40 protein-coding genes and 1 pseudogene are annotated in these 43,830 nt (G+C 69.8%); 22 read left to right on the top strand and 19 right to left on the bottom strand.

The features are described from left to right. Together J0695_RS25230 and J0695_RS25225 are read right to left on the bottom strand one after the other, a co-directional pair. Nucleotides 1-461, bottom strand: a 461-nt coding sequence (locus J0695_RS25230; protein WP_206965563.1) for an ABC transporter ATP-binding protein, incomplete at its 3' end; no start/stop codon positions are given. After that, the gene (locus tag J0695_RS25225; protein ID WP_206965561.1) at nucleotides 458-1,507 is read right to left on the bottom strand and encodes an ABC transporter permease; all 1,050 of its coding nucleotides are present in this window, start codon (nucleotides 1,505-1,507) and stop codon (nucleotides 458-460) included. The genes J0695_RS25225 and J0695_RS25230, both read right to left, overlap by 4 nt. 135 nt (nucleotides 1,508-1,642) lie before the next feature. Here J0695_RS25225 and J0695_RS25220 point away from each other — a divergent pair, with 135 nt between their 5' ends. Beyond that, the gene (locus J0695_RS25220; protein WP_206965559.1) at nucleotides 1,643-2,836 is read left to right on the top strand and encodes a sensor histidine kinase; all 1,194 of its coding nucleotides are present in this window, start codon (nucleotides 1,643-1,645) and stop codon (nucleotides 2,834-2,836) included. Continuing rightward, a complete protein-coding gene (locus tag J0695_RS25215) occupies nucleotides 2,833-3,459 on the top strand; it encodes a response regulator (protein WP_206965557.1) in 627 nt (208 codons plus the stop codon). Before J0695_RS25220 ends, J0695_RS25215 begins: the two co-directional genes overlap by 4 nt. Nucleotides 3,460-3,472: 13 nt before the next feature. Here J0695_RS25215 and J0695_RS25210 read toward each other — a convergent pair whose 3' ends face one another. Next, nucleotides 3,473-3,790 (bottom strand): DUF5955 family protein, encoded by a 318-nt coding sequence (locus tag J0695_RS25210; protein WP_206965555.1) that lies wholly within the window; start codon nucleotides 3,788-3,790, stop codon nucleotides 3,473-3,475. A 182-nt stretch (nucleotides 3,791-3,972) separates the two neighbouring features. Here J0695_RS25210 and J0695_RS25205 point away from each other — a divergent pair, with 182 nt between their 5' ends. The 6 genes from J0695_RS25205 (at nucleotide 3,973) to J0695_RS25180 (ending at nucleotide 9,434) form a co-directional block, all read left to right on the top strand. Then, entirely contained in the window at nucleotides 3,973-4,587 is a 615-nt protein-coding gene (locus tag J0695_RS25205; protein WP_206965552.1) for a nucleotidyltransferase family protein, read from the top strand. 217 nt (nucleotides 4,588-4,804) lie between these two features. Further along, nucleotides 4,805-6,475, top strand: coding sequence for a malate synthase A (gene aceB / locus J0695_RS25200; protein ID WP_206965550.1), 1,671 nt, complete (start codon nucleotides 4,805-4,807; stop codon nucleotides 6,473-6,475). 323 nt (nucleotides 6,476-6,798) lie between these two features. Continuing rightward, nucleotides 6,799-7,386: a transglycosylase SLT domain-containing protein gene (locus J0695_RS44135; protein WP_307798750.1), complete on the top strand. Its 588-nt coding sequence runs from the start codon at nucleotides 6,799-6,801 to the stop codon at nucleotides 7,384-7,386. A gap of 59 nt (nucleotides 7,387-7,445) precedes the next feature. After that, entirely contained in the window at nucleotides 7,446-7,943 is a 498-nt protein-coding gene (locus J0695_RS25190; RefSeq protein WP_206965548.1) for a GNAT family N-acetyltransferase, read from the top strand. Nucleotides 7,944-7,987: 44 nt separating this feature from the next. Next, complete coding sequence (locus tag J0695_RS25185; RefSeq protein WP_206965546.1) at nucleotides 7,988-8,560, top strand: TIGR03086 family metal-binding protein; 573 nt, start codon at nucleotides 7,988-7,990, stop codon at nucleotides 8,558-8,560. A gap of 100 nt (nucleotides 8,561-8,660) precedes the next feature. Further along, complete coding sequence (locus J0695_RS25180; protein ID WP_206965543.1) at nucleotides 8,661-9,434, top strand: hypothetical protein; 774 nt, start codon at nucleotides 8,661-8,663, stop codon at nucleotides 9,432-9,434. 34 nt (nucleotides 9,435-9,468) lie between these two features. Here the strand turns inward: J0695_RS25180 and J0695_RS25175 are convergent, their stop codons facing one another. From J0695_RS25175 to J0695_RS25160, 4 genes are all read right to left on the bottom strand, one after another. Beyond that, complete coding sequence (locus tag J0695_RS25175) at nucleotides 9,469-10,683, bottom strand: cytochrome P450 (protein WP_206965541.1); 1,215 nt, start codon at nucleotides 10,681-10,683, stop codon at nucleotides 9,469-9,471. After that, nucleotides 10,680-11,309: a TetR/AcrR family transcriptional regulator gene (locus J0695_RS25170; protein ID WP_206965539.1), complete on the bottom strand. Its 630-nt coding sequence runs from the start codon at nucleotides 11,307-11,309 to the stop codon at nucleotides 10,680-10,682. The genes J0695_RS25175 and J0695_RS25170 overlap by 4 nt, the downstream gene beginning before the upstream one ends. 104 nt (nucleotides 11,310-11,413) lie before the next feature. After that, nucleotides 11,414-12,097 (bottom strand): alpha/beta fold hydrolase, encoded by a 684-nt coding sequence (locus tag J0695_RS25165; RefSeq protein WP_206965537.1) that lies wholly within the window; start codon nucleotides 12,095-12,097, stop codon nucleotides 11,414-11,416. After that, nucleotides 11,998-12,771, bottom strand: coding sequence for a TMEM175 family protein (locus J0695_RS25160; protein ID WP_307798749.1), 774 nt, complete (start codon nucleotides 12,769-12,771; stop codon nucleotides 11,998-12,000). The genes J0695_RS25165 and J0695_RS25160 overlap by 100 nt, the downstream gene beginning before the upstream one ends. A gap of 122 nt (nucleotides 12,772-12,893) precedes the next feature. Here J0695_RS25160 and J0695_RS25155 point away from each other — a divergent pair, with 122 nt between their 5' ends. Then, nucleotides 12,894-15,341, top strand: a complete 2,448-nt coding sequence (locus J0695_RS25155; protein ID WP_206965535.1) for a polysaccharide lyase 8 family protein — start codon at nucleotides 12,894-12,896, stop codon at nucleotides 15,339-15,341. 70 nt (nucleotides 15,342-15,411) lie between these two features. On the opposite strand, the gene J0695_RS25150 is transcribed toward J0695_RS25155, so the two are convergent. Together J0695_RS25150 and J0695_RS25145 are read right to left on the bottom strand one after the other, a co-directional pair. Next, complete coding sequence (locus J0695_RS25150) at nucleotides 15,412-16,896, bottom strand: HAD-IA family hydrolase (RefSeq protein WP_206965533.1); 1,485 nt, start codon at nucleotides 16,894-16,896, stop codon at nucleotides 15,412-15,414. 91 nt (nucleotides 16,897-16,987) lie between these two features. Beyond that, entirely contained in the window at nucleotides 16,988-18,124 is a 1,137-nt protein-coding gene (locus J0695_RS25145) for a LacI family DNA-binding transcriptional regulator (RefSeq protein WP_206965531.1), read from the bottom strand. 98 nt (nucleotides 18,125-18,222) lie between these two features. On the opposite strand from J0695_RS25145, the gene J0695_RS25140 reads away from it, so the two are divergent. After that, nucleotides 18,223-19,827 carry a glycoside hydrolase family 13 protein gene (locus J0695_RS25140; RefSeq protein ID WP_206965529.1) on the top strand — a complete coding sequence of 535 codons (1,605 nt, stop codon included), beginning with the start codon at nucleotides 18,223-18,225 and terminating at the stop codon, nucleotides 19,825-19,827. Between the two features lie 117 nt (nucleotides 19,828-19,944). Next, nucleotides 19,945-20,802, top strand: coding sequence for a chitosanase (locus J0695_RS25135; protein ID WP_307798748.1), 858 nt, complete (start codon nucleotides 19,945-19,947; stop codon nucleotides 20,800-20,802). Nucleotides 20,803-20,896: 94 nt separating this feature from the next. Here the strand turns inward: J0695_RS25135 and J0695_RS25130 are convergent, their stop codons facing one another. The 8 genes from J0695_RS25130 to J0695_RS25095 form a co-directional block, all read right to left on the bottom strand. Further along, nucleotides 20,897-22,306, bottom strand: coding sequence for a nucleobase:cation symporter-2 family protein (locus J0695_RS25130; protein WP_307798747.1), 1,410 nt, complete (start codon nucleotides 22,304-22,306; stop codon nucleotides 20,897-20,899). A gap of 234 nt (nucleotides 22,307-22,540) precedes the next feature. Continuing rightward, nucleotides 22,541-23,926, bottom strand: a complete 1,386-nt coding sequence (locus tag J0695_RS25125; RefSeq protein ID WP_206965527.1) for an 8-oxoguanine deaminase — start codon at nucleotides 23,924-23,926, stop codon at nucleotides 22,541-22,543. A 48-nt stretch (nucleotides 23,927-23,974) separates the two neighbouring features. Then, nucleotides 23,975-25,363, bottom strand: coding sequence for a nucleobase:cation symporter-2 family protein (locus tag J0695_RS25120; RefSeq protein ID WP_206965525.1), 1,389 nt, complete (start codon nucleotides 25,361-25,363; stop codon nucleotides 23,975-23,977). A 67-nt stretch (nucleotides 25,364-25,430) separates the two neighbouring features. Then, a complete protein-coding gene (gene pucL / locus J0695_RS25115; protein ID WP_206965524.1) occupies nucleotides 25,431-26,354 on the bottom strand; it encodes a factor-independent urate hydroxylase in 924 nt (307 codons plus the stop codon). Between the two features lie 5 nt (nucleotides 26,355-26,359). Beyond that, nucleotides 26,360-26,770, bottom strand: coding sequence for a hydroxyisourate hydrolase (uraH, locus tag J0695_RS25110; protein WP_206965521.1), 411 nt, complete (start codon nucleotides 26,768-26,770; stop codon nucleotides 26,360-26,362). After that, nucleotides 26,767-27,288: a 2-oxo-4-hydroxy-4-carboxy-5-ureidoimidazoline decarboxylase gene (gene uraD / locus J0695_RS25105; RefSeq protein ID WP_206965519.1), complete on the bottom strand. Its 522-nt coding sequence runs from the start codon at nucleotides 27,286-27,288 to the stop codon at nucleotides 26,767-26,769. Before uraD ends, uraH begins: the two co-directional genes overlap by 4 nt. 120 nt (nucleotides 27,289-27,408) lie before the next feature. Beyond that, the gene (locus tag J0695_RS25100) at nucleotides 27,409-27,771 is read right to left on the bottom strand and encodes a helix-turn-helix domain-containing protein (protein ID WP_206965517.1); all 363 of its coding nucleotides are present in this window, start codon (nucleotides 27,769-27,771) and stop codon (nucleotides 27,409-27,411) included. Then, nucleotides 27,768-28,031, bottom strand: coding sequence for a hypothetical protein (locus tag J0695_RS25095; RefSeq protein WP_206965515.1), 264 nt, complete (start codon nucleotides 28,029-28,031; stop codon nucleotides 27,768-27,770). Before J0695_RS25095 ends, J0695_RS25100 begins: the two co-directional genes overlap by 4 nt. A 120-nt stretch (nucleotides 28,032-28,151) precedes the next feature. On the opposite strand from J0695_RS25095, the gene J0695_RS25090 reads away from it, so the two are divergent. The 3 genes from J0695_RS25090 (at nucleotide 28,152) to J0695_RS25080 (ending at nucleotide 31,597) form a co-directional block, all read left to right on the top strand. Further along, entirely contained in the window at nucleotides 28,152-28,976 is an 825-nt protein-coding gene (locus J0695_RS25090; RefSeq protein WP_206965513.1) for a TIM barrel protein, read from the top strand. A 65-nt stretch (nucleotides 28,977-29,041) separates the two neighbouring features. Beyond that, nucleotides 29,042-29,932, top strand: coding sequence for a 2-hydroxy-3-oxopropionate reductase (locus J0695_RS25085; protein WP_206965512.1), 891 nt, complete (start codon nucleotides 29,042-29,044; stop codon nucleotides 29,930-29,932). Nucleotides 29,933-30,133: 201 nt separating this feature from the next. Beyond that, a complete protein-coding gene (locus J0695_RS25080) occupies nucleotides 30,134-31,597 on the top strand; it encodes a catalase (RefSeq protein ID WP_206965510.1) in 1,464 nt (487 codons plus the stop codon). Between the two features lie 504 nt (nucleotides 31,598-32,101). Here J0695_RS25080 and J0695_RS25075 read toward each other — a convergent pair. Beyond that, nucleotides 32,102-32,578, bottom strand: coding sequence for a GNAT family N-acetyltransferase (locus J0695_RS25075; protein ID WP_206965508.1), 477 nt, complete (start codon nucleotides 32,576-32,578; stop codon nucleotides 32,102-32,104). Nucleotides 32,579-32,766: 188 nt separating this feature from the next. Between J0695_RS25075 and J0695_RS25070 the strand changes: the two genes are divergently transcribed. From J0695_RS25070 to J0695_RS25040, 7 genes are all read left to right on the top strand, one after another. Continuing rightward, the gene (locus tag J0695_RS25070; protein ID WP_277990023.1) at nucleotides 32,767-33,357 is read left to right on the top strand and encodes a TIGR04222 domain-containing membrane protein; all 591 of its coding nucleotides are present in this window, start codon (nucleotides 32,767-32,769) and stop codon (nucleotides 33,355-33,357) included. 184 nt (nucleotides 33,358-33,541) lie between these two features. After that, on the top strand, nucleotides 33,542-34,669 hold the full coding sequence (locus J0695_RS25065) for a LacI family DNA-binding transcriptional regulator (protein WP_206965505.1): 1,128 nt from the start codon (nucleotides 33,542-33,544) through the stop codon (nucleotides 34,667-34,669). After that, nucleotides 34,666-36,276 carry an FAD-dependent oxidoreductase gene (locus J0695_RS25060; RefSeq protein WP_206965503.1) on the top strand — a complete coding sequence of 537 codons (1,611 nt, stop codon included), beginning with the start codon at nucleotides 34,666-34,668 and terminating at the stop codon, nucleotides 36,274-36,276. The genes J0695_RS25065 and J0695_RS25060 overlap by 4 nt, the downstream gene beginning before the upstream one ends. Nucleotides 36,277-36,387: 111 nt before the next feature. Beyond that, nucleotides 36,388-38,517, top strand: a complete 2,130-nt coding sequence (locus tag J0695_RS25055; protein ID WP_206965501.1) for a hydantoinase/oxoprolinase family protein — start codon at nucleotides 36,388-36,390, stop codon at nucleotides 38,515-38,517. Beyond that, complete coding sequence (locus J0695_RS25050) at nucleotides 38,514-39,116, top strand: hypothetical protein (protein WP_206965500.1); 603 nt, start codon at nucleotides 38,514-38,516, stop codon at nucleotides 39,114-39,116. Before J0695_RS25055 ends, J0695_RS25050 begins: the two co-directional genes overlap by 4 nt. 4 nt (nucleotides 39,117-39,120) lie before the next feature. Beyond that, nucleotides 39,121-40,398: a TRAP transporter large permease subunit gene (locus J0695_RS25045; RefSeq protein WP_206965498.1), complete on the top strand. Its 1,278-nt coding sequence runs from the start codon at nucleotides 39,121-39,123 to the stop codon at nucleotides 40,396-40,398. 28 nt (nucleotides 40,399-40,426) lie between these two features. Then, nucleotides 40,427-41,428 (top strand): glycoside hydrolase family protein, encoded by a 1,002-nt coding sequence (locus J0695_RS25040; protein ID WP_206965488.1) that lies wholly within the window; start codon nucleotides 40,427-40,429, stop codon nucleotides 41,426-41,428. Nucleotides 41,429-41,494: 66 nt separating this feature from the next. On the opposite strand, the gene gcl is transcribed toward J0695_RS25040, so the two are convergent. Next, nucleotides 41,495-43,285, bottom strand: coding sequence for a glyoxylate carboligase (gcl, locus tag J0695_RS25035; RefSeq protein ID WP_206965486.1), 1,791 nt, complete (start codon nucleotides 43,283-43,285; stop codon nucleotides 41,495-41,497). Between the two features lie 196 nt (nucleotides 43,286-43,481). Here gcl and J0695_RS25030 point away from each other — a divergent pair. Next, nucleotides 43,482-43,830 (top strand): annotated as a pseudogene (locus tag J0695_RS25030) (hypothetical protein); the annotation flags it as partial.

Raw genomic sequence — 43,830 nt, 5'->3', positions numbered from 1 at the left:
TGGCCGCCGGAGAGCTGGTGCGGGCGCCGGTCCGCCTTGTCCTTCAGGCCAACAGCTGCCAACAACTCCCTTGCACGGTCACGGACTTGGCGTACCGGACGGCCGGAGAGATGTGCCATCAACTGCAGTTGTTCGACCGCCGTCAGCGAGGGCAGCAGATTCGGCTGCTGGAAGACGATCCCGATCCGCGAACGCCGCAGCTCCGCCTTGTCCGCACGGCTCAGCGGCCCCGTGTCCGTACCGCCGACGACCACCCTCCCCCGGTCCGGTGCGACCAGCGTCGCCGCCACCGCGAGGAGGCTCGACTTGCCCGAGCCCGAGGGTCCGACCACCGCCGTGAGCGATCCGGCCGGCACGTCCAGGGACACCGCGTCCAGCGCGGTGAGGCGTCCCTCGCCGTCGCGATAGGTCAGGGTGACGTCGTCGAGGAGCAGATTCGCGGAGTTCATCGCGGAGTTCATCGCGCACTTCCCAGGGCAGTCAGCGGATCGACGGCGGTGATCCGCCGTACGGAGAGACCCGCGCCGACCGCACCGAGGCCGACCAGCACGGCGGCAGGGGCGAGAGCGGTGAGCGGATCGAGTACGAAAGGAACGTCCGCGGGGACCAGCGCGCCGACCCCCGCCGCGAGCCCGGTGCCCAGCAGCGTCCCGGCCGTCAGCATCAGCACCGCCTGGCCGAGTGCGTCGCGCAGCAGATACGGGGTCGACGCGCCCAGCGCCTTGAGCACCGCGATGTCGCCACTGCGCTGGATCGTCCAGACCGTGAAGAACGCCCCTATGACCAGGGCCGAGATCGCGAAGAGGAATCCGCGCATCAGCTGGAGGGAGCCGTTCTCCGCCTGGTACGAGGGGAGCGCCGCGAGGGATCCGTCCAGCGAGAGCGTCCGGGTGCCGGCCGCCCGGTCGCCCGCCGCGAGATCCGCGCCGTCGTCCGTGGCCAGCGCCACGACCGTCGCGCTGCGGCCGTCGGCGAGCGCGGTCCAGACGACGGGGGTGTGGCTGTACGAGTCCTCGCCCACCACCGCGGTCACCTCCAGCCGCCGCCCCGACAGCTCGACCGTGTCCCCGGCCGCCGCGCCCAGGTCCTTCGCGGCCCCGGTGGAGAGCACCACACCCTCCGGGCCCGGGGGCTCCGGCGCGGGTCCGGATCCGTCCCGTACGGCGAACTCAGTGACCGCGGCCGTACGATCGCCCGAGGCCGCGTTGAGCGTCGAGATCGCGATCGGCTCCGCGCTCCTCACCCCCGGCCGCCCCGCCCACTCGTGCCAGGCACGGGGTGCCAGCTGCGAGCCGGCGAAGGACGCCGACTGTCCGGACGGGGGCGCGGCGAAGGCCAGGTGGTCCGCCGATGCGGACAGTCCGGTGACGGCCGAGGTGTTGTCCTTGGCCAGCCCCGCCGTCAGTCCGGACAGCAGCCCGACCAGCAGTGTGATGAGCACAATCACCGCGCCCATCAGGGCAAACCTGCCCCGGGCGAATCTCAGATCTCTCCATGCGACGAACATGGTCCCCACCCTGCTGGGCGAGGGGTCCGCGGGGCATCGCGCCTCGGATGGCCGTGTCCGGATCAAAAGGCGGAGTCCGCAATCAACCTTTCGGTTGACCGTTCGCCGTGCCGGTCCGCCTACGCTGGACGGGTCATGGATCCACGTTCCCTCACCCCGGCCCTGGGCGCCCTGCGCATCTGTCTGCACCTGCTGATGGCGGGGCTGCTCGCGCTGGCCGCAGCCCGTGCGCTCACCGACCACGCCCCGGACGCCCCCGCCGTGGTGGTGGCCGCCGCCGCGGTCGGCGGGATCTACGCGCTGGGCGCCGCCCTGCCTTCCGTACGGACCTCGCGCACCGCGGCGGCCGTCTGGCTCGGGGCGCTGGGCGCCGCCTGGCTGGTGCTGCTGGTCCTCTCCCCCGACGGTCTGTGGACCGCCTTCCCCCTCTACTTCCTGCAGCTGCACCTGCTGCCGCCGCGCTGGGCGCTGCCCTCGGTGGCTGCCACGGCGGGGGCCGCGATCGCCGGTTACGTACTGCACGGCGGGCCGCTGAACCCGGGCGCGTTCATAGGGCCGCTGCTCGGTGCGGCGGTCGCCGTGGCAACCGTGCTCGGCTATCAGGCGCTCTACCGGGAGAGCGAGCGACGGCGCAGGCTCATCGACGAGCTGATCGCCACCCGGGCCGAGCTCGCCGCCGCCGAACGGACGGCGGGCACGCTCGCCGAGCGCGAGCGCCTGGCCCGCGAGATCCACGACACCCTCGCCCAGGGCCTCTCCTCCATCCAGCTGCTGCTGCGCGCCGCGGGGCGGACCCTGCCCGACGGCGCCCCGGCCGCCGCCCACATCGAGCAGGCCCGACAGGCGGCGCAGGACAATCTGGCCGAGGCGCGGCGGTTCGTACGGGAGCTCTCGCCGCCCGACCTGGAGCACGGATCGCTCTCCGGGGCGCTGGCGCGGCTGTCGTCGCGTACGCCTGGCGCCCGCTTCTCCGCGAGCGGTACGCCGGTGGCTCTGCCCACCCCGTACGACGTGGCGCTGTTGCGGATCGCCCAGTCGGCGCTGTCCAACACCGTCCGCCATGCGGGGGCCGGCCGCGCCGAGATCACCCTGAGCTTCATGGACACGGCGGTGGCCCTCGACGTGGTCGACGACGGCCGGGGCTTCGACCCTTCGTACGTCCCGGCGGGCGACGGCGGTTTCGGGCTCCCCGCGATGCGCTCGCGCGCCGAGTCGCTGGGCGGCACCTTCACGGTCGAGTCCGCGCCGGGCCAGGGCACGGCTGTCGCGGTCACGCTGCCGCTGCCCCTCCAGGCCGCCGGGAAGGCCGCGGAGAAGGCCGCCCGATGACGATCCGCCTGCTGCTCGCCGACGATCACCCGGTGGTACGGGCCGGGCTGCGCGCCGTCCTGGAGACCGAGCCGGGTTTCGAGATCGTCGCGGAGGCGGCGACGGCCGAGCGGGCGGTGGAGCTGGCCGCGACCGGGATCGCCGATGTGGTGCTGATGGACCTGCAGTTCGGGGCGGGGATGCACGGCGCGGAGGCCACGGCCGCGATCACCGCCGTCGCGGGGGCGCCGCGGGTGCTCATTCTGACGACGTACGACACCGATGCCGACATCCTCGCCGCGGTCGAGGCGGGGGCCGGCGGGTATCTGCTGAAGGACGCCCCGCCGGAGGAGCTGGCGGCTGCTGTCCGTACGGCCGCCGCGGGCCAGTCGGCGCTCGCGCCCGCGGTCGCGCACCGGCTGATGGACAGGATGCGCACCCCCGCCGAGTCGTTGACCCGGCGCGAGCTTGAGGTGCTGCAGCTGGTCGGGGAAGGTCTTTCCAACCAGCGGATCAGCAAGGAGCTCTTCCTCAGCCAGGCGACGGTGAAGTCCCATCTGGTGCACATCTACGCCAAGCTGGGCGTCGACTCACGGACCTCGGCGGTGGCCGCGGCCACGGCACGGCGGCTCATCAGGCGCTGAGGGTGTCCGGGGGTCAGCGCTGCTGCGGCGGGTTCCCGAAGAGGTCCACCGCGTTGCGTACGGCATTGAGCGAGACCGCCAAGGCGCTGACCGAGCCGATCGCCCCCGCGATCAGCAGCAGCGAGCGGCGCAGCCGCGGAATCTCCGGTACGCCGCTGAGTCCCATGGCGGCCAGGGCCGCCAGTTCGTCCTCGGCGATCGCCCGGTCGGCGAACTCCGCCGGGTGCGCGGCGAGTTCACGGCGAAGCCGGGAGACGGCGAAGCGAAGCTCCGCCACCCTCGGGTCCTCGTCGTTGCCGGTCACAGGCCTCTGCCCCACGTTCTGCAACAAAATTCTCCCCCTCGCACGCCTTCGTGCCGGTATCGCTGGTCGCGCTGAAGTACGGATCCCTTGCCGGAGCGGGTCAGACACCGGGGGGCCGCGGGCAAGTTAACGCCACTTTGCGAGTTCTCCGCCACTCCGTCGACGGAATTGAGGCCGAAGGACCGGTGTCCGTGAGGTATCCAGTTCCCATGGTGCGTTTGGAGACAGAGGGAACAGAGGGAAGGGTCGCCGGGCTGCTGCTCGCCGCGGGCGGCGGGCGGCGGCTCGGCGGGCGCCCGAAGGCGTTGCTCGAACACCGCGGCCGGCCACTGGTCGAGCACGCGGTGGGGGTGCTGCGCGACGGCGGGTGCGAGCTGGTGCACGTGGTGCTCGGCGCGGCTGCCGCGGAGGTACGGGAGCGGGCCCGACTGCCGGGGTGCGTCCTGGTGGAGAACCCGGAGTGGGAGGAGGGGATGGGGTCGTCCCTGCGGGCCGGGCTCGGTTCGCTGGCCTCGTCGGGCGCGGCTGCGGCGCTCGTCTCTCTGGTGGACCAGCCGGGGATCGGGTCCCGGGCGGTGGCCCGTGTGCTCGGGGCGTACCGCTCGCCGACGAGCCTTGCGGCAGCTTCGTACGACGGGAAGCGGGGGCACCCCGTCCTCTTCGGCGCGGACCGGTGGGAGGAGATCGCGGCGAGTGCGGTGGGCGATCGCGGGGCACGCGCCTATCTGAAGGCGCACAGTGGGGCGATCACACTCGTCGAGTGTGCGGATGTGGCCGAGGACTACGACATCGACACCATCGAGGACTTGATCCACTTGGAGTGACCGGTGTGGCACTCAGCGACAACTTCTGTCGACTCGGAGATTCTCGACGTCAACAGACCGTTGAAGTTCCACCATGAGGAAACTAGTATCCACACGTCAGAAGCGCCCGACCCCCAGACGGCGCCCGCAGTCGCATCTCGGCTCCCATGGCACCCCGTGCCATGAGTGAACGCCCGGCGGCCGCCCAGGGCACCGCCGCTGTAAGGAGTGACAGCTCATGTCCGCACCAGCGCCGTCCCCGCTGGCCATCGTCGATGCCGAGCCCCTGCCCCGGCAGGACGAGGTCCTGACCGACGCGGCCCTCGCCTTCGTGGCCGAGCTGCACCGGAACTTCACGCCGCGCCGCAACGAGCTCCTCGCCCGTCGCGGGGAGCGGCGTGCCGAGATCGCCCGTACCTCCTCGCTGGACTTCCTGCCCGAGACGGCGGCGATCCGCGCGGACGACTCCTGGAAGGTCGCACCGGCCCCGGCCGCGCTGAACGACCGCCGGGTGGAGATCACCGGTCCGACCGACCGCAAGATGACCATCAACGCCCTGAACTCGGGCGCCAAGGTCTGGCTCGCCGACTTCGAGGACGCCTCGGCTCCCACGTGGGAGAATGTCGTCCTCGGCCAGCTCAATCTCACCGACGCCTACGCGCGCCGGATCGACTTCACCGACGACAGGTCGGGCAAGACCTACGCCCTCAAGGACGCCGCCGAGCTCGCGACCGTCGTCATGCGGCCGCGCGGCTGGCACCTGGAGGAGCGCCACCTGCAGTTCGGCTCGGCATCCGGAGAACTTGAAGAGAGCCGAGGCGGAGCGAAGCGGAGCGGCTCTCCCGTTCCGGGTGCGCTGGTCGACTTCGGCCTCTACTTCTTCCACAACGCCAAGCGCCTCATCGAGCTCGGCAAGGGCCCGTACTTCTACCTCCCGAAGACGGAGTCCTACCTGGAGGCCCGCCTCTGGAACGACGTCTTCGTCTTCGCGCAGGACTACGTCGGCATCCCGCAGGGCACCGTCCGCGCGACCGTCCTGATCGAGACGATCACGGCGGCGTACGAGATGGAGGAGATCCTCTACGAGCTGCGCGACCACGCCTCCGGCCTCAACGCGGGCCGCTGGGACTACCTCTTCTCCATCGTCAAGAACTTCCGTGACGGCGGAGCCAAGTTCGTCCTGCCGGACCGCAACCTGGTCACGATGACCGCCCCCTTCATGCGGGCGTACACCGAGCTCCTGGTGCGCACCTGCCACAAGCGCGGCGCGCACGCGATCGGCGGCATGGCGGCCTTCATCCCCTCGCGGCGCGACGCCGAGGTCAACAAGGTCGCCTTCGAGAAGGTCAAGGCCGACAAGGACCGCGAGGCGGGCGACGGCTTCGACGGCTCCTGGGTGGCCCACCCCGACCTGGTGCCGATCGCCATGGCCTCCTTCGACGCGGTGCTCGGCGAGAAGCCGAACCAGAAGGACCGGCTGCGCGAGGACGTCTCGGTGGCCCCCGGCGACCTGATCGCGATCGACTCGCTGGACGCGAAGCCGACGTACGACGGACTGCGCAACGCCGTCCAGGTCGGCACCCGCTATATCGAGGCCTGGCTGCGCGGCCTGGGCGCCGTCGCCATCTTCAACCTCATGGAGGACGCGGCCACCGCCGAGATCTCGCGCTCGCAGATCTGGCAGTGGATCAACGCCGGGGTCGTCTTCGAGAACGGTGTGACGGCGACGGCCGATCTCGCCCGCACGATCGCCGCCGAGGAGCTGGCAGCGATCCGCGAGGAGGTCGGCGAGGAGGCCTTCGCGGCGGGCAAGTGGCAGCAGGCACACGATCTGCTGCTGACGGTCTCGCTGGACGCGGACTACGCGGACTTCCTGACCCTGCCGGCGTACGAGCAGCTGATCGGCTGACCAGGCTGGAGTCTGTGAACTCTCTCAACGCTTCATGAGAGCGAGCTGTACCTGAGGTCCCGTGGCTGTGCGATACGCCACGGGACCTCAGTCCTGTACGAACAGTCCTAGTACCCGGGTCGGCACCCTCCCGGCCCCCAGTGCATCGGCCCAGCCTGCGCGAATTCCCGTTTGTTGCAGATTGGACGATTAACCCCTCGGTACGGCATCAGGTAGTAGATGCCCTCTTTGCACCGATTGGGTGGCCTCCTCCATGGTGAAGCGGTCGCCCTGCCCTGTGAGGGCTCCGGCGGCGCTCCCCGTCCCCGAAGCTAGGCCTCTCTGTGTCCCGTCACGCCCTCCGCCATCCCGTCCAGGGGTCCCGCACCACGCTCACCGCGGTCTGCGCCGCAGTCCTGCTGGTGGGCGGCTCCTCCTCGGTTGCTTTCGCCGCCTCGTCCGTCTCCCCGTCGACCGCGGTGACGGCTGCGAGCACGACGACTGCCGCGAAGACCACCACGTCGACCACCGCGAAGACGACAGCGAAGACGACAGCAACGACTGCGAAGACCGCATCGACCGCGAAGACCGCGTCGGCGACCAAGACGTACTCGAACGACCTCAACGGCTGGATCAACGAGTCGCTGGACATCATGGCCGCGAAGGGCATCCCCGGCACGTACGAGGGCATCTACAAGAACGTGATGCGCGAGTCCTCGGGCAACCCGAACGTCGTGAACGACTGGGACATCAACGCCCAGAACGGCACGCCTTCGAAGGGCCTGCTCCAGGTCATCCAGCCGACGTTCGACACGTACCACGTCGCCGGAACCGCGGACGACCTCCTCGACCCGGTCGCCAACATCACGGCCGCGTCCAACTACGCGTACCACGTCTACGGATCGATCGACAACGTCAACAGCGCCTACTGAGCGCCCGATCGGCCAATTCCCGTGCGCCCGGCCCCTGCTGCGTGATACGTCTGCCTGTCATGGACGATCTTGTGACAGAGCGGCTGGTGCTCCACCCGATGAGCATCGCCGAGGCCGAGCGCGTCGTGCTGGCCGAACCCGCCGACGGTGACCTGTGGGCTCCGGGATATCCCGCGCCGGGTGATGTCGAGGGGGCCGCACACTTCCTCGAGCACTGCGCGAGCACCGGTGATCCGCAGCCGTTCGGCAATTACGAGATACGGCGCCGCAGCGACGGGCTCGTCATCGGCGGCCTCGGCTTCAACCGGCCGCCGGACGAGGACGGCACCGTCCCCATCGGGTACGCACTGATCCCCGACGTCCGCGGCAAGGGGTACGCCTCCGAAGCGCTGCGCGGGCTGCTGCAGCTCGCACGCGATCTCGGGATCAGATCGGTGATCGGTGACGCCGATCTCGACAACATCGCCTCGCAGCGCGTGATGGCCGCCGTCGGCATGGAGCGGACCGGCGAGGACGAGCGAGTGGTGTACTTCAGGGTCGACTGGCCAGAGATGTAGCGCGCCGGGCGATGAGTTCCGGGCGTGCGTACGGTCTGCAGCATATGGACATCTACGATTTCGAACCCGCCGCCCGGCCCGTGGCACAGCTCCTCGACGCCGTACGGGACGACCAGCTCGACGACCCGACCCCCTGTCCCGACTATGCGGTACGCGAGATCCTCGGCCACCTCGTCGGCCTGACCGCGGCCTTCCGCAACGCCGCCGACAAGGACTTCGGGCCGCTCACCGGCACCAACCCGGGCTCGGCCCTCCCCACGCTCGACGGCGACTGGCGCACGACGCTGCCCCGGCAGCTCGACGAGCTCGTCGTGGCCTGGCGCTCCCCGGCCGCCTGGGAGGGCGACACCCAGGCCGGGGGCATCACCTTCCCCGCGGTGGCCGCGGCCCAGGTCGCCGTCGACGAGCTGGTCGTGCACGGCTGGGACCTGGCCAGGGCCACCGGACAGCCGTACGAGCCGGACACCGCATGCCTGAAGATCGCGGAGGCCATGCTCGGCGCCGGCCCCGAGCGGCGCGGGGAGATCTTCGGGCCGGTCATCGAGGTGCCGGAGGGGGCCCCGCTGCTCGACCGGGTGATCGGGCTCAGCGGGCGGAACCCGGACTGGAAGCCGTAGGCGGCGAGCCGGCGCACACCCCCGACCAGGCCTTATACAGAACAAACGCGCACAATGGAGGCAAAGCGCACGGAGAGAACCGAGCCGAAAGGCATGTGGCATGTCCCAGACCTGCGAAGTCGGCGAGTGGCTCGCCTTCGACGGAGGGCTCGAAGTACTCGTCGACGATCTTGAGCCCTTCGCCCCGACCCACCTGGACCGCGACCACCAGGACGGCGACACCTACGTCCGCTTCACCGTCTGCGCCCGCAATACCGCGCCACGCGCGGGGAAGGCCATGCGCGCCCACCGCAGGGAGCACCCCAGGGCCCCCGCGCCCTCCGGCGACCTCAGCGAGGCGGCGCGCACCCGGCTGGTCGAGAAGCGGTCCGCCGAGCGCGTACAGGCGATGAAGAAGGCCAGGGCCGCCGTCCACATGGAAGTGGAGGCCAGGGTGCAGCTCTGGGCCGACGACGTACGGGCGCACCGCACCCACGACGCGGACCAGTCCATCCTGACGGGTCTGCACACCACGGTCCCGCGCCGGAGGACCCGGAAGGCGACGTATGCCTTCCGGGTTCCCGCGGACGCGCTCGACCGGGTGCGCGTCGTGATCCGCCCCTCGGTCAACGACCGGCTGCAGGAGGAGGCGGAGTGGACCACTGAGATCGACGCCCCCGATGCGTCGCTGCTCGACGAATCGCTCCCCCGGCACGACGAAGAGGCCGAGGAGAGTGCGGCCGTGTCCGCCGAGAGCGGGGACGTGAGCGAGGACGACGACAGCGAGGGCGAGGGCGAGCCCGAGCAGCGGCGCACCTCCCTCAGAGAGCGCCGCCAGAACAAGCGCGACCACCGGCGCCAGCAGCTCAAGTCCAACAACGGGGCGGTCCTGTAAGGGCGTTGGACCCGGTTTTGGAACCGGCCCTCCGTCAGGAGAAGCGCACCGGGAGGTACTTGATCCCGTTGATGAAGTCGGAGCGCATCCGGCGCGGTTCGCCGGTGAGCTCCACCCCGGCGTGCCGGCGGAGCAACTCCCGGGTGAGCGCCGTGATCTGGGTGCGGGCGAGTCCCGCGCCCAGACAGTAGTGCGGTCCCCCGCCGCCGAAGGTGAGATGTTCGTTGGGGGTGCGCCGGATGTCGAGCACACCGGGGTCGGCGAAGACGTCCTCGTCGCGATTGGCCGAGGTGTAGTAGAGGACGGCCTTCTGGCCCGCCCTGACGGGGACACCGCGGATCTCGGTGTCGCGGGTGGCCGTACGCCGGAAGTTGTGGATCGAGCCGTTCCAGCGCAGGAGCTCCTCCGTGGCAGTGGCCCACAGCGCGTCGTCGTCGACCCCCGCGACCAGTTCCGCACGGGCGTCCGGGTGCTGCACAAGGGTGAGCAACGCCTGGGCGAGGAGATTGCGGGTGGTCTCGTTCCCCGCGACACAGAGCGTCACGAAGAACATGTTGATCTCGTGGCCCGAGAGCCGTTCCCCGTCCAGTTCGGCGTGGACGAGGGCGCTGAGGATGTCGTCCCTGGGCTCCTTGAGGCGGTCGGCGGCGAGTGCGTCGCAGTACGCGTAGATCTCGGCGGCCGCGTTCTGCCCGTCCTCCTCGCTCGTACGGAAGTCGGGGTCCTGGAAGCCGACCATACGGTTGGACCAGTCGAAGATCCGGTCCTCGTCGGCGGCCGGGACGCCGACCATCTCGCAGATGACCTGCAACGGCAGCCGGGCCGCGATCTCCTCGACGAACTCGACCTCGCCGCCCTTGGCGGCCACGGTGTCCGCCAGGAGAGCAGCCCTGCGTCCGATGTCCTCGGTGAGCTTGCGGATCATGCGCGGCGAGAAGGCGGTGGCCACGAGCCGCCGGTAGCGGGTGTGCTTGGGCGGGTCCATCCCGATGAGGGTGAGGCCCAGGCTGGCGAGGGCCTCGGGGGTCTGGTCGCGGATGAAGAAGGAGCCGAGCTCGACGGACCACAGTCCGGGTTCACGGCTGATGGCGACGATGTCGTCGTGGCGGGTGACGGCGAAGAACCCCTCGTGGCTGCCGGGGATCTCGTGCCAGTGGACGGGGTCCTCATGGCGCAGCCGGGCGAACTGGTCGTGGGGTATGCCCTGCGCCCAGGTGTCCTCGAGCAGGTTGATGGCGGCAGCGCTCATGGCCGGTCCTTTCGGGGAAGGTCGTCGAGTCCGAGGAGCGTGCGCAGGGCGCCGACGACCAGCACGTCGGGTACGCCGTGCGGGTCGAGGCGGTGCTGCAGGGCACATCCGAGGAGTACGCCGAGGACCAGTGCCCCCGTCTCCGCGGGCGGCCGGGGCAGCGGGAGTCCGGTGGTCGCCGCCCAGTCGGCCAGGCCCTCACCGAGCTGGGTGCGGATCTCCGCGTACCGCTCGGCGAGCCGGGTGCCGACCAGCGGGGAGCGTGCGCCGTGCAGCCAGAGCTCCATCTCCAGAAGCAGCCAGGCGTCCCCGCGGTCGGCCATGGGGCGGGTGATGGAGCCCCACATCGCGCCGAAGTGCGCGGCGGGGTCCGAGCTGCCGGCGAGTTCGGCGGTGAGATCGTCGGCGGTGCGTTCCTTCCACACCTCCAGGAGGGCGAGGAGCAGCCCTTCCTTGCCGCCGAAATGGCTGTAGAGGGCGCCGGTGGTGCGCCCGGCCGAGGCGGCGACGGCCTCGGCCGACACGGCGTGGAACCCCTTGCGGGCGTAGAGATCGGCGGCGGCGTCGATCAGCCGCGCTCTGGTCTCCGACTTGCGCTGGGTCTGGCTGCGTACCGTACGGGCCATGGGCACTGCCCCCGGGAGGCGGAGTTATATCGGTTCTCCGACATAAGACGACCCTCCCGCCAATCTGACGGCCCGTCAACCCTGGTGACGGGAACCGCCGTTGCTCAGCTGGTGAGGAATTCGCCGACGTGCTCGGCGAACTGCTGCGGCTGCAGGGCGTGCACGTTGTGCCCGACGGGAATGGTGATCACCCGGCAGTCGGGGATCTCCGCGGCCATGTCGTGGATCCGGTCCTGCGGCATGGAGCTGTCGCTCCCGCCCGCCACGATCAGCGTCGGCGCCACGATCTCCCCGAGGCGCTCCTCCCACTCGGGATCGGGGGCGAAGATCTGGGCGCGGACGGCGGGGACCACGGCCAGGTCGTAGTCGACGGGGCCCTCGGGGGGCGCGGACTCCGTCAGCTCGCGGGGGTACGGCGGCGGGGTCTCCTCCAGGACCAGGTACTCCACCCGGTCCGCGTGGTCCAGAGCGAGCCGGTACGCGATGACCCCGCCCATGGAGTGGCCGACGAGGCCCACGCGGTCCAGCTGCAGCTCATCGAGGAAGCCGAGCACGTCCTCACACATCAGCGCGAGATCGTAGTCGTCGGGCCAGTCGCTCTCGCCGTGTCCGCGCAGGTCGAGGGCGTAGACCCGCCACTCGTCGCCGAGCAGCTCCCCCACCTTGTCCCAGGAGGCGGCGGACCCGGTCAGCCCGTGCAGCAGTACGACCGGCGCGCCCATGGGGTTGCCCCAGCTCCGGTAGGCCAGCCGTACGTCCCCGACATCCACCACTCCGTGATCATCCATACCCTCGACGCTACAGGGCTTCGGGACCCTTCTCTTTCGTCGGTACCGGCAGCTGATTGAAGCCGTAGTAGACGGCGAGCAGCCCGTGCACCGCGAGGGTCGCCGGCGCGGAGACGAAGGACAGGGCGAGCGTGGCCGGGTAGACCAGGGTGCCCAAGGCAAAGCGGGATGGGGCCTCTCCCTGCTCGAACGAAGTTGAGAGCTTGGGGAAGCGTGGCGCGGGCGGCCAGTGCGTCCACACGGTCGTCGAAGAGATGGCCGGTCTTCGTCAGATGCCACCACACCGCCTGAAAAGTGAGCGCCATCACCACCATGAGCCCGCTGTAGACGGCGGCCGCCACGTGCGAGGCACTGCCCTCGCGCAGATACGTGGCGAGCAGGGCGGCGGGCCAGGGCAGCGCGGCGACGGTCATCAGCAGCAGCAGATTGAGGAACATCAGGGTGCGGTCGACCCGGGCCACGAACCGGAAGATCTGGTGGTGGTTGAGCCACATGATCCCGATGACCAGAAAACTCACGACATAGGCGGCGTACGAGGGCCACTGCTCCCCCAGCGCCTTCCAGAGCTCGCCCCCCGCATGTTCAGGGACCTTGATCTCCAGGATGAGCAGGGTGATCGCGATGGCGAACACCCCGTCACTGAACGCCTCCAGCCTGCCCGATTCATTCGTCACGCACATTCCCCTCAAATGATCGTTCGATCAATTTCACGCGAACCGTTGAGCGTTTGAGCACGAACGTGCTAGAAAGCGCTTGCCCATGAGTGACTCACCTTCACCTGGCTCCCGGAGATCCCATGACGCCTCCCTGGTCCCGCCGTGGCTTCATCGCCACAACCGGCAGCACAGCCTTTGCACTTGGCGCTTTCGGCCTGTCCGCCACCCCTGCCCACGCCGCCGGCACGACGGCCGGCGCGACAAGCGCGACGACGGCCGACACCGACGAATTCGCGACCCTACGTGCCAAGTGGCGCGAGCTCTACCTGGGCGCCGGATTCAGCCCCACCGCAGAGCCGTTCAAGACCAAACTGGCCGCCCTCGGCACGCAGGCGGCCGGGTTCCGTACGGCCATGGCACCTGCGTCCGGCTCCCTCTGGCCCGACCTCGTCTATCTGGACCCCGAGCCGGACACCGACACCGAGTCGTTCGCCTTCTCCGAGAAGATGAACACCAGCTACAACCGGCTGCGGACGATGGCCGAGGCCTACTCGCAGCCCGGCACCGGACTGACCGGCGACACGGCGCTCAAGGACGCGGTCCTCACCGGCCTCGACCATCTGCACGCCGACGTCTTCAACGAGAACAAGACGCAGTACGGGAACTGGTGGAACTTCCAGATCGGCTCCCCGCAGGCGCTGATGGACATATCCGTCCTCCTCTACGACGAGCTGTCCCAGGCGCAGATCGACAGCTACGTCGCCGCGGTGGACAAGTTCCTCCCGGAGTCGCTCCTCGCCAAGTACACGGGCACGAGCACCGGCGCCAACCGCGTCGACCTGTGCCGGGGCATGATCCTGCGCGGTGTCGTCGGCAAGAACGGCGACAAGATCAAGGTCGCCCGCGACGCGCTCTCGCCGGTCTTCCCGTACGTCACCACCGGTGACGGCTTCTACGACGACGGATCCTTCGTCCAGCACACCTCGATCCCCTACATCGGCGGCTACGGTGCCGTGCTCAACGACGGCCTCGGCAGGCTCTTCGCGCTGCTGCGCGGATCGAGCTGGGAAGTGACGGACCCGGGCAGCCAGCAGTTCCTCGACACGATCGAGGCGGCCATCGCCCCCTTCGTCTACGACGGCCTGATGATGGACAACGTCTCGGGGCGCGGCATCACCCGCATCGGCACCGACGACCACATCCGCGCCCACAGCGTCATGGGCTCGATCGTGCTGCTCGGCCAGGGCGCGAGCGCCGAGGAGAACGCGCGCTGGCGCGCCATGGTCAAGGGCTGGCTCCAGCGCGACCACTACGGCCCCGCCCTCAAGGACGCCGGCCTGAGCCTGGTCAACCTCTCGCGGCTGCAGACACTCCTCGACGACACCACTGTGACGGCGGCCCCCGAGCCCGTCGCGCACCGGGTCTTCCACAACATGGACCGGGTCACCCACCGCCGCCGCGACTGGGGTGCCGGCCTCTCCCTGGCCTCGAACCGCATCGCGCACTACGAGTTCGGCAATCTGGAGAACTACCGCGGCTGGCACACCGGTTCGGGCTGGCTGCAGTGGTGGGGACCCGACGCGGGCCTCGGCCAGTACTCGGACGCGTACTGGCCGACCGCCAACCCCTACCGGCTGCCCGGCACCACCGTCTCGACGAAGAAGCTCGCCGACGGCCAGGGCGGCGCCTGGGCCAACCCCCGTACGGACAGCGCCTGGGTGGGCGGCACGGGCGACGGCGAGTTCGGCACCACGGGCCAGCATCTGCAGGGACTCGCCTCCACGATGCACGCCAAGAAGTCCTGGTTCTGGCTGGACGACTCGGTGGTCTGCCTCGGCGCGGGGATCACATCGGCCGACGGCACGACCGTCGAGACGGTCTTCGACAACCGCAACCTGGGCGTGTCCGGCGCCCCGGCGCTGCTCCTCGACGGCAGGCCCCAGCCGTCCGCGCAGGGCTGGTCGGTCACCGGCCGCTCCACCCGCTGGGCGCACCTGGCGGGCCACGCCGGCTATGTGTTCCCCGGCGGTACGAAGCTGAACGCGCTCCGCGAGGAGCGCACCGGCGCCTGGAAGGACGTCAACGGCGCGAGCGGCACCACCGACCCGATCACCCGGCGCTACGCGACGCTCTGGCAGGACCACGGCACCGACCCGCAGGACGCCGGTTACGCGTACATCCTGATGCCCGGGGCGAGCGCCCTGCGCACCGCGGCGCGCGCACTGGACCACCACTGGCTGGAGATCCTCGCCAACACCCCGCAGCAGCAGGCCGTCCGGGTCCCCTCGCACGGGTTCACCGGGATCAACTTCTGGGAGGCGGGGACGGCCGGCGCGGTCACGGCGAGCGCGCCGGTGAGCGTACAGATCCGTGAGAAGCGCGACGGAACGGCGACGATCACCGTCGCCGACCCCTCGCGTGTCGCCAAGGACGGTCTGACGCTGACATGGAAGCGGCGGGTCAAGTCCGTGGTGTCCAAGGCCTCTTCGGTCACGGCGGCCGAGACCGGGCACGAGCTCACCCTCACGTTCGGTGACCTGAGCGGTCTGCGCGGCGACACCCAGACGGTCACGGTCAGGCTCCACTGACCGCAGGGAACGCAGAGGGGGCGGGGCCGGGCTGCCGAGAGCAGCCGGCCCCGCCCCCTCTTCCGTACAACTACCGGAAGTCGCGCAGGAGTTCGCCGAGTCCGGTCAGGACGCGCCGCCCGGGCGCCGCCTGGACCGGCACGAAGGACGGCACGGCCGCGACCAGGCACCCGGCCGCCTCCCCCGCCGCGATCCCCGTCGGGCTGTCCTCCACGACCAGGCACCCGGACGGGTCCACACCCAGCGTGCGGGCCGCGGCGAGATAGGGGTCGGGGGCGGGCTTGGTGGCCGGGGTCTCGCCCGCGGCGACGGTCGTACGGAAGGACTCCGTGCCCAGCACCTTCAGTACGGCGTCCACGACGGGGCGCGGCGAGGCCGACACCAGGGCGGTGGGAATACCCAAGCCGTTGAGCAGGTCGAGGAGCTGGCGCGCACCAGGCAGCAGGACCGTGTCGGCCTCGACCGCGGCCAGGAAGCGCTCGTCGAGGTCCGCGGTGATCTCCGCGAGCGGGCGGGCCGCGTCCGAGATCCGGAAGAGGTGGGCGGCGGTGTCCTCGACCGCGCGGCCGACGACCTCGGGGATGTCCGCGTCGGACAGCCTGTGACCGAGACCCCCGGCGACGTCCTCGGCCGTCTTCCACCAGAGCGACTCGGTGTCGACGAGCGTGCCGTCCATGTCGAAGAGGACGGCCTGCGGGACCACCGTGAACGGCCGCCCGTCCAGAGTCCAGTGCGAGTCCGCGGGCCGGCCGAGTGCGGCGAACACCTGGGCCGCCACGTCCTCGTGGCGAAGTTCGCGCACGGTCGCCCCGGCCGGGACGTCAGGTCCTGAGCAGGCGATCCATGCGGTGCGCTCCTGGTCGGTGCGGCCGCCGTGGCCGCCCTCGTCGCGGTGGCCGTGGTCGGTCACGACGATGAACGTCCACGCTTCGTCGTCGTACGTCGCCCGGCCGCGCACCGCGGCGAGCAGCCGGCCGAGCCGCTCGTCGGCGCGGGCTATGGAGCGCTCGTACTCCGGTACGCAGCCCAGGATGTGGGCGGTCTCATCGGTCGCGCCGAGATAGACGAACGAGGCCTCGGGGTCCTCGTCGGAGAGCACGCGGACCGCGTCGGCGGTCATCTGCTCGTCCACCGCCTCCCAGTCCTCGCAGGTCTCGGCGGCCGGGGCGGCATGGCTGAGGCGGCTGGGCTCGCGGAAGAGCGGGCCGCCGTCGGCCACGGTCACCAACGGCTGCCAGCCCGCTGCGACATAGGTGCGGCGGCCGTCGCCGCGGGTGAGGCGGGTGGTGAAGTCGGGGAAGACGGTGAGGCGGTTGCCGCTGAAGTCGTTGCTCCACACCGCGTGCTTGTCGACGCTCACCCCGGTGACGATCGTCGCCCAGCAGGGTCCCGACATGGTGGGGGTGCCGGGGCGGATCTCCACCGGGGCGAGGAATCCGGCCGCCTCGACGGAGTCCAGGTGCGGGGTGTCCACGGTGCGCAGGGTGTCGAGGCGAACGCCGTCGATCCCGACAACGAGAACGCGGCGGGCACGGTCGCGTACGCCAGAAGCCATGACAGTGAGGTCCTTTCAAAGACGAACTTCGGCCATCTTTCGACCAAGAACGATCACCGTCAAGAGCGTTTGCCCAAACGATCAGAAACGCTCAGGTGGTCTCCAGGTAAACGGGGCCGCCGGAGGACGCACGGACCCGCAGTTCCGGCAGAAGTTCGACATGGCGGCGCGGTGCCGGCGCACGCGCACCGTCGCGGAGTTCGGCGATCCGGTCGAGCAGCAGCCCTGCCGCCGCGGCGCCCACGGCCCGCTTCGGCGGGGCCACCGCGGTCAGCGGCAGCCCGGCCAGGTCGGCGACCTCGTCGTCGTACGCGACGACCGCGAGCTCCTCGGGCACCTTGACGCCCCTGGACTGCAGCCGCGGCACCAGCACCACGGCGTCCGCGTCGCTGTGCACGACCACGGCGGTCACACCGTGGTGGGCCACCGAGTCGACGAGGTGGTCCAGGGTGCGCTCGAACCGGTCGGCCTCGGAGACCGAAGGGACGGTGTCCAGCGGCGAGGCGGGCACCTCCGCAAGACCGAGCGCGGCGACGGCCGCACGGTGGCCGGACCTCAACTGCGCGGCGGTGGGGCTCTCCTGGGCGGCGAGGGCGATCCTGCGGTGGCCGAGCCCGGCGAGGTGTCTGACCGCCGCTCCGACTCCGTACGCATGGTCCGTGGCCACCTGGTCCAGTGCGGCCGCCGGACTGCTGAGCTCGGCCCGCCGCTCCACCAGGACCACGGGCACGTCCAGCCGGCCCGCCCAGTCGCCCTCGCCCGCGAGTGCCTCGCCACCGTCCCAGCGCGGCGTCAGCAGCAGGCCGTCGACGCCCGTGGCCAGCAGGCGCTCGCTCTGGGCCGTGTCCTCGCCTGAGAGATAGCGGTGCAGTCCGATCGTCAGCCGCCCGCCGCGCGCCTCGACCGCCTCACGGGCCCCGCGGACCACATCGGCGAAGTAGTAGTCGGTCGACGGCACGACCATGCCGACGACGATCCCTTCGCCGGACCGCACCGGCACCGGCACCGGCGGTGCGACGGGCGCGGGCGCGGCCGCCGTCGCCTCCGGCCACAGCACCGTGCCGTGCAGCCGCCGCACCTTCCCTTGCCGTGCCAGGATCTCGATGTCCCTGCGCAGGGTGACAGAGGAGACCCCGAGTTCGCTCGCGAGTTCGGTCACCCGCAGGCTGCCGCGCTGTTCGACGATTTCGAGGACCCGGTCGTGGCGCTGGTCGACATGAAGACGCATGGCCGCCACTCTATGACCCCTGTGCGTATCGATCGGACGGGATCGTATCGATCGTATCGGCGTTGACGGAATTCCCCGGCGCTCCTTAGATTCGCCCCATGCATCGTGCCGAGAGCAGCCCGTGGTGGCGTTCCGCCGCCATCTACCAGGTCTATCCGCGCAGTTTCGCCGACGGGGACGGGGACGGGATCGGTGACATCGCGGGCATCCGCGCCCGCCTGCCCCATCTGCGGGAGCTGGGCGTCGACGCCCTCTGGATCAGCCCCTGGTACCCGTCCCCCATGGCCGACGGCGGCTACGACGTCTCCGACTACCGGGACATCGACCCCCTCTTCGGGACGCTCGCCGAGGCCGAGGCGCTGATCGACGAGGTGCACACCGCGGGTCTGCGGGTCATCATCGACATCGTGCCCAACCACTGCTCGGACCGGCACCGCTGGTTCCAGGAGGCCCTGGCAGCGGGGCCCGGCTCCGCGGAACGCGAGCGCTTCTGGTTCCGCGAGGGCCGGGGCGAGAGCGGCGAGCTGCCGCCGAACGCGTGGCAGTCCGTCTTCGGCGGCCCCTCCTGGCGCCGGGTCACGGAGCCCGACGGGACACCCGGCGCCTGGTACCTGCACCGCTTCGCGCCCGAGCAGCCGGACTTCAACTGGGAGCATCCGGAGGTACGAGCCGAGTTCGAGTCGGTCCTGCGGTTCTGGCTCGACAGGGGCGTCGACGGGTTCCGTATCGACGTGGCCGACAACCTGGTCAAGGACCCCGCCCTGCCCGAGGTCACCCCGCAGGCGCCGTCACCCTGGTCCGACCAGGACGGTGTCCACGAGATCTACCGCGGCTGGCGCGAGGTCATCGACTCCTACCGGCGCGATGGCGTCTTCGTCGGCGAGGTGTGGACCGCCGACCCCGGGCGCTTCGCCCGCTATCTGCGACCCGACGAACTGCACACCGCCTTCAACTTCGCCTTCCTGCAGAGCCCTTGGGAAGAGAAGGCGCTCCGCAGGGTCATCGATGCCACGCTCGCCGCGCACGCGCCGGTGGGCGCCCCGGCCACCTGGGTGCTCTCCAACCACGACACCACCCGCCATGTGACCCGCTACGGCCGCACCGACACCTCGTACGCACTGGACGGCGTACGGACCCACGGCGCGCCCGTCGACCTGGAACTGGGCCTGCGCCGGGCGCGCGCCGCCGCCCTGCTCACGATGGCGCTGCCCGGCAGCGTGTACGTCTACCAGGGCGACGAGCTGGGCCTCTGGGAGGTCGAGGACATCCCCGCCGGGCTCCGCCAGGACCCGACCTTCCTGCACACCGGGGGCGAGGACCTGGGCCGCGACGGCTGCCGGGTGCCGATCCCGTGGGGCGACGAGCGCCCTGACGCCGCCGCTCCGTGGCTGCCACAGCCGGCCGCCTGGAAGACCCTGAGCGTACGGGCGCAGACCGGCGACCCGGACTCGATGCTGGAGTTCTACGCCACTTCGCTGCGCATCCGCCGGGCCGAACTCGCCCCGTCGCCTGACGAGTTCGCCTGGCTCCCCGCACCCGAGAGCGTCCTCGCCTTCGACCGCGGTCCCGTCCGCTGCGTCACGAATCTCTCCGCCGGACCGGTCACACTGCCCGCCCACGACGAACTCCTGCACATCAGCGCCCCGTTGACCGGCGGTTTGCTGCCGCCGGACACCACGGCCTGGGTCCGGTCGCCCCGGTAGCGGTCCTTCCCTTTTTTGAACTCACTTGCACCGAAGGGGTGTACGAGTCTCTCCGTCGCCTGATAGGAAAGCTTCCTAACAGAACACCGGTACGACGAACTCTCTTCTGGAGGTCTGGTGAACGTCCCCCACCGCCGCACCACGGCGCGTCGCACAAGGATCGTCTCCCGCACGCTGCTCGGCCTGGTTCTGGTGGCCATGCCCGTCACCGCGTACGCGGCCACGCCGCACGCCGGTGCACAGCAGTCGCAGCAGGTGGCCGCCGCCACCGGGCTCGACGATCCGGCGAAGAAGGAGATCGCCATGAAGCTGGTCTCCAGCGCGGAGAACTCCTCGCTGGACTGGAAGGCGCAGTACAAGTACATCGAGGACATCGGTGACGGCCGCGGCTACACCGCCGGCATCATCGGCTTCTGTTCCGGCACGCACGACATGCTGGACCTGGTCGAGCTGTACACCGCCCGGGTGCCGGGCAACGCCCTCGCCAAGTATCTCCCCGCCCTGCGCAAGGTCGACGGCACCGACTCCCACTCGGGCCTCGGCTCGGGCTTCGTCAGCGCCTGGAAGACCGCCGCCAAGGACACCGCCTTCCAGACGGCGCAGAACGACGAGCGCGACCGGGTGTACTTCGACCCGGCGGTCAAGCAGGGCAAGACGGACGGGATCGGCACGCTCGGTCAGTTCGCGTACTACGACGCCATCGTGATGCACGGCGACGGCGACGACTCCACCAGCTTCAGCTCCATACGCAAGCGCGCCCTGGCCAAGGCCAAGACGCCGGCGCAGGGGGGCAACGAGACGACGTACCTCAACGCGTTCCTCGACGCCCGCGTCTGGGCGATGCAGCAGGAGGAGGCCCACAGCGACACGAGCCGGGTCGACACCGAGCAGCGGGTGTTCCTGAAGGCCGGGAACCTCAACCTGAACCCGCCGCTCGACTGGAAGGTCTACGGCGACCCGTTCCACATCGGCTGATCTCTCTATATGTCATGCCCATGACGCCCACGGCTGCTGCAGCTGCCGTGGGCGTCATGGGTGTCCTGGGCGTCTTGGATTCTCCGCGCAGGAATCAGTGCACCGCGGCGACCTCCGCCGCCGCCTGCCGCTCCAGCTCCTGCTCCTGTTCCTCGGGCTGCTTGCCGAAGTGGTTGAACGCCAGGTTGAGCACGATGGCCACCACACACCCGGTGGAGATACCGGAGTCGAGCACGACCAGCATGTTCTTCGGGAAGGCGTGGTAGAAGTCCGGCGCCGCGATCGGGATCAGCCCGATGCCGACGGCGGCCGCGACGATCAGCGCGTTCTCACCCTTCTCCATGGCCGCGCCGGCGAGCGTCTGGATCCCGCTGGCGGCGACCGAGCCGAAGAGCACGATGCCCGCACCGCCGAGCACCGGCAGCGGTACGAGAGCGATCACCGAGGCCGCCATCGGACACAGGCCGAGCAGGATCAGGATCCCGCCGCCCGTGGCGACGACGTACCGGCTGCGCACCTTGGTCATCGCGACCAGGCCGATGTTCTGCGCGAAGGCGCTGGCCATGAAGCCGTTGAAGAGCGGGCTGATCGCGCTTCCGAGTGTGTCGGCACGCAGCCCGCCCTCGATGGTCCGCTCGTCGGCGGGCCGGCCCACGATCTTGCCGAGCGCCAGCATGTCGGCGGTCGACTCGGTCATACAGACCAGCATCACGATGCACATCGAGACGATCGCGGGGATCTCGAACTGCGGTGCCCCGAAGTGGAAGGGCGTCGGGAAGCCGACAACATCCGCGTTCTTGATGGCGTCGAAGTCGGTCATGTCGAGCGGGATCGCGATGAGCGTCCCGATGGCCAGACCGAGCAGGATCGCTATCTGCTGGAGGAAGCCGGTGAGGACCTTCCGCAGGACGAGCACGATCACAAAGGTGAGGGCTGCCATCCCGATGTACTTCATCGAACCGTAGTCGTCGGCCTGGGAGTTGGGCCCCTGCGCCCAGCCGAAGGCGACCGGCAGCAGCGAGACACCGATCAGGGTGATCACCGTGCCGGTGACCACGGGCGGGAAGAAGCGGAGCAACTTGCTGAAGTACGGGGCGAGTACGAAGCCCAGCACGCTCGCGACGATGATCGCGCCGAAGATGACGGCGATCCCGTCATGGCCGCGGTCCTTGCCGATGGCGATCATCGGGGTGACGCCGGCGAAGGAGACGCCGTTGACGAACGGCAGTTTGGCGCCGACCTTCCAGAAGCCGAGCGTCTGGAGCAGGGTGGCTATGCCGGCGGTGAAGAGAGAGGCCCCCACGAGGAAGGCGGTCTCAGTCGCGCCGAGGCCCACGGCGGGGCCGACGATCATGGGCGGGGCGACAACGCCCGCGTACATCGCGGCCACGTGCTGCAGGCCGCTGGTGAACATCTTGAAGGGCGGAAGCGTCTCATCGACCGGGTGCTTCTCGTGGTCGGTGGTGGGGACTGCATCTGTACGAAACCTGGGCTTGGCTGCCACGGCGGTTCCTCCGGTCGGTTACACGTCGGCGTTGACGCGGGTGTCTTGGAGGTGGTGCGGGTGGTGCTGAAGCATGCAAAAGTGGTGCATTTTCCGTAAGTACAGGTACGTCACCGCTCCGGTAGGCGCGTGCACATGAAGCACGCGCCTACCGGCAACGGCTGCCGTGGACCCCGCTCGGGTTCACGGCGACCGGCCGGGGACCGTCCTCCCCGGCCGGACCTCTGGGGAGGACTAGACCTGCGCGGCAATTCGCGCGAGGCGCTGGGCCTGCTCCCGCGTGGAGCGGGCGATGGCGTCCTCGTCCACCGTGGTGAGGCGGCTGTCCTCGACGACGGTCCTGCCGTTGACGAGGGAAAGCGTGACCGGGGCCGCGGCACCGAAGATGAGCGCGGTCACCGGGTCGGCGATCGACGCGTGGGCCAGGGTGTCCATCTTCCACAGCACCAGGTCGGCGAGCTTTCCGGGCTCCAGGGAGCCGATCTCGGCTGCCCGGCCGAGGACTTGGGCGCCGCCGTACGTCCCCAGGCGCAGCGCCTGACGGGCGTTCAGGGCGGCCTCGCGATGGGCGCCGAGACGGTTGATGAGCAGCGCGTTGCGCAGCTCGGTGTGCAGCTCGCCGGACTCGTTGGACGCGGTGCCGTCGACGCCGAGGCCGACGGGGACGCCGGACTTCAGCATGTCGGGTACGCGGGCGATGCCGGCGCCGAGGCGTGCGTTGGACGACGGGCAGTGGGCGACGCCCGTTCCCGTACGGGCGAAGGCGGCGATGTCGGAGTCGTTCATATGGACGCAGTGCGCCATCCACACGTCGCTGCCGAGCCAGCCGGTCGACTCGAAGTAGTCGGTCGGACCCATCCCGAACAGCTCCTTGCAGAACTGCTCCTCCTCGACCGTCTCGGAGCCGTGCGTGTGCAGACGGACCCCGCGGCGGCGCGCCAACTCGGCGCCCTGCTTCATCAGTTCGGTCGATACGGAGAACGGCGAACAGGGTGCGACGGCGATCTGCGTCATCGAGCCGAAGGAGGCGTCGTGGTGCTGGTCGATGGTCGCCTCGGTGCTCGCGAGAGCGCCTTCGAGGGTCTCCACGGCGAAGTCCGGCGGCAGGCCGCCGTCCTTCTCGCTGCGGTCCATCGAGCCGCGGGCGAGCGTGAACCGTACGCCCATCTCGGAGGCCGCGCCGATGATCGCGGAGGAGAGGTCGCCGGAGTCCTTGGGGAAGACGTAGTGGTGGTCCATCGCGGTGGTGACACCGCCGCGGGCCATCATCGCCAGGGAGCCCTGGGCGGCCGAGCGGGCCATCGGCTCGTCGATGCGCGCCCACGTCGGGTACAGCGCGACCAGCCAGTTGAAGAGGTTGTGGTCGGTGGCCAGACCGCGGGTGATCCACTGGTAGAAGTGGTGGTGGGTGTTGACCAGGCCAGGGGTGACGAGATGGCCGGTGCCGTCGATGCGGCGTACGACGTTCTCGAGCCCCTCGGGCGCCTTGCCCGCACCGACCGACTCGATGCGGTTCCCCGCGACGACCACATGGCCCGATGCGTACTCGGTGTCCTGGGCGTCGACGGTCGCGATGGCGACGTTCTCGATGACGATGCGCGCGGCTGCCGTTGCTGCCATGGCGGTGCTTCCTTCTTCTCTCGGATGCGTTGTGGGCACGGCAGGACCCTAGGAGGATTTGAGTGCCGCAGCCGCGTGGCTCCGGGTGCCGAGATGGTGGAAGAACAGGTTGAGCAGGACCGCGACCAGTGCGCCGGCGCTGATGCCGGAGCCGAGGACGGTCTGTGCCCAGGCGGGAAATTGTGCGTAGAACGTGGGCGCGGCGAGCGGGATGATGCCCGCCCCGAGCGCGACCGCGACCAGGATGATGTTGGAGCTGTCGTCGAGTCCGGCCTCGGAGAGGGTACGGATCCCGCTCACCGCGATCGACCCGAAGAGCACGATCCCGGCGCCGCCGAGTACGGGCATCGGCACCATCGAGACGACCGCGCCGAGGACCGGGAAGGTCCCGAGGACGATCAGGGCGCCGCCCGCCGCTGCGACGACGTAACGGCTTCGGACACGTGTCAGCGAGACGACGCCGACGTTCTGGGCGAAGGCGCTGGTGGGGAATCCGCCGAACATCGGTCCTATGAGGGTCGCGATGCCGTCCGTACGCAGACCCCGGGTGATCGTGGGGCCGTCGCAGCCGCGCTCGCAGATCTCGCCGAGCGCCAGCATCCCGGCCGACGACTCCGTCATCAGCACCAGCATCACGATGCAGAGCGAGAGGATCGCGGCGGGCTGGAACTCGGGGACGCCGAAGGCGAAGGGGGCGGGAAGGGCCGCGACGGGCGCGGAGCTGATGGCGCTGAAGTCGGCCATACCGAAGGGGATCGCGGCCAGCGTGCCGATCAACAGGCCGAACAGCAGGGCGACTTGCTTGACGAAGCCCTTGCCGAAGCGCTGGATCACCAGGATGACGGCGAGTGTGAAGGCGGCGAGCGCGAGGTACTTCATCGCGCCGAAGTCGGCGGCGGTCTTGTCGCCGCCCTGCGCCCAGGAGACCGGGACGGGCATCAGGGTGACGCCGATGAGCGTGATGACGATGCCGGTGACCAGCGGCGGGAAGAACCGCAGCAGCCGTCCGAAGAAGGGGCCGACGCAGAGGCAGAAGACCCCGGCGACCATCACCGCGCCATAGATCGCCGGGAGTTGGTGTCCCGGTGCGCTGGTCTCGGCGATGGCGAGCATCGGTGCGATACCGGCGGAGGACGCGGCGTTGACGAAGGGCAGCCGGTTCCCGGCGAACTTCGCGACGCCGAGCGTCTGCAGGAGGGTGGCGAGCCCGGCGATCAGCAGACTGGCGGCGATCAGCCGGGTCATGCCGGCCGTGTCCAGACCGACGGCCTGGCCGATGATGAGCGGAGGCGTGACGACGCCGGCGTACATCGCGGCGATGTGCTGGAGCGCGGCGGGGATCAGCCGCGAGGCGGGGAGCTTTTCGTCCACCGGGTGGACCGGTGGGGTCGGACATGGGCCGTCGTCTGTAAGCCCTTGAACTGGCGTCGTTGCCATGGGAGTTCCCTCCGGTCCGCCGCGCCCCCCGCCGGCTCGGGCCGGCGGGGAACGCATGCGGTCGGCGTCAGAGGTTGGTCATGTCGACCGGGATCTGCGGCTCGATCCCGTCCCGCAGCACAGTGGCCTCGATCAGGCCGTACGGGCGGTCCGCCGCGAAGTAGACCTCGTTGTCGTTCTTCAGCCCGAAGGGCTCGAGGTCCACGAGGAAGTGGTGGTTGTTCGGCAGCGAGAAGCGGATCTCGTCGATCTCGCTCCGGCTGTTGATGACGCGCGAACCCATTTGGTACAGGGTCTGCTGCAGCGACAGGGAGTACGTCTCGGCGAAGGCCTGCAGCATGTGCTTCTTGACCTGCTCGTACGAACGCTCCCAGTTGGGCATCCGCTCGTCGTCGCTGGTCCAGTTGTAACGCCAGGCGGCGGCGACATCGGTGCACAGGATGCGGTCGTACGCCTCCTTGAGCGTCGTGTACTTGTCCTTGACGTAGCCCCAGAACTCCGAGTTGGTGGAGTTCATGACCGTGAGGTCCTTGAGGCCCGAGATGATCTGCCACTTCTCACCGTCGAAAGTGATCTGCGTGGTGCGCAGTTCCTGGCCCTTGCGGGCGAAGGAGTGGTTGACCTGGTCCGAGCCGATGAACTTCGAGTTGTTGTCCGAGGTCGCGATGCGCTCCCAGGTGTACTCCTCGATGCGGATCCGCGCGACCTTGATCGGCTCCTGCGTCGTCACGAAGTGACGGGCGAGGTGGATGCCGAACTGCTCGGCGGACTCGATGCCGAACTCCTTGGCGAACGCGAACACCGTGTTCTTGGTGGTGTCGGTCGGCAGGACGTTGGCGTTGGAGCCGGAGTAGTGGACGTCGTCCATGTCGCCGGAGAGCGCGACGGAGACGTTCAGGTCCTTGATGTGGTGGGTGTCGCCGTCCCGCGTGATCTTGACAACGCGGTTCTCCGCCTTGCCGTACTGGTTCTGTCCAAGAATCGTGGGCATGTCTGCTAGCTCCCTCGGTATACGGAGTAGCCGAACGGGTTGAGCAGCAGCGGTACGTGATAGTGCTCGCCCGGCGTGACGGCGAAAGTGATCGCCACCTCCGGGAAGAACGCAGCGCTGTCCCTTACGCGGGGGGCGTCCTGCTGTGCCTCGGCGGCTTGCTTGTCAACACTGTGCTGGTTTTCAAAGGCGTACTGCTCGATCTGGAAGTCGAGCCGTACGTGGGTGGTTCCTTCCGGCAGAGCCGGCAGGTCCTTCACGCGCCCGTCCGCATCGGTCTTGGAGACGCCGTGGGCGCTCCAGGCCCCGTCGATCCCGTCCCGTACGGACAGCTCGACGGGCACGCCCCCTGCGGGGCGGCCGACGCTGGTGTCCAGGATGTGCGTGGACACCGATGCGGTGGTCTCGGTACTCATACGGTCTCTTCCTCCACGAGGCGGGTCAGCCGGATGCGGTTGATCTTCCCCAGTTCGGTGCGCACGATCTCGCGCTCCTGCTCGGGTGTATTCCCGATCCGGTCCTTCATCGCGTCGCGCATCTGCTCGGCGGTGGCGCCGGTGGCGCAGATCAGGAAGACATGTCCGAACCTGTCCTGGTAGGCCAGGTTGAGTTCGAGCATCTCGATCTTGAGGCCGTCGGACGCCCCGGCCATCCCCCGCTGCTCGCGGGAGGAGGTCGGGTCACCGGGCTTCGGCCGCCCGATCGGCGGGTGTCCTGCCATCGCTTCTGCCAGATCCTCCGCGGTCAGCTCGGCCATGGCGGCGTCGCTGACGAGGAAGAGCGATTCGGCGGTGGCGTACGGACGCTGGGCGAGCAGCTTGCTCCCCCATGCCGAACTGGCGCACACCTCGTGCAGTGCGGCCAGGGCCGCACGGTCCTGCTGGGTGTTGAACCGGGTGAGACCCGGGGTACTCGGTGTACTGCTCGAAGTCACGGGAGCCTCCGTGGCCTTGGTGCTGGACGGGCTGCGCACAGCTAACGCCCTCGGAAACACCGCGTCAACACTTTGTTGAAAACTTCGCGTTACAAAGAGGACAGGAAGTTACCTGTCGGTTCACTCCGAGCGGTTCAGGTAGTTGTAGACCGTGAAGCGGCTGACACCCAGTGCCCCCGCGACCGTCTCCACCCCATGCCTTACGGAGAAGGCGCCGCGCGCCTCCAGCGTCCGTACGACCGACTGCTTGGCCTTGCGATCGAGCTCGGAGAGCGGCACTCCGTGCCTGCGCTCCATGGCCGCCAGGATGTGATCGAGGGAGTCCGAGAGCTGCGGCAGGCGTACGGCGAGCACGTCCTCGCCCTCCCACGCCAGTACGACATCGTCGGCCCCGGCCTGGTCGGCCCCGAGTATCTCGGCGCCCATGGCGTCCACCAGCGGCTTCACGGCCACGACAAGGGGGTGGTCTCCCGGCACGGTCACTTCTGGCCCTCCGCGTCGCTCTCGCCGATGACGTTGACCTGCAGCGAGACGCGCGTGGCACCGGCCGCCAGGGACTTGCGCAGCAGTGCGTCGACCGCGGTGAGCACCGCGTCCGCACCGCCTTCCGCCGTATTGCCGAAGGGCCCGACGTCCACAGCGTCCAGCACGGCGCTCTGGACGACCTCGCGGGCGACCAGCGCATGCGGGGGCGCCTCGTCGAGGTCGAAGGGCTCGGTCGTGAACTCCACTCTCAATCGCACGCGCTCAACCTAGCCCGCGAGCGACGAAATCCGGGAGGCCCTCTTGACAGCTCTCCCAGATTGAAGGCAATCTTCCAACAGGCAGAAAACAACTTCCGCAATACGGAAGGAGCGCACTCGATGGGCCTCAAGGACCAGCGCTTCGATGTGAACCTTTCGATCCTCTTCACCGAGCTCCCGCTCCTGGAGCGCCCTGCGGCCGCGGCCGCAGCTGGCTTCACGGCGGTCGAGCTGTGGTGGCCCTGGATCGAGACCCCCACCCCGGCGCAGGCCGAGCTCGACGCCCTCAAGAAGGCGCTCGACGACGCCGGCACCCAGCTCGTGGGGCTGAATTTCTACGCCGGCAAGCTTCCGGGCCCGGACCGCGGAGCCCTCTCCGTACCCGGTGAGGAATCGGACCGCTTCCGCGCCAACATCGACATCGCCGCGGACTTCGCGGCCTCGGTGGGCTGCAAGGCGCTCAACGCGCTGTACGGCAACCGTGTCGACGGCGCCACCCCGGCGGACCAGGACGCACTCGCCCTGGAGAACCTGGTGCTGGCGGCCCGCGCGGCCGACCGTGTCGGCGCGATCCTGCTGGTCGAGACCCTCAACAAGCCGGAGTCGCCGCTCTACCCGCTGGTGAGCGCCCCGGCCGCGATCGAGGTCATCGACCAGGTGAACGCGCTCAGCGGACTCGGCAACGCCAAGTTCCTGCTGGACATCTACCACCTGTCGATGAACGGCGAGGATGTCGCCGCCGTGATCGACGCCTACGCCGACAAGACCGGCCACGTCCAGATCGCGGACAACCCGGGCCGTGGCGCACCGGGCACCGGCTCGCTGCCGCTCGGGGATCTCCTCGACCGGCTCGGCAAGGCGGGTTACGAGGGCTGGGTCGGCCTGGAGTACAAGCCGGGCGACCGCCCGAGCGCCGAGGCCTTCGACTGGCTCTCGGCCAACTGACCACTTATGTCTGCATGTTGCTGCACCTACCCGGGGGAAACCCCCGGACCCCCGGAGGCACCCTGATGAGCACTCTCCCCAAGATCGCATGGGTCGGCCTCGGCATCATGGGCTCCCCCATGTCCGAGAACCTGATCAAGGCCGGCTACTCCGTCACCGGCTTCACGCTGGAGCAGGACAAGCTGGACCGGCTGGCGGCCGCCGGCGGCTCCGTCGCCTCCTCGATCGCCGAGGCGGTCAAGGACGCCGACGTGATCGTGACGATGGTTCCCGCGTCCCCGCACGTCGAGGCCATCGCATACGGCGAGAACGGCATCCTGGAGAACGCCCGCTCGGGCGCCCTGCTGATCGACATGTCCTCGATCACCCCGCAGACCTCGGTGGACCTCGCGAAGGCCGCCAAGGACAAGGGGATCCGCGTCCTGGACGCCCCCGTGTCGGGCGGCGAGGCCGGTGCGATCGAGGCAGTGCTCTCGATCATGGTCGGCGGCGAGCAGGCCGACTTCGACGAGGCCAAGCCGCTGCTTGACGCCCTCGGCAAGACGATCGTCCTGTGCGGTCCGCACGGCTCCGGCCAGACGGTGAAGGCCGCCAACCAGCTGATCGTCGCGGTCAACATCCAGGCCTGCGCCGAGGCCGTCGTCTTCCTGGAGAAGTCGGGCGTGAACCTCGCCGCCGCCCTGGACGTCCTCAACGGCGGACTGGCCGGCTCGACCGTCCTGACCCGCAAGAAGGACAACTTCATCAACCGGGACTTCAAGCCCGGCTTCCGGATCGACCTGCACCACAAGGACATGGGCATCGTCACCGACGCCGCCCGCAACGTCGGCGCGGCTCTGCCCGTCGGCGCGGTCGTCGCCCAGCTGGTCGCATCGCTGCGCGCCCAGGGCGACGGCGGCCTGGACCACTCGGCGCTGCTGCGCGGCGTCGAGCGTCTGTCGGGCTCGCAGGTCTGAGGTTCCGAGATCTTCTCGTAACCTCCCCCAGATTTCCGGGCGGCGGTGGCGCTGACACCTGTCCTGTCGCGCCCAGGCGTCGCCGCCGCCCGGAACACCACACTTCATTTTCAACAAACTGTTGACGTGACGTTCGGGGCGAAATTACGCTCCTCGCACCCGTCACCCAGCCGTCAGCAGATCCCGCACGGAAGGTCCACCATGTCGAAGCGCGTGCTTACGACCGAGTCAGGCGCCCCGGTCGCCGACAATCAGAACTCCGCATCCGCCGGCCTCGGTGGTCCGCTGCTCCTTCAGGACCAGCACCTGCTGGAGAAGCTCGCCCGGTTCAACCGGGAGCGCATCCCGGAGCGTGTCGTGCACGCACGCGGCTCCGGTGCGTACGGCTACTTCGAGGTGACGGACGACGTCACCGGCTTCACCCACGCCGACTTCCTCTCCACCGTCGGCAAGCGCACCGAGACGTTCATACGCTTCTCGACCGTGGCCGACTCGCTCGGCGGCGCGGACGCGGTCCGTGACCCCCGCGGCTTCGCGCTGAAGTTCTACACCGAAGAGGGCAACTACGACCTCGTCGGCAACAACACCCCGGTGTTCTTCATCAAGGACCCGATCAAGTTCCCCGACTTCATCCACTCGCAGAAGCGCGACCCCTTCACGGGCAAGCAGGAGCCGGACAACGTCTGGGACTTCTGGGCGCACGCGCCGGAGGCCACTCACCAGGTGACCTGGCTGATGGGCGACCGGGGCATCCCGGCCTCGTACCGTCACATGAACGGCTACGGCTCGCACACCTACCAGTGGACGAACGCAGCGGGCGAGGCCTTCTTCGTCAAGTACCACTTCAAGACGAACCAGGGCGTACGCAGCCTGTCGGCCGAGCAGGGCGCCGAGCTCGCGGGCAAGGACGCCAACTCGCACCAGACGGACCTCCTCCAGGCGATCGAGCGGGGCGTGAACCCGTCCTGGACCCTGTACGTCCAGGTCATGCCGGCGGCGGAGGCGGCCGACTACCGCTTCAACCCCTTCGACCTGACGAAGGTCTGGCCGCACAGCGACTACCCGCTGCAGCGCGTGGGGCGCCTGGTCCTGGACCGCAACCCCGACAACGTCTTCGCCGAGGTCGAGCAGGCCGCGTTCTCCCCGAACAACTTCGTTCCTGGCATCGGCGCCTCGCCCGACAAGATGCTGCAGGGCCGCCTCTTCGCGTACGCCGACGCGCAGCGCTACCGGGTGGGCATCAACCACACCCTGCTGCCGGTCAACGCCCCCAAGGCTGTTGTCGGCGGAGCGGTGAACTACGGCCGCGACGGCGCGATGGCGACCCGCAACGGCGGGCGCGCCGAGAAGAACTACGAGCCCAACTCCTACCAGGGCCCGTCCCAGACGGACGCGGCGCACGCCGCTCCGTACGCCCTCACCGGCTGGACCGGCACCCACGCCGCCCCGGCCCACGTGAAGGACGACGACTTCTTCCAGGCGGGCGAGCTCTACCGTCTGATGTCGGACGACGAGAAGTCCCGACTGATCGCCAACATCGCGGGCGGCCTCTCGCAGGTCAGCCGCGACGACGTGATCGAGAAGAACCTGGCCCACTTCCACGCCGCGGACACCGACTACGGCAAGCGTGTGGAAGAGGCGGTCCGCGCCCTGCGCGAGGACTAGCAGACTGCGGTGACGACCTGACGGGAGGTCAGGTGGTCGCCGTAGTCCGGATCTTCGGCCCGATGAGGGGTGACCGACGGTCCGGACACGCCTGAGGGCCGCGGCGGCGCGATGCCAGTGCGGTGGTCAAGGCTCCCCGGCCCGCTCCTGACCTGAAGGAGCGGACGCCGGGGAAGTCAATCGCCCCGCCGCGGCCCCGGAGCACTTCCCGATGGGTCCAAAAGCTCCGCCCGGCGACGCGAACGCCCATTTCTCGACGCCGACCTCGCACTGCTCCGCTGGCTTCGGCCGGCTGCGGCGGCCTCCGACCGCCGAGGGTTCCAGTGCAGCAGCACCCCTAAATCTCCGCCCGGCGACACGAATGTCCTGTCGCGCCCAGCCTCGTGCCGCCGGGCGGCTCCAACTCCCCTCCGACTGCTCGCCTTCAGCTCCTCTCGAAGGCGAGCATTTCGGCGTTGCGCGCACTGGTGATCCCGGTGCTGCCGCAGCACGGACCGCCTGCGCTCATGGCGTGACGGGCGGCGCCGCCCGGCGCAGGGTCATGTCGGGCAGGTTCTCCATGTTGCGGCTGCCGTCATTGGTGTCGAGGACCGTGAATCCGTGCCGCTCGTAGAAGGCGCGGGCCCCGGTGTTCTGCTGGAAGACGTGCAGCCGCAGCCCGCGCGGGCTGTGCGCCAGGACCTCGTCGAGGAGGAGTGTGCCGATCCCCTGCCGGCGGACATCGGTCCTGAGATAGAGATGGTCGAGCATGTCGCCGTCGAGGGAGGCGTAGCCGAGCACCTGGTCCCCGCGCGAGGCGACCCAGACCCGGGACTCCTTGAGCACCACCTCACGGACCCACCGGACGACCTCCTCGTGCGTGCGCTTCTGCGGCGGCAGATAGGGCATGGTCGCCGCCCGTGATTCCTGATGGACGGTCGCGATCGCCTCGGCGTCCGCCTGGGTGGCGGGCCGCACCTCCGCCGCACTGTCAGCACTCATCCCGCGAACCTATAAGGCACTGCTCCAGGTGTGCGACCGGATTGTGCAACACCGTTGTCAGGCTTGGCGGGCGCAGGACGCGAGGCGTTCGGCCGCCCAACCTCAAGGAATCCTCTGAACCGGCGTCAGGACGCTTGCCCGGGACCCCTGCTCGGGCATACCCCTCTCCACAGGGGGAGGTGAGCCACATGACCGACAGGTCGGTAGAGCTCAGTGCAGAGGAAGTCGGGATGTTACGAGGGGGACCGCGCGCCGCCGTCACCGTGGCCGTGGTGGCGCTGGCACTGCGGGGGGCCGTCACGCCGGGGAAGCCCGGCACGCTGCAGACCTCGGGGGTGGCCAGTGGTGCAGAAGGGGCGTTGGAGAAGGCCGTGCACGCCGCGTTGCACCGGCCGCTCGCGCTGCGGGATCTGATCGACACACCGCGGGTGCGCGCCGCGCTGGAGCAGGTGCGGCGGCCGCTGGTCGAGGACGGGCTGTGGCGTGAGCACCTGCCGCACCGGACCCGGGCGGGGCGGCAGGTGGTGAAGGGGCTTGCGGTCGAACTCGTACTGCCCGAAGGGGCCCATGCAGCGCATGAGGTACGGGAGTTGGGCTGGGATACGCGGGAGCGGCTGCTTGCCGTCGCGTTGTACGGGGATGCGGGGCTCGCCGCCGTCGTACCGCACCTCGCCCGTGAGGGCGGACTCACCGGGCGGCTTCGCGGCGACACCGGGGCGACACCGGCCGGTCGGGGCGGCGGAGGCGGCGGAGGAATCAGTTGCGGGGGCGTCGTGTGAGCACTGGCGTCGTGTGAGCGGGAGCGGTCAAAGACCCTCACCTCAGGGCTTGTTGCGCGAGCAGCAAGCCCTCCGCCATATGCGGAAGAAAATCGTGTGCGACCTCTTGACCACCGGTCCGACCACCTCCACAGTTCTCGTTAATGCGCATCAGTAATGCGCATTAATTCTTCGGAGGAGCACGGTGCAGGAAAGCAAGAAGCCGTCCAGGCGCGGTCGTCCCGCAGCTCAGGGAGCCCGCACGTCCCGGCCGAGACAGGCCGAGGTCGCGCGGGCCGCCGGGGTCTCGCAGGCGACCGTGTCACTGATCCTGGCGGACAAGAAGGACGGTGCCGCCTTCTCCGACGAGACCCGCAGGAAGGTCCTGGACGCCGCCCGCGAACTGGGTTACGTACCGGACCCGGCGGCCCGCAGACTGGCCGCCGCCCGCAACAATCTGCTCGGCGTCTTCAGCTTCACCGCGACCTTCCCGACCGAGATGCAGCACTCCTACTACCCGTTCCTGGTGGGCGTGGAGCAGGAGGCCGCTGCCCGCGGCTACGACCTGGTGCTCTTCACCGGTTCCAGTTCCGGCGGCGCGGGAGCGGCGGGACCCGATGCGCTGGGACGGGTACGGCTGGCGGACGGCTGCCTCTTCCTGGGGCGGCACATTCCGACCCAGGAACTGCGGCGGCTGGTCGCCGACGGCTTCCCCGCGGTGCACCTGGGCCGCAGGGACGAGCTCGAAGGCCTCGCCTGGGTGGGCGCCGACTATGTCAGCGCCGGCCGGGAGGTGGTGGGGAAGCTCGCGGACCTGGGCCACCGGCGCTTCGTACTGATCCGCGAGGACGACGACGCACCGGCATCGACCGACCGCGAGCAGGGGTTCCTGGAGGGGCTCACGGCCGCCGGTCTCGACCATGACGCCGGCACCGTCCACCGCAGCGCCGATCCCCGGCGCGATATCACCCCAGAGCGGTTGCGCGGCTGGCTCGCCGAGGGCGTCACCGCGTTCGTGGCCGAGGAGACGGACACGGGGGCCGCCTGGCGGGCCCTGCGCGCGGCCTGCCGTACGACCGGCCTCCAAGTGCCGCGCGACGCGTCGCTCGCCCTGCTCGGCAGCCCGCCCGCCGACCTCTCGCACGAGGCGGTGCCGACCGGATTCGACATCCCCCGTACGCAGTTGGGTGCTGCGGCGGTCCGTCTGCTGGCATCGCTCGTCGCAGGGGAGGACGCCGAGGAGCCCTTGGTCACCTGCACCTTCCGGCCCGGCGAGACCGCGGGTCCCCCGCCCTCCGTCCGACAACAGCCCCAAGCACAAGGAGACATGTGATACCCGAACCCGACATCCTCATCGTCGGCGGCGGACTCGGCGGTGTGGCAGCCGCACTCGCCGCCTGCCGGGCCGGCCGGAGCGTCGTCCTCACGGAGGAGACCGACTGGATCGGCGGGCAGCTCACCGCACAGGCCGTCCCGCCCGACGAGCACCCGTGGATCGAGCAGTTCGGGGCCACGGCCTCCTACCGCCGGCTGCGGCAGGGGATCCGCGACTACTACCGGCAGTGGTACCCGCTGCGCTCCGCCGCGTCGGCGCTCCCCGAGCTCAACCCGGGCGCCGGACGCGTCAGCAAGCTCTGCCACGAGCCGCGGGCCGCCCTGGCCGTCCTGGAAGGGATGCTCGCGCCGTACCGGGCAGCCGGTCTGCTGACCCTCCTGACCGAGACCCGGCCGGTGAGTGCCGAATCCGACAACGATGTCATCCGTGCGGTGGTACTGGACGATTTGCGCAGCGGCGTCCGTCGCACGATCACCGCGCGCTATGTCATCGACGCGACGGAGACCGGTGATCTGCTGGAACTCGCCGGGGTCGAGCACGCCGTCGGAGCCGAGGCACACGCCGAGTTCGGCGAACCGCACGCACCCGCGACCGCCCAGCCGCTCAACCAGCAGGGCATCACGCTCTGTTTCGCCCTCTCCCACCACGAGGGCCAGGACCACACGGTGGAGCGCCCGTCCGACTACGCCTTCTGGCGCTCGTACCGCCCCGACTTCTGGCCGGGCCCGCTGCTCGGCTTCCTCGCCCCGGACCCGCGCTCGCTCGAAGCCGTGCCGCGCACCTTCGTCCCCAACCCCGGCCTCGACCCGCTCGACGTCTCCGCGGACCAGAGCGCGGACGCGGGCGACAAGGAACTGTGGGGCTTCCGGCGGATCCTGGCGCGCAAACTGCACAGGCCCGGCGCTTTCGACTCCGACATCACCCTGGTCAACTGGCCGCTCAACGACTACTGGCTCAAGCCCCTGATCGGCGGCGGCGAGGAGACCACGGCCCAGGCCATAGCGGGAGCACGGCAGTTGTCCCTGTCGGTGCTGTACTGGCTGCAGACCGAGGCCCCCCGCGCGGACGGCGGCACCGGGTTCCCCGGGCTGCGGCCGCGTCCCGATGTGACCGGCACAGCCGACGGGCTCGCCAAGGCTCCGTACGTACGGGAGTCACGCCGCATCAAGGCGGTCACGACCGTCGTCGAGCAGGACGTGGCGATCGACTCGGTCGGCCCGTACGGCCGCACCTCCTACCGCGACTCCGTCGGAGTCGGCGGCTACCGCATCGATCTGCACCCCTCGACAGGGGGCGACAACTACATCGACATCGGCTCGGTGCCCTTCGAGATCCCCCTCGGCGCGCTTCTCCCACGCCGCGTACGCAACCTGCTGCCCGCGGGCAAGAACATCGGCACCACCCACATCACCAACGGCTGCTACCGGCTGCATCCGGTGGAGTGGAACGCCGGCGAGGTCGCGGGCGCGCTGGCGGCCCACTGCCTCACCGAGGGCGTCGAACCGCACCAAGTACAGGCCGAGGACAAGCGGTTCGCGGAATTCGCCCGGCTCCTTGAGCACCAGGGCGTACAGCGCCACTGGCCCGACGTCCGCGGCTACTGAAACCCCCGCACCACACGGCGCGGTCGAAATGCCGGGCGGAACAGCTCCACCTGTTCCGCCCGGCGGTGACCGTCCGCGCCGTCCGACACAGCACAAGGAGGTGCCCCGATCATGACCACCCACCGTATCCGCGTCGGCATCGACGTGGGCGGAACCTTCACCGACGCCGTGGCCGTTGACGCCACGGACCTGCGGCTGCTGGGACAGATCAAGGTCCCCACCAGCCACCGCCACCAGGACGGTGTCGCCCACGGCATCGTCGAAGCTCTCGACCGGCTCCTGGAGCAGGTCGGCTGCGCCCCTTCGGACGTCGCCTTCCTGGCCCACGGCACCACCCAGGCTACCAACGCCCTCCTGGAGGGCGACGTCGCACCCGTGGGACTGATCGGCATCGGCGCAGGACCGGGAGCCGTACTCACACGGCGGCTCGCCTCCCTGGCCAAGCTCGAACTCGCCCCCGGCCGACGGCTTCCGCTGTATTACGCGCATGTGAGCGATCCCCAGGACCCCGCGTCCGTGCGCGCCGCGGTGCAGCATGTGCGGGACGCGGGTGCTCAAGTCGTCGTCGCCAGCGAGCCGTTCGGCGTGGACGAGCCCTCCGGGGAACAGGCCGTGTCGGATGCGGCCCGCGCGAGCGGTCTGCCGACGACGGCCGCGCACGAGATCACTTCGCTGTACGGGCTCCACAAGCGCACCCGCACCGCGGTCGTCAACGCGGCCATCCTGCCGCGCATGCTGGCCACCGCCGACCTGGTCGACGCCTCCATCACCAAGGCGGGCGTCACCGCTCCCCTGATGGTGATGCGCTGCGACGGCGGGGTGATGTCGCTGGACGAGATGCGGCGCAGACCGCTCCTGACCGTCCTGTCAGGACCGGCGGCCGGGGTCGCGGGTGCGCTGATGCAGGAGCGGATCAGCGAGGGCGTGTTCCTGGAGACGGGCGGCACCTCGACGGACATCAGTGTCGTACGGCGGGGAAAGGTGGCCGTGCGTCATGCGACGCTGCTGGGCAGGGGCACGTATCTCTCGGCCCTGGATGTACGGACCGTGGGCGTCGGCGGCGGGTCGATGGTCAGGATCGGTCCTGGCGGGGTGAGCGGGGCCGGACCTCGCAGCGCCCATATCGCCGGACTGCCGTACGCCTGTTTCGCCACCCTGGAAGACCTGCAGGGTGCGACGGTGGAGACCGTCTCCCCGATGGACGGCGATCCGCGGGACTACGCCGTGATCGACGCGGCCGGCGGCCGGTTCGCGATCACCATGACCTGTGCGGCCAACGCGCTGGGACGGGTCCCGGAGGGCGACTTCGCCCGCTGTGACCAGGACGTCGCCCGTGCGGCGCTCGCACCGCTGGCCGCGCGGCTCGGCACGGACATCGCCGGAGCTGCAACCGCCGTACTGGATGCAGGAGTTGCTCACGTCAGAGCCGTCGTGGACACGATGATCCGCGAGTACAAGCTCGACGCGGACAGTGTCGTCCTGGTGGGCGGCGGTGGCGGAGCCTCCTCGGTCACCCCGCACCTCGCCCTGACGATGGACCGGGAGAGCAGGATCGCCCGGCACAGCGAGGTCATCAGCCCGATCGGAGTGGCACTCGCGCTGGTGCGCGAGCAGATCGAGCGCATCATCCCCGGCGCCACACAGGAGCAGATCCTGGGCGTACGGGCAGAGGCGGAACAGGCCGTCATCGCCCAGGGCGCGGCAGCCGACGGGGTCGAGGTGGAGATCACGGTCGATCCGCAGTCCCAGACCGTAACGGCGGTCGCCACCGGCGCGACCGAACTGCGCACCCAGGACCGCGCCCACCGCGCGGACGACGACGAGCGGCTGCGGGCCGCCGCGAGCAGCCTCAAGGCGGCGGTCGGCGACGTACACGTCCTGGCGAGCACGCCCGCGCACACCGTGTACGGCACCGAGGTGCGCCGCCGGCTGCGTCCGACGCTCCATCCGGTACGGGTCGTGGACGCCGACGGCGTGGTCCGGCTGCACGCCTCCGATGCCCGCGTGGCCGCCACCACCGTCGCGGGGGCACCGGACATGCTGGCCGAACTCGTACGGGACGCGACGTCCTACGGCGACGGCGGGGTCCGCGCCCCGGCGCTGCGGCTGCTGCTCGGCTCCCGGATCGCCGATCTGTCCGGGGTCCTCGACCCGGGGTCGCTACTGGCGCTGGCGCGCAGCGAACTGCGCTCCCGCGGGGCCGACGAACCGGTCGTCGGCGTGGTGGAGACCCGCTCATGACGGTCGTACGCGCGACGCCTGCGACCTGGCACCCCGACGACATCGACCATGCCGTGCGGCTGCTGGCCGCGACCCCCACCCACGAAGGCCGCGATCCGGACCTTCTGCGGCAATGGGCGCTGACCGCAACGGAGTTCGGCGCATCGCTGCCCGCGACCCCCTGCCACGCACGGATCGTGCAGCTCCAAGGAGGCCTGGACGAGGGGTTGTTGGCGCGCTACACGTCCCGGCCAGCCCCGACGCTCACACTGTTCACCGACTCCGTACAGCTCGCCGAGCGGGTCATCGCGGAGAACGGCTGGCGCGACTGGTACCCGCCGGGATCGGTGCGCGCCGCCGCCCTCGCCCACGAGGCGGTCCACGCACAGCTCCACCACGGACCGCACAGGGCCCGCCTGAAGCGCGCGCTCGGTCACGTCGTGCTCCGGTTCGGCCGCCGCCGCGTGTACGGGCACGTCGCCGGCACCGAGGAGATCGCGGCGCATGCGTACGCCCAGGTCACCTGCGGTCTCGGCCGCAGCCCGCTCGTGCTCACCACGGCCCTCTCAGAGCATCTGAACCTGCCTCCGCTCACCCACTCGGACAGAAGAGAGAACTGACGCCATGGGTGTCATCATCCTCCTCGTCATGGCGGCCGGAGTCGCCGCCATGCTCACCCGCAAGATCCCCACGGCCTTCGCTCTGGTCCTGCTGGCCGTCGCGATCGCCGTACTCGCCGGAGCTCCGGCCACCGGCAAGAACAGCGTCCTGGACACGGTCGTGCAGGAAGGCGCGCCCATGCTGGCCGCCACCATGATCGCGATCCTGCTCGGCTCATGGCTGGGCAGACTGCTCGACGAGACGGGCATCGCCGGAACACTGGTCCGCAAGATCGTCGAGTTCGGCGGGGACCGTCCTGTGGTCGTCGCGCTCGGCGTCCTCGCCGTCTCCACGCTGGTGGGCACGGTCACCGGATCGGCGCCCGCCGCCATGCTCGCCGGGATCGTCGGCATCCCCGCGATGATCGCGGTCGGCATCCCGAAGACGACGGCCGCCGGCACGATCCTGATGGGAATCGCCGCGGGCATGCCCTTCGAACTCCCGATCTGGCAGTTCTTCTCCACGGCGCTGGAGCTGCCCGTGGAGACCGTACGGGAGTTCATGCTGAAGCTCTTCCCCTTCGCGCTCACCGCGGCCGTCGCCTTCGTCCTGGTCGAGACGCGCCGCCGGGGCGTCGAGCACACCTGGTCGCTGCGGACGGCCCCGCCGAAATCCTCGCAGCGCAAGCGTCTCGGCGACGCGCCCTGGTACGCGCTGCTCACCCCGGTGATCCCGCTCGTCCTGGCTCTGGGCTTCGAACTGGCCATCATTCCCTCACTGTTGGCGGGAATCCTGTACGCCGTCCTCACCACCACCCGCCCCGGGCAGATCTCCAAGCGGCTGCTGCGCACCTTCTACAGCGGTGTGGAGGTGGCCGCCCCGCCGATCGCCCTGTTCATCGCGATCGGCATGCTGCTCGCCGCGGTCAAACTGCCCGGCGCGGTGGATGCGCTCGCACCCCTGGTGAAGGGTGTCAGCCCACAGAACGCGGTGCTGTTCGTGATCGTCTTCACCGTTCTGGTGCCCCTGTGCCTGTACCGCGGCCCGCTCAATGTCTTCGGCCTCGGCGCGGGCATCGCCGGGGTCCTCATCGCCGCCGGGATCTACCCGGCGGCCGCGGTCCTGGGCCTGGCGACCTCGTACAACCAGGTCTTCGGCGTCTCGGATCCGACCAGCACCCAGACGGTGTGGGCCGCCCAGTACGCGGGCGTGACACCGCAGCAGGTGATGGTGCGCACGCTGCCGTACGTCTGGTTCGTCGCCCTCGGAGGCATCTGCGTCACCGCGGCGACCTCGCTCTGAAAGCCCCTCCCCCCTTTGGAGTCAGCACATGAACGAGCCGCACATCAACCGACGTGTCTTCCTGCTCGCCACCGCTGCCACCGGCGCGGGCCTCGCCGTGGGAACCGGCGCGTCCCCCGCGTCCGCCGCCGCTGTGCCGGGCGGTTTCCCCGACTACACCTACCGGCGGACCCTGCTGGAGCCATCGAAGCTCAAGTACAACCCGACCGGCGAGATCATCTTCCCGTGCATACGGGGCACGGCCGGCCGCGTCGCCTCACCGCTGGGGAAGTACTACCTCTACTACGCGCCGCACGACGCACCCGGCGGGATCTGCCTGGCCTACGGGGACTCCCTGGAAGGCCCGTTCACCGAGTACCCCACCAACCCCCTGGTGAAGAACGTCTGGTCGCCGCATTACAGCGTCAGCCACGTCTCCTCGCCGCACGTCCTGTGGAACGAGGACGTCAAGGAGATGTGGCTGTACTTCCACGGCGAGAACACCACGACGCGGCTGGCCCGCTCGAAGGACGGGATCACCTTCACGTACGACAAGGTCGTGCTGTCCTCCTCCATGATGCCCGCGGGCACCACCGAGACGTCGTACGCCCGCGTCTTCCAGCACGACCTGCCCACCAGGAACGCCCGTTACGTGATGCTGTTCATGCTGAACAACACCACCAACCACCGTGACATCTGCTGGGGTTGGTCCCCCGACGGCCGCAGCTGGACCTTCGATCAGACCCCTCTGGTACGCCACTCGGACGTCGGCGCGGTCAACATCGGCGGCCCGCACCTGCTGACGAGGAACGGCAGCGCGTATGTCGTCTACAACTCTGACAAGGAGAGCGGCGGCAATCTGCTCATCACCGAGGTCGGCAACGACTTCGGCCGCCGCGACCACCTCGGGCTCTTCCACGACTCGCTGAGCGGCGCACCGGACAACGGCCGCAGCGCGGCCCCCAGTTTCGGCACCGAGGGCGGCGTCCCGTACATGGTCTACGAGGCGGGCGAGCGGCTGGCCGGTGCGATAGCGGTGGCCCGCGGCTGACCGCGGGAAGCAGAAAACGGCCCCCGCCCCGGAGTCAGGTCCGGGGCGGGGGCCGTTCCCCCCGTGTCAGGAAGCGGTGATCGGGATGATCGCCGTCGGGGCGTGGCCCGGCTCGGTGGCGATCTCCTCGAACTCCTTGACCGCGCTGATGTCCGCGGTCGGGCTCATCGCGATGTTGGTGATGCGCTCCAGGATCGCCTCGACGACGACCGGGACGCGGTACTGGGCGGCCAGCTTCTTGGCCTCCTCGAACGCGGCGAGCAGCTGGTCGGGCTCGGTGACCCGGATCGCCTTGCAGCCGAGGCCCTCGACGACCTTGACGTGGTCCACGCCGTAGACGCCCACCTCGGGAGAGTTGATGTTCTCGAACTCCAGGTTGACCTGGAAGTTGATGTCCAGGCCGATCTGCGCCTGGCGGATCAGGCCCAGGTAGGCGTTGTTCACGAGGACGTGGACGTACGGGATCCTGTGCTGCGCGCCGACCGCCAGCTCCTCCAGCATGAACTGGAAGTCGTAGTCGCCGGAGAGCGCGACCACGGGGGTCTCGGGGTCGGCGATGGCGGCGCCGAGCGCGGCCGGGATGGTCCAGCCCAGCGGGCCCGCCTGGCCGCAGTTGATCCAGTGGCGCGGCTTGTAGACGTGCAGCATCTGCGCGCCGGCGATCTGGGAGAGGCCGATGGTGGTGACGTAGCGCGTCTCCGGGCCGAAGGCCTTGTTCATCTCCTCGTACACGCGCTGCGGCTTCATCGGCACGTTGTCGAAGTGCGTGCGGCGGTGCAGCGAGCCCTTGCGCTCCAGGTGCGAGGCGACCCAGGCGGAGCGGTCGGGCAGCTTGCCCGCGGCCTTCAGCTCCTTGGCGATCTCGACGAAGAGCTCCAGCGCGGCCTTGGCGTCGGAGGCGATACCGAAGTCCGGGGCGAAGATCCTGCCGATCTGGGTCGGCTCGACGTCGACGTGCACGAACTTGCGGCCCTTGGTGTACACGTCCAGCTTGTAGCCGGTGTGACGGTTGGCCCAGCGGTTGCCGATGCCGAGGACGAAGTCCGACTCCAGGAACGTGGCGTTGCCGTAACGCGTTCCGGTCTGCTGACCGACCATGCCCGCGTTCAGGTCGTGGTCGTCCGGGATGGAGCCCCAGCCCATGAGGGTGGGCACGACCGGGGTGTTGGTCAGCTCGGCGAACTCGACCAGCAGGTCGGACGCGTCGGCGTTGAAGATGCCGCCGCCGGCGATGATCAGCGGGCGCTCGGACTCCAGCAGGAACTGGATCGCCTTCTCGGCCTGGGCGCGGGTCGCGGTCGGCTTGTAGACCGGCAGCGGCGCGTACGTCTCGGGGTCGAACTCGATCTCGGTCTGCTGGACGTCGATCGGCAGGTCGATGAGAACCGGGCCCGGGCGGCCGGAACGCATCAGGTGGAACGCCTGCTGGAAGACGCCGGGGACCTGCGCGGCCTCCAGGACGGTGGTCGCCGCCTTGGTGACCGGCTTGGCGATCGAGGCGATGTCGACGGCCTGGAAGTCCTCCTTGTGGAGGTAGGCGACCGGGGCCTGGCCCGTGATGCAGAGGATCGGGATCGAGTCGGCGATCGCCGAGTAGAGACCGGTGATCATGTCGGTGCCCGCGGGTCCTGACGTACCGATGCAGACGCCGATGTTGCCGGCGTTGGCACGGGTGTAGCCCTCGGCCATGTGCGAGGCGCCCTCGACGTGGCGGGCCAGCGTGTGGTCGATGCCGCCGCCGGCCTTGAGGGCTGCGTAGAACGGGTTGATCGCCGCTCCCGGCACGCCGAACGCGTTCGTGACGCCTTCGCGCTTGAGGATCTCAACTGCCGCTCGGGCAGCGGTCATACGAGGCATTGAGTACTCCTGCTCGGCCTGTCGGAGTGGGCTCCTGTCGCGCCAGCCTGAGACGCCCATTTCCGTATTGCGGAATTTAAGTTCTGCTATACGGAAGCAATCTAGGAGCTGGCCGCGCAGCCGTCAAGAGAGGTCGGTGAGACCGGATGCCCGAAGTCCCTCCCCAGGACCTCGCTCCTGGTGGACGATGGACCCCATGGGAGAGGCCCCGAAGGAGAACCTGGCGGTGGCGACGGTCCAGGTGCGCTGCCCTGCCTGCCGTCGCGAGCACACCTATGCGGCGCCGGTCTACCCCTGCGCCTGCGGGGCCCCCGTCGCCCCGCCTCTCGACCGGGCCGCAGCCCCGCAGCCGATCACGCATCGCACCTGGTCAGAGGGGTGGGTCAGGGTCCACTGCGAGGCCTGCGGGCGCCAGGACGACTGGCCGCAGCCCGAGCTGGGCTGCGGTTGCGGCACGGTGCTGGGGATCCCGGTGCAGCCGGTGCGGGCGGCCCTTCCGGTACGTACCGAAAGCGCGCCCCCGCCGCCGCCCCCCGCCCACATAC

This window comes from Streptomyces beijiangensis, assembly GCF_017315755.1.
Classification (GTDB): Bacteria; Actinomycetota; Actinomycetes; order Streptomycetales; family Streptomycetaceae; genus Streptomyces; species Streptomyces beijiangensis.
The sequence above is the reverse complement of the archived record's forward strand: the minus strand, read 5'-3'. Positions and strand labels throughout refer to the sequence as shown.

Bases quoted from the DNA above. Each gene is read 5' to 3' on its own strand.
- J0695_RS25225 (WP_206965561.1), bottom strand. From the start codon at position 1,507: ATGTTCGTCGCATGGAGAGATCTGAGATTCGCCCGGGGCAGGTTTGCC.
- J0695_RS25220 (WP_206965559.1), top strand. From the start codon at position 1,643: ATGGATCCACGTTCCCTCACCCCGGCCCTGGGCGCCCTGCGCATCTGT.
- J0695_RS25215 (WP_206965557.1), top strand. From the start codon at position 2,833: ATGACGATCCGCCTGCTGCTCGCCGACGATCACCCGGTGGTACGGGCC.
- J0695_RS25205 (WP_206965552.1), top strand. From the start codon at position 3,973: ATGGTGCGTTTGGAGACAGAGGGAACAGAGGGAAGGGTCGCCGGGCTG.
- aceB (WP_206965550.1), top strand. From the start codon at position 4,805: ATGTCCGCACCAGCGCCGTCCCCGCTGGCCATCGTCGATGCCGAGCCC.
- J0695_RS25190 (WP_206965548.1), top strand. From the start codon at position 7,446: ATGGACGATCTTGTGACAGAGCGGCTGGTGCTCCACCCGATGAGCATC.
- J0695_RS25185 (WP_206965546.1), top strand. From the start codon at position 7,988: ATGGACATCTACGATTTCGAACCCGCCGCCCGGCCCGTGGCACAGCTC.
- J0695_RS25180 (WP_206965543.1), top strand. From the start codon at position 8,661: ATGTCCCAGACCTGCGAAGTCGGCGAGTGGCTCGCCTTCGACGGAGGG.
- J0695_RS25175 (WP_206965541.1), bottom strand. From the start codon at position 10,683: ATGAGCGCTGCCGCCATCAACCTGCTCGAGGACACCTGGGCGCAGGGC.
- J0695_RS25170 (WP_206965539.1), bottom strand. From the start codon at position 11,309: ATGGCCCGTACGGTACGCAGCCAGACCCAGCGCAAGTCGGAGACCAGA.
- J0695_RS25165 (WP_206965537.1), bottom strand. From the start codon at position 12,097: ATGGATGATCACGGAGTGGTGGATGTCGGGGACGTACGGCTGGCCTAC.
- J0695_RS25155 (WP_206965535.1), top strand. From the start codon at position 12,894: ATGACGCCTCCCTGGTCCCGCCGTGGCTTCATCGCCACAACCGGCAGC.
- J0695_RS25150 (WP_206965533.1), bottom strand. From the start codon at position 16,896: ATGGCTTCTGGCGTACGCGACCGTGCCCGCCGCGTTCTCGTTGTCGGG.
- J0695_RS25145 (WP_206965531.1), bottom strand. From the start codon at position 18,124: ATGCGTCTTCATGTCGACCAGCGCCACGACCGGGTCCTCGAAATCGTC.
- J0695_RS25140 (WP_206965529.1), top strand. From the start codon at position 18,223: ATGCATCGTGCCGAGAGCAGCCCGTGGTGGCGTTCCGCCGCCATCTAC.
- J0695_RS25125 (WP_206965527.1), bottom strand. From the start codon at position 23,926: ATGGCAGCAACGGCAGCCGCGCGCATCGTCATCGAGAACGTCGCCATC.
- J0695_RS25120 (WP_206965525.1), bottom strand. From the start codon at position 25,363: ATGGCAACGACGCCAGTTCAAGGGCTTACAGACGACGGCCCATGTCCG.
- pucL (WP_206965524.1), bottom strand. From the start codon at position 26,354: ATGCCCACGATTCTTGGACAGAACCAGTACGGCAAGGCGGAGAACCGC.
- uraH (WP_206965521.1), bottom strand. From the start codon at position 26,770: ATGAGTACCGAGACCACCGCATCGGTGTCCACGCACATCCTGGACACC.
- J0695_RS25090 (WP_206965513.1), top strand. From the start codon at position 28,152: ATGGGCCTCAAGGACCAGCGCTTCGATGTGAACCTTTCGATCCTCTTC.
- J0695_RS25085 (WP_206965512.1), top strand. From the start codon at position 29,042: ATGAGCACTCTCCCCAAGATCGCATGGGTCGGCCTCGGCATCATGGGC.
- J0695_RS25080 (WP_206965510.1), top strand. From the start codon at position 30,134: ATGTCGAAGCGCGTGCTTACGACCGAGTCAGGCGCCCCGGTCGCCGAC.
- J0695_RS25075 (WP_206965508.1), bottom strand. From the start codon at position 32,578: ATGAGTGCTGACAGTGCGGCGGAGGTGCGGCCCGCCACCCAGGCGGAC.
- J0695_RS25070 (WP_277990023.1), top strand. From the start codon at position 32,767: ATGACCGACAGGTCGGTAGAGCTCAGTGCAGAGGAAGTCGGGATGTTA.
- J0695_RS25055 (WP_206965501.1), top strand. From the start codon at position 36,388: ATGACCACCCACCGTATCCGCGTCGGCATCGACGTGGGCGGAACCTTC.
- J0695_RS25050 (WP_206965500.1), top strand. From the start codon at position 38,514: ATGACGGTCGTACGCGCGACGCCTGCGACCTGGCACCCCGACGACATC.
- J0695_RS25045 (WP_206965498.1), top strand. From the start codon at position 39,121: ATGGGTGTCATCATCCTCCTCGTCATGGCGGCCGGAGTCGCCGCCATG.
- J0695_RS25040 (WP_206965488.1), top strand. From the start codon at position 40,427: ATGAACGAGCCGCACATCAACCGACGTGTCTTCCTGCTCGCCACCGCT.
- gcl (WP_206965486.1), bottom strand. From the start codon at position 43,285: ATGCCTCGTATGACCGCTGCCCGAGCGGCAGTTGAGATCCTCAAGCGC.